Source organism: Desulfosalsimonas sp. (assembly GCF_055149105.1).
Genome location: NZ_JBSRLA010000022.1, coordinates 1 through 47,771, shown reverse-complemented (window position 1 = coordinate 47,771; position 47,771 = coordinate 1). Strand labels below are relative to the sequence as shown.

The 47,771-nt window shown below is 50.1% G+C and carries 42 protein-coding genes and 1 tRNA gene; 36 read left to right on the top strand and 7 right to left on the bottom strand.

Annotated elements, in window-relative coordinates:
- The first annotated feature begins 424 nt into the window (after nt 1-424).
- From ACTCIA_RS07390 to ACTCIA_RS07380, 3 genes are all read left to right on the top strand, one after another.
- Nucleotides 425-1,990, top strand: coding sequence for an HAL/PAL/TAL family ammonia-lyase (locus ACTCIA_RS07390; protein ID WP_463001165.1), 1,566 nt, complete (start codon nt 425-427; stop codon nt 1,988-1,990).
- Between the two features lie 285 nt (nt 1,991-2,275).
- On the top strand, nt 2,276-2,839 hold the full coding sequence (locus tag ACTCIA_RS07385) for a hypothetical protein (RefSeq protein ID WP_463001164.1): 564 nt from the start codon (nt 2,276-2,278) through the stop codon (nt 2,837-2,839).
- Nucleotides 2,840-2,871: 32 nt separating this feature from the next.
- Entirely contained in the window at nt 2,872-3,282 is a 411-nt protein-coding gene (locus ACTCIA_RS07380; RefSeq protein ID WP_463001163.1) for a PGPGW domain-containing protein, read from the top strand.
- Here ACTCIA_RS07380 and thiM read toward each other — a convergent pair.
- A complete protein-coding gene (thiM, locus tag ACTCIA_RS07375; protein WP_463001162.1) occupies nt 3,236-4,072 on the bottom strand; it encodes a hydroxyethylthiazole kinase in 837 nt (278 codons plus the stop codon). The genes ACTCIA_RS07380 and thiM overlap by 47 nt on opposite strands.
- 667 nt (nt 4,073-4,739) lie before the next feature.
- Here thiM and ACTCIA_RS07370 point away from each other — a divergent pair.
- From ACTCIA_RS07370 to ACTCIA_RS07275, 20 genes are all read left to right on the top strand, one after another.
- A complete protein-coding gene (locus ACTCIA_RS07370) occupies nt 4,740-6,293 on the top strand; it encodes a class I adenylate-forming enzyme family protein (RefSeq protein WP_463001161.1) in 1,554 nt (517 codons plus the stop codon).
- Nucleotides 6,294-6,295: 2 nt separating this feature from the next.
- Nucleotides 6,296-7,339: a type III PLP-dependent enzyme domain-containing protein gene (locus ACTCIA_RS07365; RefSeq protein WP_463001160.1), complete on the top strand. Its 1,044-nt coding sequence runs from the start codon at nt 6,296-6,298 to the stop codon at nt 7,337-7,339.
- 173 nt (nt 7,340-7,512) lie between these two features.
- A complete protein-coding gene (locus ACTCIA_RS07360) occupies nt 7,513-8,547 on the top strand; it encodes a hypothetical protein (protein WP_463001159.1) in 1,035 nt (344 codons plus the stop codon).
- Nucleotides 8,544-9,449 carry a hypothetical protein gene (locus ACTCIA_RS07355; protein WP_463001158.1) on the top strand — a complete coding sequence of 302 codons (906 nt, stop codon included), beginning with the start codon at nt 8,544-8,546 and terminating at the stop codon, nt 9,447-9,449. Before ACTCIA_RS07360 ends, ACTCIA_RS07355 begins: the two co-directional genes overlap by 4 nt.
- 198 nt (nt 9,450-9,647) lie before the next feature.
- A complete protein-coding gene (locus tag ACTCIA_RS07350) occupies nt 9,648-9,998 on the top strand; it encodes a hypothetical protein (protein ID WP_463001157.1) in 351 nt (116 codons plus the stop codon).
- Nucleotides 9,995-11,425: a hypothetical protein gene (locus ACTCIA_RS07345; protein ID WP_463001156.1), complete on the top strand. Its 1,431-nt coding sequence runs from the start codon at nt 9,995-9,997 to the stop codon at nt 11,423-11,425. Before ACTCIA_RS07350 ends, ACTCIA_RS07345 begins: the two co-directional genes overlap by 4 nt.
- A 4-nt stretch (nt 11,426-11,429) precedes the next feature.
- Nucleotides 11,430-12,122, top strand: coding sequence for a hypothetical protein (locus ACTCIA_RS07340; protein WP_463001155.1), 693 nt, complete (start codon nt 11,430-11,432; stop codon nt 12,120-12,122).
- A gap of 4 nt (nt 12,123-12,126) precedes the next feature.
- Nucleotides 12,127-13,179, top strand: coding sequence for a hypothetical protein (locus ACTCIA_RS07335; protein WP_463001154.1), 1,053 nt, complete (start codon nt 12,127-12,129; stop codon nt 13,177-13,179).
- Entirely contained in the window at nt 13,176-14,594 is a 1,419-nt protein-coding gene (locus ACTCIA_RS07330) for an amidase (protein ID WP_463001153.1), read from the top strand. The genes ACTCIA_RS07335 and ACTCIA_RS07330 overlap by 4 nt, the downstream gene beginning before the upstream one ends.
- Before the next feature lie 2 nt (nt 14,595-14,596).
- Nucleotides 14,597-16,447, top strand: coding sequence for an acyl-CoA dehydrogenase (locus ACTCIA_RS07325; protein ID WP_463001152.1), 1,851 nt, complete (start codon nt 14,597-14,599; stop codon nt 16,445-16,447).
- A 51-nt stretch (nt 16,448-16,498) separates the two neighbouring features.
- Nucleotides 16,499-16,762: an acyl carrier protein gene (locus ACTCIA_RS07320; RefSeq protein WP_463001151.1), complete on the top strand. Its 264-nt coding sequence runs from the start codon at nt 16,499-16,501 to the stop codon at nt 16,760-16,762.
- Between the two features lie 46 nt (nt 16,763-16,808).
- A complete protein-coding gene (locus ACTCIA_RS07315; protein ID WP_463001150.1) occupies nt 16,809-17,690 on the top strand; it encodes an alpha/beta fold hydrolase in 882 nt (293 codons plus the stop codon).
- 30 nt (nt 17,691-17,720) lie between these two features.
- Nucleotides 17,721-18,395: a tetratricopeptide repeat protein gene (locus ACTCIA_RS07310; protein ID WP_463001149.1), complete on the top strand. Its 675-nt coding sequence runs from the start codon at nt 17,721-17,723 to the stop codon at nt 18,393-18,395.
- Between the two features lie 69 nt (nt 18,396-18,464).
- Nucleotides 18,465-19,148 carry an ABC transporter ATP-binding protein gene (locus ACTCIA_RS07305; protein ID WP_463001148.1) on the top strand — a complete coding sequence of 228 codons (684 nt, stop codon included), beginning with the start codon at nt 18,465-18,467 and terminating at the stop codon, nt 19,146-19,148.
- A gap of 59 nt (nt 19,149-19,207) precedes the next feature.
- Complete coding sequence (locus ACTCIA_RS07300; protein ID WP_463001147.1) at nt 19,208-20,386, top strand: ABC transporter permease; 1,179 nt, start codon at nt 19,208-19,210, stop codon at nt 20,384-20,386.
- Nucleotides 20,387-20,438: 52 nt separating this feature from the next.
- Nucleotides 20,439-21,203: an outer membrane lipoprotein-sorting protein gene (locus ACTCIA_RS07295; RefSeq protein ID WP_463001146.1), complete on the top strand. Its 765-nt coding sequence runs from the start codon at nt 20,439-20,441 to the stop codon at nt 21,201-21,203.
- A 4-nt stretch (nt 21,204-21,207) separates the two neighbouring features.
- Nucleotides 21,208-22,575 carry a hypothetical protein gene (locus ACTCIA_RS07290; RefSeq protein ID WP_463001145.1) on the top strand — a complete coding sequence of 456 codons (1,368 nt, stop codon included), beginning with the start codon at nt 21,208-21,210 and terminating at the stop codon, nt 22,573-22,575.
- A gap of 49 nt (nt 22,576-22,624) precedes the next feature.
- Nucleotides 22,625-23,371 carry an electron transfer flavoprotein subunit beta/FixA family protein gene (locus ACTCIA_RS07285; protein ID WP_463001144.1) on the top strand — a complete coding sequence of 249 codons (747 nt, stop codon included), beginning with the start codon at nt 22,625-22,627 and terminating at the stop codon, nt 23,369-23,371.
- A gap of 64 nt (nt 23,372-23,435) precedes the next feature.
- Nucleotides 23,436-24,395, top strand: a complete 960-nt coding sequence (locus ACTCIA_RS07280; RefSeq protein ID WP_463001143.1) for an electron transfer flavoprotein subunit alpha/FixB family protein — start codon at nt 23,436-23,438, stop codon at nt 24,393-24,395.
- Between the two features lie 426 nt (nt 24,396-24,821).
- Entirely contained in the window at nt 24,822-25,001 is a 180-nt protein-coding gene (locus tag ACTCIA_RS07275) for a molecular chaperone TorD family protein (protein ID WP_463001142.1), read from the top strand.
- Nucleotides 25,002-25,157: 156 nt separating this feature from the next.
- Here the strand turns inward: ACTCIA_RS07275 and ACTCIA_RS07270 are convergent, their stop codons facing one another.
- Together ACTCIA_RS07270 and ACTCIA_RS07265 are read right to left on the bottom strand one after the other, a co-directional pair.
- Entirely contained in the window at nt 25,158-26,534 is a 1,377-nt protein-coding gene (locus ACTCIA_RS07270) for a sigma-54-dependent transcriptional regulator (protein WP_463001141.1), read from the bottom strand.
- Complete coding sequence (locus ACTCIA_RS07265) at nt 26,527-28,032, bottom strand: ATP-binding protein (RefSeq protein ID WP_463001140.1); 1,506 nt, start codon at nt 28,030-28,032, stop codon at nt 26,527-26,529. The genes ACTCIA_RS07270 and ACTCIA_RS07265 overlap by 8 nt, the downstream gene beginning before the upstream one ends.
- 378 nt (nt 28,033-28,410) lie before the next feature.
- On the opposite strand from ACTCIA_RS07265, the gene ACTCIA_RS07260 reads away from it, so the two are divergent.
- From ACTCIA_RS07260 to ACTCIA_RS07245, 4 genes are all read left to right on the top strand, one after another.
- Nucleotides 28,411-28,815 (top strand): DUF4168 domain-containing protein, encoded by a 405-nt coding sequence (locus tag ACTCIA_RS07260; protein WP_463001139.1) that lies wholly within the window; start codon nt 28,411-28,413, stop codon nt 28,813-28,815.
- Nucleotides 28,816-28,984: 169 nt separating this feature from the next.
- A complete protein-coding gene (locus tag ACTCIA_RS07255) occupies nt 28,985-29,752 on the top strand; it encodes an enoyl-CoA hydratase/isomerase family protein (protein WP_463001138.1) in 768 nt (255 codons plus the stop codon).
- A gap of 12 nt (nt 29,753-29,764) precedes the next feature.
- Nucleotides 29,765-30,067: a hypothetical protein gene (locus ACTCIA_RS07250; RefSeq protein WP_463001137.1), complete on the top strand. Its 303-nt coding sequence runs from the start codon at nt 29,765-29,767 to the stop codon at nt 30,065-30,067.
- 96 nt (nt 30,068-30,163) lie between these two features.
- Complete coding sequence (locus tag ACTCIA_RS07245) at nt 30,164-31,912, top strand: long-chain-fatty-acid--CoA ligase (RefSeq protein ID WP_463001136.1); 1,749 nt, start codon at nt 30,164-30,166, stop codon at nt 31,910-31,912.
- Between the two features lie 30 nt (nt 31,913-31,942).
- Here the strand turns inward: ACTCIA_RS07245 and ACTCIA_RS07240 are convergent, their stop codons facing one another.
- Together ACTCIA_RS07240 and hemL are read right to left on the bottom strand one after the other, a co-directional pair.
- Complete coding sequence (locus tag ACTCIA_RS07240; protein ID WP_463001135.1) at nt 31,943-33,385, bottom strand: UDP-N-acetylmuramate--L-alanine ligase; 1,443 nt, start codon at nt 33,383-33,385, stop codon at nt 31,943-31,945.
- A 14-nt stretch (nt 33,386-33,399) separates the two neighbouring features.
- Nucleotides 33,400-34,686: a glutamate-1-semialdehyde 2,1-aminomutase gene (gene hemL / locus ACTCIA_RS07235; RefSeq protein ID WP_463001134.1), complete on the bottom strand. Its 1,287-nt coding sequence runs from the start codon at nt 34,684-34,686 to the stop codon at nt 33,400-33,402.
- A gap of 168 nt (nt 34,687-34,854) precedes the next feature.
- Here hemL and ACTCIA_RS07230 point away from each other — a divergent pair, with 168 nt between their 5' ends.
- The 4 genes from ACTCIA_RS07230 (at nt 34,855) to ACTCIA_RS07215 (ending at nt 38,272) form a co-directional block, all read left to right on the top strand.
- Entirely contained in the window at nt 34,855-35,598 is a 744-nt protein-coding gene (locus ACTCIA_RS07230) for an RNA 2'-phosphotransferase (RefSeq protein WP_463001133.1), read from the top strand.
- Between the two features lie 77 nt (nt 35,599-35,675).
- Nucleotides 35,676-35,752: transfer RNA gene (locus ACTCIA_RS07225), tRNA-Lys, on the top strand.
- A 406-nt stretch (nt 35,753-36,158) separates the two neighbouring features.
- Nucleotides 36,159-36,578 (top strand): helix-turn-helix domain-containing protein, encoded by a 420-nt coding sequence (locus ACTCIA_RS07220; RefSeq protein WP_463001132.1) that lies wholly within the window; start codon nt 36,159-36,161, stop codon nt 36,576-36,578.
- Between the two features lie 32 nt (nt 36,579-36,610).
- The gene (locus tag ACTCIA_RS07215; protein ID WP_463001131.1) at nt 36,611-38,272 is read left to right on the top strand and encodes a hypothetical protein; all 1,662 of its coding nucleotides are present in this window, start codon (nt 36,611-36,613) and stop codon (nt 38,270-38,272) included.
- Nucleotides 38,273-38,941: 669 nt separating this feature from the next.
- Here ACTCIA_RS07215 and ACTCIA_RS07210 read toward each other — a convergent pair.
- Nucleotides 38,942-39,250 carry a hypothetical protein gene (locus ACTCIA_RS07210; RefSeq protein ID WP_463001130.1) on the bottom strand — a complete coding sequence of 103 codons (309 nt, stop codon included), beginning with the start codon at nt 39,248-39,250 and terminating at the stop codon, nt 38,942-38,944.
- 220 nt (nt 39,251-39,470) lie between these two features.
- On the opposite strand from ACTCIA_RS07210, the gene ACTCIA_RS07205 reads away from it, so the two are divergent.
- The 3 genes from ACTCIA_RS07205 (at nt 39,471) to mcrC (ending at nt 43,629) form a co-directional block, all read left to right on the top strand.
- On the top strand, nt 39,471-40,163 hold the full coding sequence (locus ACTCIA_RS07205) for an SOS response-associated peptidase (RefSeq protein WP_463001129.1): 693 nt from the start codon (nt 39,471-39,473) through the stop codon (nt 40,161-40,163).
- A 184-nt stretch (nt 40,164-40,347) separates the two neighbouring features.
- On the top strand, nt 40,348-42,528 hold the full coding sequence (locus ACTCIA_RS07200) for an AAA family ATPase (RefSeq protein ID WP_463001128.1): 2,181 nt from the start codon (nt 40,348-40,350) through the stop codon (nt 42,526-42,528).
- The gene (mcrC, locus tag ACTCIA_RS07195; RefSeq protein ID WP_463001127.1) at nt 42,529-43,629 is read left to right on the top strand and encodes a 5-methylcytosine-specific restriction endonuclease system specificity protein McrC; all 1,101 of its coding nucleotides are present in this window, start codon (nt 42,529-42,531) and stop codon (nt 43,627-43,629) included.
- Between the two features lie 65 nt (nt 43,630-43,694).
- Here mcrC and ACTCIA_RS07190 read toward each other — a convergent pair whose 3' ends face one another.
- Complete coding sequence (locus ACTCIA_RS07190; protein ID WP_463001126.1) at nt 43,695-43,952, bottom strand: hypothetical protein; 258 nt, start codon at nt 43,950-43,952, stop codon at nt 43,695-43,697.
- A gap of 184 nt (nt 43,953-44,136) precedes the next feature.
- Here ACTCIA_RS07190 and ACTCIA_RS07185 point away from each other — a divergent pair, with 184 nt between their 5' ends.
- Nucleotides 44,137-46,584: a type I restriction-modification system subunit M gene (locus tag ACTCIA_RS07185; protein WP_463001125.1), complete on the top strand. Its 2,448-nt coding sequence runs from the start codon at nt 44,137-44,139 to the stop codon at nt 46,582-46,584.
- Nucleotides 46,560-47,771, top strand: a 1,212-nt coding sequence (locus ACTCIA_RS07180) for a restriction endonuclease subunit S (RefSeq protein ID WP_463001124.1), incomplete at its 3' end; no start/stop codon positions are given. The genes ACTCIA_RS07185 and ACTCIA_RS07180, both read left to right, overlap by 25 nt.

Genomic DNA, 47,771 nt, shown 5'->3' with positions numbered 1-47,771 from the left:
CCGCTTGCGCGCTCAATGCGACTCGCAAACCACCCCCGGGCCGGCATCATGGCCGACTGTGTGCAAAGTTTTACACCAAGGGAGTCGGAAGGAACACATTCAAGTCTTAAAAGAGTCGTTTTCATGCCCGGTCCCGTGGGCTGGCCCGGCAACAAACCTACCAAGGAAGTCCGGGGGCGGGGTCTGCTTTTGAAGCGACATTGAGCGTTTTTGCGTAAAAATTTCAAACTGTTTGAGCAAGACAGGGCGAATTTGTAAATTTTAAGCAAAGGCATTTGATGAATCCGCAAAAACGATCAGGAGCGAAAAAGCTGACGCCGACCGCAGGACTTTCTTCCTTACAAACAGCGGACGCGGTAAAAAGCTTTTTACGGTGCCATCAACAATGCCAATGCCACACGCAGACAAGGATGTCATTCTGAACATGGAAAACACACCAAACAATGAGAACCACAAGCTTGTCATCAACGGCTCGCAGATTTCTGTGCAGCAAATTGTTGCCGCTGCCCGGGGACAGGTGCAAATCGAAATTGACAAAAGCCGGCAGTTTGCCGATCACATCAATGCCTCGCGCAACGTCCTGATCCGGGCCCTGGAGCAGAACCGGCCCGTCTACGGGGTGACTACGGGATTTGGGAAATGCTGCGGCAAAAGAATGATATCCGAGGTGGCGGAAAAAAACGGCTTGAACCTGATCCGTTTTCACGGGTGCGGCACTGGCAAGCCCTTTGGCGAGGCCGAGACACGGGCCGCCATGATATGCCGGCTGATCTGCTTTTCCCGGGGTTACTCCGGGGTTTCTCTTGATTTGATGGAAAAAATCGCCGAACTGTTAAACGCGCGCATCACACCTGTGGTTCCCTCTGAAGGCTCAGTGGGCGCATCCGGGGATCTGACGCCCATGTCTTATGTGGCGGCCGCACTTGCGGGAATGCGGCAGGTCTTTTACCAGGGCCGGCAAATGCCCGCAGCAGAGGCCCTGGACCACGCCGGCATCACGCCTCACCGGTTTTTGCCCAAAGAACCCCTTGCGATCATGAACGGCACGGCCATGATGACGGCAATTGCGGCCATGGCCGTGGACCGGGCCAAAAAACTGGCTGATGCCGCCGCCTGTGCCACAGCCCTGTGCATCCACGCCATTGCCGGAAACATCCATCACTATGATCCGGTCATATCCAGGGCCAAGCCGCACCCGGGCCAGGGGGCGGCAGCAGACCGGATCGCCGGACTGCTGGCCTCAGAGGCCCCGCCGGAAACCTTTTCCGCATCCGGGCCCGAAACCCTGCAGGATCCCTATTCGGTGCGCTGTGCCCCCCAGGTGATCGGCGTTCTCACAGACGCCCTTAGATGGGTGGAAGACTGGATACACACGGAAGCCAACAGCGCAAACGACAATCCCTTGTTTGATCCTGAATCCGGAAACGTGCTCTTGGGCGGCAACTTTTACGGCGGACACGTGGCCTTTGCCATGGACGGACTCAAAAGCGCCCTGGCATCGGTGGCTGACATGGCCGACCGGCAGGTGGCCCTTATGGTGGATGCCAATGTCAACCGGGGCCTGCCCGCTGACCTGGTTGAAGTGGAGGAATCCGAGCAGCCCTTTCACCACGGATTCAAGGCCATGTCCATCACTGCCTCGGCCCTTGCCGCAGAGGCGTTAAAAGAGACCATGCCTGCGGCCGCGTTTTCCCGCTCAACTGAATCCCACAACCAGGACAAGGTGAGCATGGGCACCATTGCCGCCAGAGACGCCTGCCGCGTTTGCCTTCTGGCGGAAAAAACCCTTGCCGTATGCCTGCTTGCCGGAGTGCAGGCCTGTGAAATCCGCGGCCGCATGGATCAGCGGCCGCATCTTTCCCGGGTTGCGGCCGAAATCCGCAAAGTCGCCGAACCCACCACCGCCGACCGGCCCATGGATTCCGATATCACCAATCTTGCATCAAAAATGGCAGATTCGGAGATGTTTTCATTCAGCATGATGGATTAAGTCAATTGCCTAAAGCTACCGGATCTTCTTGACACTCGAGGTTCCCGCTTGTAAACATACGGCCTGTCAGGTTGGCTGCCTGAAAAACAGTAACCCCAGGATTGCTGCCAACAACAATGGTTTTGGCTTTGACCCTCCGGGCCCTAACGGATCAAGGCTATTTAAATGGGAATTAAAAGCACCAGGCAACATTTTTTCCGGACTGCCCGACCGTTTCTGGCTCTGCTGCTGACAGCAGCCAGCGTATGCCTCTTTGCGCAGACCGGTACGACAGAAATAAACAATATGGACAAACCATGGAGTGTAGGCACATACCACGGCGTGTTCACGCCCAGAAATTTCGGGGAAAGCCTCTGGCGAATGCCGGGCGATACGGAAAGCAACCGATTTCAGGCGCTCACTGTTTCCAGAAAGTTTGCGCACTGGCCGGACAAGCACCTGAGCGCCGAGTGGGAAGGAATTGCCGCATATCATTGGGGCAAGCATGAAAAAGGGCGGCAGACTTACCCGGAGTTTGTGGCCTCGGTAAATCTGCGGTATCATCATTTCCCATGGGACCGATATCTCAACACATCCGTGGCCGTGGGCGAAGGGATTTCATATGCCGGCAAACCTCCTGTAAGGGAAAAACAAAAAGACGGCGAAACCCGGAGATTGCTCAATTACCTGATGGTGGAACTTTCATTTGAAACGCCTTTTGATAGAAACCGGGAGATCTTCTACCGGATCCATCACCGGTCCGGAGTTTTCAAGCTTTTTAGCAAAGGCGGATCCAATTTTTACTGCATAGGGCTGCGGTATCATTTTACCGCTACCGGCCGGAATTCTGCAAAACACCAGGGGCAATAGCTTCCGCCCGAAAACGCTGTTGCGGTGATTTCATGCTTGAGTGGATTCAGACTTATGATACGGTTTTTTACTGGATAGGGGGACTTTCACTGGCCGCCTTTGCAGCCACCCTGGCCGTGATTCCGTGGCTGGTGCTCCGGATTCCGGCGGATTACTTCACTGCTGAAAAACGGCAGGTGATATGCCAGGACTGCCATCGTTCAGTCGGCGTGTGGCTCCTGCTCCGGATCATGAAAAATGCAGCCGGCATTGTTTTTGTCACAGCCGGCATCATCATGCTCTTTACCCCGGGCCAGGGCCTGCTGACCATCATCATCGGCCTCGGGCTGATGAATTTTCCCGGCAAGTTCAGGTTTGAAAGGTGGCTGATCTCCCGGGGACCGACACTGAAAATCATCAACCGCTACCGCCGGCGCCGGGGCAAACCCCCGCTGCTTCTGTAATTTTCAGCCCCCTGGTGATTTCAGCCTCCCCGGCGGAATAAAGACAGTCCAGAAACGCCGTATAAAAGCTGCCGGGCCTGTCAAAAGCCGTCGCAGCCAGTTCCCCGCACCGCCCGTAAAAAGCAAACGCCGCCACTGCCGCCTCAAGGAGCCGGTCCGGTGCAACCGCGCAAAAAGCCGCTGTAACCGCGGACAAACCGCAGCCCGTGCCCGTGACCCGTGTCATGAGCCCATGGCCGTTTGCCACCCGGAAAACCCGGTCACCATCGGTGATGCAGTCCTCTTTGCCTGAGACGGCCATAATGCAGTTTTTTGAATAAGCCAGGGCCTTTAAATCCGCTGCAACCGCATCTGAAAGGCCGAGAGAGGATTCCACCCCCCGGGTTTGCACCTCTGCGGCCCCAAGGGAAAGCACCTCTGAGACATTTCCCCGCACCACAGAAACCCGGCAGGCAGACATGATTTTTTCCACGGCATGGGTGCGGAATTGCGTGGCACCCGCCCCAACCGGGTCGAGCACAACCGGGATGCCTTTTTCATTTGCCGCCAGACCGGCGCAAATCATTGCCTCCAGCCAGGATTGATCCAGGGTGCCGATATTTAACACCAGAGCCCCGGCCATGGCCGCCATTTCCCCGACCTCATCTGCGCTATGGGCCATGACCGGAGATGCGCCAACAGCCAGCAAGATATTGGCCGAGGTATTCATGGCCACGAAATTGGTGATATTGTGCACCAGGGGCGCATCTTTGCGGACCTTACCAAGGATTTCAATGGTTGCGTTTTCCATGTTCCTGATTGACCTTATATGTACGTTATTGGGGTCAAATCTTTATTTTGACAAATCCAACTACAGGGTCACAAATACGAATTCTGTGGAATATATCCGGCAATCTCAATTTTCTGAGGAACCAAATTGTCATTAACACACTGAAATTAAATTTAATTTATCACTTGGCGCCTTTGAAAATGAAATTATATTAATCCATATTGCAAGTCACGTCAACAGCATCCAGCCCCCTGTCATTAAAGCAAAATCTTTTCGGATGAGGATTAGCCGAACCCGACGTTACAGAGCTGCACTGGCGAAACAGCATTTTATGCTACACTGCTCGATGGCCCGGGGCCGGCAAAGCACTGGACTTTGAGCACCCCGTCTCTGGCGTTTTCGCCTGTGACTTTAAGAGATGTGTGTGTACAGGGGGTCAAGCCTTTATGTTTAACAAATAGGGAAAAACTGTTCATACAGCCTCGCCCGAACGCGTTACGCCTCAGAACAGAATCAACTGCCGCTTTAAAGCATCAGCTTGAGGATATGATCAACAAAACTCTCAGGATTAAAAATTCACCTCTTATTTCGTTCTATTTTTCATAAAATTCCACCTTGACATTATAGAAAAAAGACTATATATAGATCGCAAAATTTGGTTTTAGTTCTACAATCAATGTCATTATTTATGGTTGAGTTTTTGGTCATGTATTTATCCACTCTTGCCCAGATTGGTTACACTATTAAGAATGGTGCATGGCAGGGTACGCTCATTGAGCTAAAGAGCAGGAACGAATTTTCATGTTCGGATCTTGGGGCGAAAATCACCGAATTTGAAAATCTTTTTTCTTTGTTAAGTCATGGAGACAAAGTCATTATTAAAATGGCCAATACTGTGAACGCTGTTTGTGCCATGCTTTTTGTGTGGGGGCGAGGCGGGGTTGTCGTCCCTGTAAAAAATACTTTAAAGCCAGCGAGCATCTTAAATATTGCCGCTGACAGCAATGCAAAATATCTCTTGGATCCGGATATAAAAACGCTTTCGCCTTTTCGGAGTTATAAAAAGGAGAATTTTCCTCTCGACTTAAAAAACAACCCTGTAGTCAGCGGAGCTGATCTCGCCTTGATTGTTTATACCTCCGGAAGTACGGGCAAACCAAAGGGTATAATGCTAAGTCACAGTAATATTGTCTTCTCAATGTACTCGATCATTTCTTATCTCGGTCTTCAAAAGGAAGATGTCATTTTTAATATTCTCCCGTTATCATTCGATTATGGCTTATATCAAGTTTTGTTTTCCTTCGCTATTAACCTACAAACTGTGCTATACGAAGCGCCTTTCCAGCCCTATCAAGTAATTAACTTATTAAATGAATATAAAATTTCAGTACTTCCGGTTGTACCTTCACTGGCATCGATGTTTGAAAAAATATTGAAGTACCGGAAAAACGATATTCCCGAACTTCGGAAACTGACCAATACGGGAGGACACCTCAGCACCAAAACGATCAAGGGATTAAAAAGACTCCTGCCGAAATTGGAGATTTACCCGATGTACGGTCTTACCGAATGCAAACGTGCCCTTTATCTTCCACCAGCGGATCTCTACAGAAAAATGGGGTCGGTCGGAATAGCAATCCCCGGACTGGATGCGCGCGTTCTCGTGAAGAATGGACCGGCAGACTTGGACGAAGAAACAAATGACATGGGCATCTATCAGGAAGCTCCACCAAATGAGATCGGTGAACTTTTCGTTCGGGGGCCTTCTGTTATGCAGGGTTATTGCCATGAAGACGAATCAAGCGTCTGTCGGCTTTACCCGGGCAGATATCGGGATGAAAAATGGCTGAAGACCGGAGACCTGTTTGTTCGAGACGAGGATGGATATTTCTATTTCAAGGGAAGAGCAAAAGAATTGATCAAGCAAGGGGGATATTGTCTTTATCCGGCAGAAATAGAAGAAGTCATAAACCAGCATGATAATGCACGCATGGTAAGCGTAGTCGGTGAAACCAGGAGGGATGGGCTTGAATACGCATGTGCTTTCGTAGAATTATCCGAAGACAATCCGGCTGAAAGAGATAGATTATTATTCTGGCTCAAAGAAGCGCTCGAATCGGATTACAGCCCCCGAGAAATATTTTTCATTAATGAATTTCCTTATGGAAGTACTGGTAAAGTCGATAAAAAGTGCTTGCTTGAGGAATACAAGAGCAATCCATACACAATCCCTGGAAGGTAGAAATGCGAGGCTTTGAACTGATAATCCAAAACATCATTGAAAATCCCAGGATATTCGAAACCCCCTGCTATGTATACATAGTAGAAGAAGTTATCAACAATTACACAGACCTGAAAGAGTACCTGGGCACGGATTTAATCGGGTCTTTTAAAGCCAATTCCTGCGTCGAGTTATTGACCCGCTGCAATCATGTCATGGGCAATGGGATTGAAGTCGCATCTCTCAAGGAATTAAATGATGTCATCGGGACAAGCGGAGAGATCTTTCTAAACAACCCTTCCTGCGGTCAAAGAGAAATAAGGGCGGCATTGGCCTCCAAAGCGACGATAGTAGCGGATAACCTGCAACAGATAGAAAAACTATCAAAATTCATGTCAAAAACAGAGATAAAGCCGATAATTCTTCGTCTAAACAATTCGCTGCTTAATCAATTCAGTTCACGGGATGTCGCTTTTCGTCCGGATCATTTCGGAATGGACTGGGAGACGGTTTGCAAGGCCATCCGGATGATTCGTGAGTTGGGCCTCGTCTTGAGGGGGCTGCATATCTTCAACGGCTCCTACAGCTTCAGGGAAAAGGCGGAATTGTCCTTGCTTCCAATCGGAAAAATCATTTCCGAAGTTGAGACCCAATACGGCGACGCCATATCGTTTGTTAACCTTGGCGGTGGATTCAGTGAAAAATGGCGCGATGAAGGTATTGACTTTACTACCTACAGAGAACATCTTTCCCGACTGCCTTCACATATTGATTTCGTCCATGAAGCCGGAAGGGGAGTGTTCGGCAGTGCAGGATACTATTTGACCCGTATGCTTAACGATAAAGAAATCGACGGCAAGGCATTTGGAATATGTGACGGAGGCATAACTCACAATTTTCTGCTGGCGAAAACGGAAAATGTTTTCAGGAGGTATAAAAAACCCCGGGTTCATTCAGCCGTTCCCGAAACGGAATCGCTATCCGGCGGGATGCTGTTAGTAGGTCCATCCTGCTCGAAAGATGATATTTTCGGACTTATCCCGGCAGGAAATCCTAAGCCGGGATAAGGCGATTATTTCATTTTCGATTATTGCGGCGCCTACAATTACAGCTATTCGGTTTCCAGGTTTTTATCGCTTCCGGATGCGAAGCAGTACATTATTTAAACCGTTAAAAATCCGGTACGATCCAATGGGGCATTCCGGAACAGCAAATTTTCAAAACACGGATAGAGCGCTTTATGCTGATCAGATCAAGTAATGCAATTCTTAATCTTCTCGATGAAATCGGTTTGGTGGAAGATCCATTGCGCCGGATCATCCAGAAGGGATGTGTACGTATTCTGGACGCCAGAATGATTATAGAGGATAGCTTTAATTTGCCGGCCGAACAGAAAAAACCCGACCGCATGACAAGACAGAAGCATTTTGATTTTGTTCAGCTCCAGGCGATTGAGCAATTATTGGAGCGAATTCGAAAACATGGAATTGGTCCGTATCTCCAGGAATTGACTGGTCTGTTCGGCTCTATCATGCTGAGCCTTTCGGGAAATGAAGATCAACAAAAAAAGATGGAAAAATGGGTCGCCAGCGATTTAACCGGATGTTTCCTCATGACCGATACAGGTGGTCCGAACTTATTGAACTGGAATTCCGAACTGATTGTGGAGGAGAAAAATCCCAGACTGATTATCGATAAAATTCATGCGATTTCGGCAAACAAAATGGGATTTGCAATAATTGTGGTTCGCAGGGGAACATCCTTCATACCACTGACTTTCCTTATAGGTCCGGATGAATGCAACAAACTGGACAAGCAACCGGTCGGAGAGCGCTGGTTTGACGGCAGCATCCTCCTCGGCAATGTCAAAGGCGAAATTCACGCCAGAAAAGAAAATCAACTAACCAGAGGCGGACTTACAGGTGTAAATACGTTTTTGACCCTTTGCCGCCCGAGACTTGTCCGGGCAATTATCGGACATGTATTCTGGCTTCTTGATGAAAAGCGGATAACGCTTCTCAACCATCAAAGAGATGCACTGGAAAACCTTCTTTGCATATCCACTTCTTTATCCCGGAATAGCCATAATACAAAAAGTTCGGTTGACCAGGTTCTGGCGCTTAAATTCGCCTGCAACGAAAGCTTAATCCATATTGTCGCAAATGCAGGTGTCCGGGACTGGCACGATCAAAGAGATCTGATGGGGCTTAGTAAAATGGAAGGAAGTTCTTACCGATGTTACTTTGAAATACACAGCAAAAGAGGGAAAAATTGAACTCTTTCCTTATAAAGGGATTGTTTTATCAGAAACTGAACAGCCCTTTGCTATCTTCAAACAGCAGCATATCCGATACGATGGCGCATTTCTCGGGAAAAGTCGGAGGGCAGGCCCGTCAATTGCTGGACCTGGTGCCTGATGTCTCACCAGAGTCGATTTCCGGCCACTACTTATGTTCAACCATTGTCAACACATGTTTCACAGTTGGAGATATCAAGGTTTCGAACTTTAACAATTCTGTAGCGGAAATTATTTCCCATCCCATACCAGTTGCATTCATAAATGCCTACGAATGTGCTTCCTGGGGATATGCGATCCGGTATCACCTGCAAAAGCATCCTGATACCCGCTTTGTCCTGATCAGTGTTATTGACGCCAATGTCTATAATTTTGAATTCTGGATCTATAATGAAAACTGGGAACATTCCGGGTTTGGCATAACCACCCTGCTGATCGAAAAAGTTTCGGAGAACAAGGATGGATTGATCACCGGTTTTGCCTCCGGACACAACACAATGATGGCATTTGCCATTGCTATACGGAAAGCGGCGGTCAATTACCCCGGCAACACAATTACACTGCCATTGTTTCCCCAACGCATTCGCCAAATGCTGGAGTCGGTTCTGAACAAATATAATGTTCTGCCAAACGATCACAAGCAATGGGGCCATTGCTTTGGCAGTGACCCATGGCTTTCGATTCTAAACAATACTCCGCTGGATTCTTCGGGCAAACCGCTGGAAAGCTCCTATCTCGCGTGTTCTTTGGCATTGAACGGGTATTATTCGATGCTCGAGGCAGCGGTCAATCCCGATACAATTCTTATGCTGGACAGGAATTTATCCAATCAGGTCCGATTTGGCTCTGGTTATGCAAATAATCCAAATGCTAACAAATAGAAAAATATGACTCATCTCCACATGTCCTTTACCGGCCGTTTGACTGGGAGGCCCTATGGGGGAAAGGCCACGCTTGCAAGCCTTCGCGGATTCCCCCTCAGCTCCGAAAGTGATTATCGGAATGCGTCCGGCTTCCGAGGAATCCGTGGAATACCAGTATATCTAAATTTCTTCGAGCACTTCGATTTGATGAGTCACATGGTCAAGCTTGTCTTGAAAGAAATGGAGGAGCTTGACTTTATTCTTGTTGAAATTGCCATGCCGAGCGGCGCCCGTCTTACTCCGACCTTGCTTCACGAGAAAGTTTTTTTGTGCCTCGATGTGAATTCCGAATTCGAAAAGCTACGGGATCGTTCGTTTTCTGTTCTTGCCATAAGGGACAGTTTCATCCGACATCCCCAGGAAATGGGAGATAACAGTATCAATGTGGACTGTTTTGCGAAATCATCCACATTACACGTCTTTCATCAATTCATTCAGATGCTTTCACAATGGCGCATCGAAATCCTGCAAACAAATTTCGATCCTACCGGAGACGTTTCCAATTGAGTACAGGCAAGGATGAAATTAAAGAGGGTTGGGGCCCGAGCGAATACAGCCCTGCAGAGAAACGTCAGAAGCGGGTGGTTCTTCTCATGGTCGGCAATCTTGCCATAGGGCTGATTTCCTTTTTCAACGTGTATTTTACTCCGCTTAAAACTTTTTGGCTGGTCAATCTTTTCCTATATCTGTTCATTTATCGGAAATACAGGCGTATCGGTATCAGGCCCAATATCATGGTCGGTACCATAATCCTTTATTTAATTATAGGCTCCATAACCCTGGCCGGGATCCCCGTTACCTGGATTGCTTTCATTGCTCCTTGCATTTACAGTTCCTTCGCCGTACTGGCCATAGTTTCGATTGCGAACAGGCGTCCGTTTACACTTGCCTATACTCTTGGGGAGGAAGATACGCTTTCTCTACACTGGACGACCTCATTTCTGTGGACTGTTCTATACATAACCGCAGCTATCTCGAGTTTCATATTCATACCGCATCTTTCCTTCATCCTGGTTCCCTTCGGGTTAATGGTGATTGGAATATTTTCGACCCTATTTTTCCACTTCCACAGTTTATGGCCGATCAGCAGGCTACCGGAGACTTTTGAATACAAGGGGTATACATTTTTCCGGATCTCCCCAGATGATAAAAAGAAAGTGGAAGATTTTTATGAACTGCTCATTCAGCAGTACCTGAATGAACACAGGCGGCATTCAAAATCCGATCAGTCATTGAGTCTTGAGGAGATCAAAAAGAAATACAGAAAAGGAGATGAGAAACGCATCCCTTATATACACCGATTTATCGCCTATGACCGGGATGTACCGATCGGCACTGTGTGTGTATACATAGATCATCCGGTTTGGGGGCTGCAAAGTGAAGAAAAATCCGGAATTTCATGCGATTCGATTAAACAGTGCGGCCGGATGGGAGAAATCGGAAAATTCTCCGTCGCCAGGAATTATCGATACAACCAGGCACTGATCAAGGGCTTGTTCAAATGTGCACTCGATTATCTACTTTCACAGGGCGTGGTCATCGTAGCCAGTTATTCCTTCAACTATACTACCGCGATGTGGCGAAGGTTCGGTTTCATGCCCCTTTTGGAAACTGCGATTCCTCATCCGGAGAATAATATGCACATAGAGGGATCCCAAATGATGCCAATGATAATGAATTTGTCCCGCATGATATTTTATTCCGGCTCTGACGCCGACGGTGCTAAGGACAGGCATCTGCTGAACAGTTACTATGCCTCGAGGACATTTAAACGGTTGGTGATGAAAGATTTTTTCTTAAGAAGCCGATCGGGTGTTCAGGATATTAATGAAACAAGGCTTGTAGAAATTTTCAGAAAGGACCTGCAGAATACCGAAACCGGCTTGGATGGCAGCCAGTCTCCCTGCTGCGCCACAGTTTCCCGGATTTCGTGACTCTATGGAAGCAATGAAAACTTATTCGAACAAGAATAGATGTTTTATCGGTGCCCTTGTTTCGCTTATGGTCTTTGCCTTTTTATCACCGGCACTCGGAGCGGAATGCTCCATTCCCCCGTACAGCACGATGGAGAGGCAAACGCTTCAGGAAGTCGTAAAATGTTGCGAAAGGGAAATCCGCAATAATGTACCTGAATTTGGAAAACTGAAGGCGCTTGGCGTGGCGTGGCACAACCTGGCAGTATGCGGAGTCGAAGGGGCGCCCAACAATGCAGTGGATGTACTGGAGACCGCACGCAAGGAAAACAGTGAAGACATGATTGTACTATCCTATCTGGGAAGTTCTTACACCATGAAAGGGCGGGATTCTCTATGCGCCTTCAACATGGTCCGTTATGTAAACAAGGGGCTCGAATATCTGGATCGTGCCGTTGAAAAGGACAGGAATAACTTTATCCTGCATCTTATACGGGGGCTGAATAATTTTGATTTACCCATTATGTACAAGAGGCGGGATGATGCATACGAAGACTTTCTGATCCTGTCCGAAATGTACAAGAAAAATCCAAACCCGAACTTTACCCGGATTATGGGAGACGTGTACAGAAAATTATCGACCATACTAAAGGAAAAAGGTGAATTCAAAAAAGCCTGCCACTTCGCGAAACTGGCAGATCAAAGCAAGCAGGAATAACCGCGTGATTGAAGAAATCCCCATAATTCGTGATTACCGGTACCGCCTGAGCGACGACCTTCTCGGAAATGACGGATCATTGATAGCCTTTCTCGACTCATTTGTGCGGGATCAGCATGGCTGTTCAACCCTGCAGCCCGAGTCAATCATCCTGAGCAGTTCTTCCGAGCTGTTTATCTTCACTGCTCCAGAGGCGAAATCGTTCATTCATGCTGTTTGCAGGATTTTCCCGAAGGCGTCTGTTCGGTTTTCCTCTCTTGCCTGCCTGGGATTTTATGCAGCAGTACTGGATTTTCTACAATCAGGCGACAGGAATTCATTGGTACTTCTACTGGAGACCCCCAGGTTTCTTCAGCAATATTGCCTGAATGCCATTAACGCAGAGCGGAAAGACAATAGCTTGAACGCACAGGAAGGTTTTGCAGTTGCCTACCTGGAAAAAATTCCCCGTGACCGGCTGAAAGCCGGCATGATGATCGTAAATGACTGTCAAATATTCGGCCAGCCGGAAAAAATCAATGGAATTCTTGAGTGTATACAAAAAGGCGCTGATTGCATCATGCGTTTTCAATCCGAATTACATTCCAAAATTGTCAGCTTTGAATTGCCCGTGCAATGGTCGGATCAAATGCTCAAAGGCTTTCGCCAGACACTGCCAGATCCTTACAAACCGAAGAATTGGTTGAAAGGATGCGAAACAAAATCAAAGCATTATATGACACTGAAGCCACTTCTGGAACTATCCCTGTATAAGGACGAATTAAAAGAAACAGGGCTTATATCCCTCACGCTAGGCGCCGGTGGAAGACTCGGATTGCTTCAGGTTTCGAACCATAACGATGCGAATCCATCCATATCGTGCTGGCCGCAAAAAGGCATCAAACCCCGGACCTGCAATTTTGACTCTGATCTGGAAAAATGCAGGAAAGTAGCCGATTGCTTTTCCAGCCCCGGTAACTGGCCACGAATATATGAACAGATCAGACAGAACCTGTATTACTTTAAGACTCCTGCTGAACGAAGGGATAACCTGTTTTATAAATGGATACTCAAATGAAGCGGAATGATTTAATCGACCAGGACACTTTTTCCTTATCCCGGCTTATCCTGGAAAAAAAGATCTCTCCTGTTGAATTAGTGAAAGCGCAACTAATCGGAATAGAAAAAGAAAATCCGGATATTAATGCAATCGTTACCCTGTCTGCCGAAAGCGCACTTCAATCCGCCCGCAAGGCGGAGAAGCAATTGATGAAGCAACAAATTGCAGGGCCTTTACATGGCATCCCTTTTCTCGTCAAGGACCTTTTCGATACAGCAGACATCCGTACTACTTACGGCTCCATCTATTTTAAGGATCATGTTCCAGTCAGGGATGCTTTTATTGTGAAGAAACTGAAATCCGCCGGCGGCATTCTCCTCGGAAAAACGAACACCTCAGAATTCGGATTCAGTCATCTTTCCAGCAACAAACTTTATGGCAGTACAAAAAATCCCTGGAACACTGCATGCACCCCAGGTGGATCATCCGGTGGAAACGGAGCCGCTTTGGCCGCCCGGATGTCTACGCTATCCATCGGAAGTGATTTGGGAGGCTCTGTCCGTGTTCCAGCGCATTGTTGCGGAATATGCGGCTTTCGCCCGTCTCTGGGCAGAGTATCTACCAAAGGCCATAGCCGGGCTGGCACTCCGGTAAACGGCGCCTTGCTGGCACCCGGCATAATGACCCGCACTGTAAGGGATATTTCACTAACTTTGCCGATCATCGAAGGCTTCAATTACAGGGATCCCTTTATGATAGGATTTACGCCCCTGAAGGCCCAAATAGATAATGCGCCTTCCAAAGGGTATAAATGTGCATTGATCGACTTTTGGAGCGAGATCGAACTGGACGAAGAAATCGATGAAATGGCCCGGTCCGTTGCATCCTTGTTATCGAAGAATGACGGGACCTGGGAGCGTAAGCGGATGCCCATGAGCAAGGAACTGTCGCCTACGTTGAGAACCCTTGTAGGGACCGACCTGAAATACAGCGTAAACCGGTATCTGGCCGATCACAGGGTCGCTAATCCGGATTTGAGTTTTATTCAGCATATTCCGGATGACTTCGCGACCCGGGACTATATGCAGGCTTATGAAAAAATGCTGGGAATCCGCGTCATGATCAACTTTTTCTTTCAAAAATTCGATTTGTTGATACTGCCGGCCCTCCCGACGACCGCTCCTCCTGTACGAAGCCCTGATGGGAGAGGTTTATCAGCCGACAAACTCTTCAAGCTTGCTGTTCCCAATTTCCTGGCGGTATTGGCAGGATCTCCTTGCCTGGCGCTGCCGGTCGGCATTCATTCCAATGGCATGCCGATCGGTTTGCAAATCGTTGGAGCATATGGAAAGGATGCAGTTGTACTACAGGCCGGAGAAATGATCGAGAACGAGATGAAGTTTTTTGACTCAACCCGGACAAAATCGGAGTAAGAATGGCCAGTCAAAATGTTTACAAGGTCGATTTGCGAGAGATCAATTTTCTCCTGTGGGAGTACCTGGACATCGAAAAAACTATACTTTCCGATGTTGCAGACACGGATTTCAACCGGCCTCTCGTAGAGGACATACTAAACGCTGCCCGTGATTTTGCGTATACGAATCTTGGCCCTGCGTACCAGGAGAGTGACAGGGAAGGCTGTGGAATTGAAGATGATGGAAAAATCCGTCTTCCAGGTTCGTTCCCTCCACTGTGGAAAGAATTCTGCCGTGCCCAGTGGGGCCGACTTGCTGTCCCTCAAGCCTACGGTGGTATGGGTGCGCCATACCTGATCTCTCAAGCCGTCAACGAGATGTTCCTGGGGTCAAACCCCTCATTCATGACTTATTCCGGGTTCTGTGTCCCTGCTCTTTACCTTATAGAACTGTTCGGGGACGAAAGACTCAAAAGCATCTTCTGTGAGAAGCTTGCCGAAAACCGATGGAGTGCATGCTTTTGCATGACAGAACCGGATGCCGGTACTGATGTGGGCAACATTCGGACCAAAGCCATCCCAAAAGAGGATAACACCTACGAAATCGAAGGTAGCAAGATTTTCATTTCAGCCGGAATGCATGACTTGACGGAAAATATTGTATACATAGTGGTCGCCCGTTTAGCCGGCGCTATAGAAGGAACGATGGGGCTATCCTGTTTCATTGTTCCGCGATTTCGGGCCGGATGCGAGTCATCAGGCAATGAGGATAACCACGTTCGCTGCGTCGGTCTCGAGGACAAGATGGGATTGCATGGCTGCGTTACAGCCCAGCTGACATTCGGCGAAGACGGACCCTGCAAAGGATATCTTCTCGGCGAGAAAGAAAATATAGGACTTCGGCAACTGCTATATCTGATGAACGAGGCTCGCATCACCACAGGCATTTATGCGCTGGGAATGGCATCGAGCGCCTACCTAAATGCCGCGGATTACGCCCGGAACCGAATTCAGGGGACCGATTTCAGGCAGTCTTTCAATCCCAGGGCTGCGAAAGTTCCTATCATCAAACATCTGGATGTCCGCCGCATGCTGCTGGAAATGAAAAGCAAGGTCGAGGGGTGCCGGGCGCTTATTTACAAGCTTGCCTACCACTACAGCATGAATCAATTTCTGCGCGCAAGAACGGATGATGTCGACAAACAGGAAATTGCCATCCATGAAGGGATTGTCAATCTTTTAACCCCGATTGCCAAAGCCTACATCTCAGACCAGGCATGGCGGATTGCCGAGCTGTCGATACAGGTTTACGGCGGATATGGTTATACAAAGGACTACCCTGTAGAACAATACGCCCGCGATATCAAAATATTGTCCATATGGGAAGGTACGAATTTTATCCAATCCGCCGATCTGATCCGTGAAAAGATTGGTATGGGCCGGAGTTCAAGACTTTTCGATATCTTTGTAAAAGAAATCAGAGGATTTTTAGATCAAGAAAAGAAGTGTCCATTTCCGTCCGAATTAAAGGTATTGGCCAGAAGCCTGGAGGTTCTGGTGCAAACCCATGCCTTAATGGGAAGATGGGTGAAAGAAAAGAAGATAGAGCTCATATTCGCAGTTTCCACCCGCTTTCTGGAAATGATGGCCGAGGTTTGCATAGGCTGGCTGCTGCTGGAAAGCGCTGCAGTTGCATCCCGGGCGATCGGTAAAATTGATGAGGGTGATCCAGATTACTCCTTCTACAAGGGGAAAATCATTTCCACTCGTTTCTTTATCAATAATATTTTACCCGATGTTTTCAGCAAGGCGGAAATACTCGAATCTGAAGATATGTCAATCATGGAATCAGACCAGAGCATATTTAATTGACTCTATAACGAAAGATTATTCACCACATTTGTCCGGAAGGAGCTGCGAGCAATGACCGAGTGTGTTTACGAGAATATCGATGAAATGCTGGAACAATTGATAAGCGAAACAAAGGAAATACTGAACAAAGAAGATATCTTTCCCGACTCCACGCTAACCGAAATCGGAATCGATTCCTTGAATGTTATCGAATTGATTGTTGCCTGCGAACAGATTTATACAAAGGTCACCAGGCCCGAAGAACTGCAATTTGACGAATTTACAACCATTCAGGATCTGCACTCACAACTCATCGAGCTATCAAGCGATTGGTAATTGTACGAATCTTGCCCGCCACACTTTACAGGCGAGGAATGCCTTTATGACTTTTTCCCTGAACGAACTCATTTCCGCAGGTAATGAGGGCATAACTTCTCCGGAATACATTTATGCCACCGATGGTGTGGCGCTTGCAGCCCGACCCTATGTCCCGGAAGATCCGGCTGCCGTGCTGATTTTCTACCACGGAGGCGGAGCGCATGGCGGTGCCGGCTATCACCATTTGGGAACGGGACTGCGCGACGGTTATCAAATCGCGGTCTATACCCTTGACATCCGCGGCCATGGAATGTCCGGGGGCAGGCGGGGCGATAGCCCGAGTACCAAACAGGTCTGGAAAGATGTATCCACAGCCATTGAATTTGCACGGAGCAGATATCCATCTCTTCCGGTTTTTCTCGGAGGGCATTCCTCGGGAGCCGGGCTTGTTCTCAATTACCTCAGCATGGAGTCTGATAACGAGGTGTCGGCCTATGTATTTGTAAGCCCCAATTTCGGATTCAGGTCCGAAAATTCCAAGTCCAGAGGCAGCAAGGGATTTTCAAGCGTCAACCTCCGTTACTTCATACTGCATGCGTTAAGCAAAGGATTATTATACGGACATCGCCGTGCCGTCCATTTTAACTATCCCCGGGAGGTCCTGGAAAATGATCCCAGAATGGTTGATTGTTATACCGTAAACATGGCCAAGGCGGTTACGCCTTTTTCACCCCACGAACAATTCAACTGTATTGATCGCCCGGTCGGCCTGTGGATCGGAAGTGAAGACGAACTTATAGACCCGGAAAAAGTCATCGCTTTTGCTTCGCCAGGGGAGTCACTCTCTCCCCTCTCGCAAATCGTTATGATCAAAGATGTCAACCATGCCTCGATTCTGCTTTGTGTACACGAAAAGATCGGGTCGTGGATCGAATACTGTTTGTAAATACTGCAAAAATTCACAAGGAGAAATGAAATGAAAAGCGCAAAAACAATTGGTCTGCGGGTATTCATTGTCCTGGCTCTTGGAATTTTTATGTTTGCCGGCATTTCCACAGCCGCGGAGTGGCAGGGGCTTCACGACCTTGACGAAAAGGAGTTAAACAAAAAAATCGAAGAATTTAAAAAAGGATTGGATGAAACTCAGGACAACTATGCTCTGCTCAAAGCAATCGGTATAGCATACCACATCAAGGCAACGGAGGATGCGGACACTTTTGCGCCCAAAGCTCTGCAATGGCTGAAAAAAGCGCATGAACGAAACCCGGAGGATACTGTAACTCTCTGCTATCTCGGGGGAGCAACAACATTAATGGCAAATACGACCTGGAATCCCATAAAGAAAAGTTCCTACGCAAATAATGGCATTGCAATGATGGACAAAGCGGCCCGCAAAGACCCGGACAATGTTTCCATACGATTGACAAGGGCTTTCAACTCAAAAGGAATGCCGGATTTTCTGGACAGAAAAAACATTGCCATAGAGGATTTTGAATACATCGCAGCAAAGCTTCAAAATAATTCAATTTCACTGGCCCCTTGCCTGAAGAAGGATATCTACTCGAGTCTTTCAGAACTTTACAAGGAAAAGGGCAATGATGTGAAAGCAAAAAAATACGCCGCATCAGCCGGTAAGCTGGATAATCCCTGATATCGGATGAGCCCGCAATACAACAAAGACAGAAGTGTTTGGATTCAGAATCGTGCAGGAGTATGAACCATGGCGCTGGTAAAAACAATTGGAATCCGGAAGGATTATCGTCTTGGGAAGGCTATCGTTCATGCCTTAAGGGGGGTAAACATGCAAATCGATCCAGGAGAATTTGTAGCCGTATGGGGGCCCTCAGGTTCCGGGAAAACGACGTTGCTCAACCTGATCGGGGCGATCGATGAGCCGACTGAAGGAGAGGTTTTTCTCAACGGCAGAAAGCTCAATGCTCTTTCGGATAACGAGCGCACCGAAGTTCGCAACCGGTCCATAGGATTCATCTTTCAGAATTTCAACCTGATTCCGGTTCTCTCCGCACTGGAAAATGTTATGGTCCCCTTGCAAATCTCAGGTGAATCGTATTCCCGGGCAAAGAAAACGGCCGGATCCCGCCTTGAGGAAGTCGGACTTTCCAGATTTATCCATCACCGCCCGGACAAGCTCTCCGGAGGGCAGTCCCAGCGCGTGGCGATTGCCCGGGCATTGATAGGCACTCCCCTGTTGGTTATAGCCGATGAGCCTACGGCCAACCTGGATTCAGAAACCTCTGAGAAAATCATCACTCTTATGCGTGAAATCAATCAGAAGGGGAAAACCACTTTCATATTTTCCACGCATGACAGGCGTCTTCTTAAACACTGTAACCGCTTGATCGAGATCAGTGACGGAAGGATATCGGAAAAGGGACAATCATAATGCTCAAATGGGTCAAAGTGGCATATCGAAATATTCTGAGGAACAAGCGACGGTCCCTGATGACGATCCTGGCAATTTCCATTGGGTTTGCCGCGATCAGCCTGTTCCGTGGCTATATGGATTATACGTACTGGGGCCTCAGGCAATCGGCCATTCGCGGGGAAGGACTGGCTCACCTGACCATTTTCAAAAAAGGGTGGAGGGAGAAAGGCAACATCAATCCGGACAAGTATATGTTTTCAGAGGAAGAAATCCGAATATGCATGGAGGTGCTCAATTCGAACAGACATGTACTCCTCTCGACTCCACAGCTCGATATATCCGGCATCGTCACAAATGGCCGGATATCGACCATATTCATTGCCCAGGGGGTTATCCCGGAGGATGTAAAAGTGATAGAGGGTTCATGGCGCGCTTTCCGGCCCATAAAAGGAAACCGGCTGGACAAAAAGAGACTTTCCGGCGTGGAAATGGCAAAAGGCCTCGCCAAAATTCTTGATATGGAACCCGGGGACTATTCAGTGATCATGTCCCCAACTCTTCAGGGGCATATGAATGCACTCGATATCGAAGTGGCCGGGCTTTACGATACAGGAACAGAAGCCACGAATGACAAGTACATGCGAATACCCCTGACCATTGCGCGTTCTCTCTACGATACCGGAAAAGCGGATCGGATAGTTGTGCTGCTCGACGATTGCGAAAAAACGGATACGCTGAAGAAGATAATTCAAAAAAAGCTGTATGAAGCCGGACTGGCAACTGAAATCAGATCCTGGGATGAACTTTCCAATTTCTATTCGGAAGTAAAGGAGTTGTTCGACCTTATCTTCCTGTTCCTGTTTATCATCGTACTGACAATTGTAATTATGAGCGTCGTTAACACCATGGGCATGGCGGTTATTGAAAGAACCAGAGAAATCGGAACCCTGCGGGCCCTGGGAATGAAAAGAAAAGCTGTAGGCAACCTTTTTGCTATAGAAGGCGGACTGATCGGACTATTCGGCTGCGTTTTCGGCATTGCTTTAAATTTATTGGTCTGGATTGTCATAAGGTACATCCAACCCACTTACGTTCCCCCGGGCAACTCATCCCCGGTTCCCCTGATGGTAAACCTGGTTCCGCAAGCCATGGGGATTTACGCTTTTGTCCTGATTATGCTTTCACTTTTTGCAGCCGTCTTCCCAGCCAGGCGCGCCGCTGGGCAGAATGTGGTCAATGCCCTGGGACATGTTTAACAAAACAATCTTGATGGCACCGTAAAAAGTCTGATTTCAGATGGTGCCGTAAATGGACAAACTGGAGTCAAAAATGGGAAGAATTTTGTTTGTTTTGCTTTCAATTTTCATGATCAGTACCCCGTTTCCGTGTCTGTCTGACGAAATGCCCCCGAAAGTGATCCTTGCTCACGCAGACCGGTCCAGAGGCAATATTGGCGGCATTGAATGGATAATTGACCTGGAATCGCGTGAAGGAAATGAACTGCATAAAAGAAAAATCCTTGTAAAGGCGCGTGAAAATAACAGCCTGGCGGAATTTATTGCCCCCCCTAAAGTAAAGGGACAAAAAATATTAATGCTGGACCGAAATATGTGGTTCATAAAACCGGGACTCAGAAAACCGGTGCCCATTTCGCCAAGACAGAAACTGATGGGCGGGGCTTCCAACGGTGACATCGCCTCAACAGATTATGCAGGCGATTATAAAACGGAATTGGTTACCGAAGAAGTGTTCCGGGGCGAACCTTGTCATGTCCTCGGTTTAAATGCTGCCAGCAAAAATACCACCTACAGCCGAATCCGGTATTGGGTTTCCAAGAAGAGACTTGTGGGCGTCAAAGCGGATTTCCTCACGATCTCCGGGAAATTATTAAAATCCGCCGTTTTCGAGTATGATCATAGAATTCCGTTCGAAGACGCATCAATTCCTTTTATTTCCAGAATGATCATTACCGATGAAGTTGTAAAGAAGACGGTAACCACCCTGGTCTACACTCAGGTAAAGCTGAAAAATATCCCTGATGCAGCTTTCAACTTGAATTTGCTACGGAGATAAATAGATGCGAACTCTACGCATTTTTCTTGTCTACGCATTTTTTCTGGAGCTCGCATATGGGCTTGTTCTGTCGATTCCATGCGCTGCTTCCTCCGCTGATCATGTCTTCCGCGTGGGCCAAAACCAGGAGGACACCAGTTTCTGGACTCAGCTGTCGGACCAACTGGATTTCACTATGAGAACCTTAGTATACGGGACGTATCAGGATGTCGCGCGTACTACCCAGAATCCGGAGAACCGCTTTCTTCAGATTCCCCGTTACCTGGGCACTTTGGAATTGCGGCCCGATATCGCATTTTCCTTCAGGAGGTTGGATCTCAAGGCCAAGCCGAGGATGAAACTAAGATGGTTTGCCTGGGAAGAAGGCACCAGAGAAGGAGATGAAGACCGGGAGGATGATTGGTATGTTAATGAATGGTTGCTGAGGTTACGGATCGTTCGTTCCCTGTATGCATCCTATGGGAGGGAAAACCTGCAATGGGGGCCATCCTACCTATTTTCTCCATCCAACCCATTTTTCCAAAATAACGGTCGTTTGAATCCCATCATTGAAATTCCGGGCATGGATTTCGCCCGCCTGATCTGGATTCCCCGAATGGAATGGACGATTTCTCTGATTGCCAATACGGATGAAGGGCGGCAGGAATTCAATTCTCTACAATTTCAAAAAACTTATGCATTGAAATTGGATTACTCCGGCCATCAAGGCTCTGCCGGTTTGGTCCTTTCTCATGAAGAAGGGGGAGAGGACCGAATTGGCGCCTTCGGCGTCTGGACAGCCAGTGATACCCTCCTCCTGTATACGGATTTCAATTTTTCTCGCGGCAGCCATTCCCTCTATCCCGTCCCGGATGAAACCTCACCATTCAATGCATCCATGCAATCCAGAAACATAAACAGCTCCTCATGGAAAAGCACCGCTGTTGTTGGCGCCTCCCATACCCTGCTCTCCGGGCCAACCCTAGCCCTGGAATATTTATACAATGAAGCCGGTTATTCTGATGAACAGGCTGAGCTTTATTATCAGTTGAGAAAAGATGCAAATGAGGCCTATACAGATATTGAAACCCCTGAAAGCCTTGTCCTGATGACACTCGGCCATACTGCTGATCCTGGCATCAGATTTTTCAGGAAAAACTACGGGGTCCTCCGGGTCAACCAAAATAATATCCAAAATGTTCTGAATCTCTCCTTTTCCTATATCTACAACATAGATGACAATTCGGGACTATTACATTCTGAGATGGAGTTTTTCGTGGGCAACCATGCTCGATGTTTTGCTATCGGATGCCTGTATACCGGAAAAGATGAGGAGGAGTTCGGCGACCTGCTCCACTCATTTCTGATTCTGGGAGTGGAATATACTTTTTGAAACCATTTCCGCACAAATGAATGTTCCGGTCAACGGTAAGGAGGATACAGTGAAAATTCTTGTAACTGTCAAACGTGTAACCGACGCGGATTCTATAATTGAGATAAAACCGGACGGATCAGGAATAGACTTATCGGGCATACAGTTCACAATTAATCCTTTCGATGAAATTGCAGTTGAAGAAGGAGTGCGAATCAGGGAAGCTCACGGCGGGACATTGACGGTTGTCAGTATCGGCTCCGAGAATTGCCAAAATGAGATCCGAAGGGCTTTGGCCATGGGCGCGGACAGGGGTATTTTGATCACGGCACCCGGGGAGCTGGACTCTGATACAGCTGCCCGGATACTGGTAAAGGTAGTGGAAAAAGAACAGCCGGATATCATTCTTATGGGCAAACAGGCAATCGATCTTGATGATAATCAGGTGGCTCAACTGCTGGCTGAATATTTAAGATGGGGACAAGCCTGTTTCGCAACCCGGATCGAACTCACCGGGAATAAAGTCGTGGTAGATCGTGAGGTGGATGGTGGAATCGAAGTCGTCGAGGTTATACTTCCCTGCGTTATAAGTGCCGAACTGCGGCTCAATAAACCGCGTCATATCCCGTTGCCAGCCATTTTCAAAGCAAATAAAAAACAAATAGATATGTTCAGCGTATCAGAACTTGACATCGATACTGCACCCAAAGTAATTGTTCAAAACCTGGAAGTCCCGGCAAAACCCAAATTATGTTACATCCTCGAAACTGTTTCCGATCTGTTGGAAGTCCTGAAAAAGAATGGAATAACCACATAAGCTTCAATGGTTTTGTTACCCGGCACAAGGCGTTTTCAAATTGAGCTTTAAAGGAGAAACCAAAGTGTCAGCAGTACTGATAGTAGCAGAGCACAAGGAGGGAATGCCCAGTAAAAGGACCCTTAGGACAATTACATTCGGTCGTGATGCAAGCGAAATGCTAAAGTATAAGCTGAATTTACTGATAATCGGACATAAAGTTGAGGAAGTTGCAGAACAGCTGATAATTTACGGAGCGAATCGTATTTACCTCGTGAACGACCCTGCTCTTGAAAAATATAAAGCTGAAACCTGGGCATACGTAACTTCAAAAGTGGCCGAACATTGCAATGCTGCTATAATATGCACGGATGCCGGGACTACAGGACGAGATTTCATGCCCCGCGTATCAGCACGTATTGGAGCCGGAATGGCATCGGGAGTTATCGGTTTTGACGGTGAATGCTTTAAGCGGGAAATGTGGGCGGGAAGCGTTGTGGCCCGAATCAGGCTGCATACAGAAATCCAGGTCGCGACTGTCCGGTCGACTCTGTTCGAGCCTGCCACTCCAGCAGGAAACAGCAGCGAAATCGAACCCCTGCATCTTGACATCCCGCCTGCCAGAACCCGCTTTATCGAATTCAGAAAAACAGAAAGTAAACGACCAGATCTGCCAGAAGCAAACGTGGTGATTTCCGGCGGCCGCGGGCTGGGGAACGCGGAAAATTTCAGGATGCTGGAAAGGCTTGCTGATTTGTTCAAGGGCGCTGTCGGTGCAACACGTGCAGCAGTAGATGCCCAATGGGTCCCCAATGATTTGCAAGTGGGGCAAACCGGGAAGTTTGTAGCCCCTGAGTTTTACATGGCATGCGGGATCTCCGGTGCAATGCAGCATGTGGCCGGCATTAAAAACAGCAAGATAATCGTGGCGATTAACAAAGATGAAAATGCACCAATTTTCAGGGCTGCAGATTTTGGAATGGTCGCGGATCTCTTTGAAGTCGTTCCAGCCCTTATCGCGGCCATAGAAAACACAATTGAGTAGAGAATGCCTCTGATATGATATGACTTAATTTAATTAAAACAGACACCGTGATAAAAGCAAAAGAGGACCTGCAGCCCCCCATCCTGCATAATATCATACCAACCTGTTCTGATTTTCATTTACAAAATTTCACATATGCATAGTTGCTTCCGTTTTGCTGAAAACGCCGGCATCTCTGCCCTTCCTGTCATCAGAAAAAGGTTGCGGTATGCTGGGGACTGCCCATGGCAGGATACCAGTTTTTGGCCCGACCGCTGCGGGATTGACCCTGCTTTCCTGGCTGCCCACGGTATTCGGGGCCAAACATTTTTATCCAGTGACAAAAAGGGCCGGGCTGATGTGCAAGAGCCTGGACCTGGGGCCCATCGGCACCCTGACCAATCTGATCTGGATTGCTTTATCCCCGAACCCGGCATCTCCGCTCCAGTGGTATTATACCGCCGGACCAGCCTGGACATGGCCGAAGATTTCAGCAATCCCCCGGACCACCTGATTGCAGAGTTCCGATTTCTGGCCTATCTTCATTCCGCCCGTCGGGCCGCAGATGACGATACCCACACCAGCAGCGGGATCTGCTGCCCCATCAATTTGTCCGGCAGCACATAAGCGCCTGGATAGAGCCTTTTACCGGAAAGATGGAACAAGGCGCTGAAACCGGTTTTTATAAACTGCTGGCGGCTGTCACCCGCAGCCTTGTGCTGGACGAGGCCCGGGCCGCCGAAGAACAAAACCGGCCCAGTGTTTACAAAAATAAATCAGTGCTCACCCAAGCCTGCGGTACAGGGTTCTTCTGGCAACACCCAAAATATCGGCCGCCCGTTTTTTATTGCCGCCGACTTTTTCCAGCACATGGGCGATATACTGCTTTTCCACCTCGGCAAGTGTGGGAAGCCTGTTGTCCGGACCCCGGGCCGGTATGGGAAAATCCGCCATGGCATCCGGGGATTTGGCGTTGTCCCGGATCCTTGCCGGCAGGTCCTCGGGCTTGATTTGGCTGTTGGTACAGAATGTAACCGCCCTTTCCAGGGCGTTTTGAAATTCCCGGACGTTTCCGGGAAACGGGTATTGCTGCAAAAGGGCCAGGGCTTCGTCGGAAAACCCGTGAACCTGTTTTCCCATCTGAGTGGCAAACCGGGTCAGCATACGGCCGGCCAGCAGCTCGATATCTTCGGCCCGGTCCCGCAGAGGCGGTACATTGAGGGTAAAGGTTTCCAGGCGGTAGAACAAATCCTGCCGGAACAGGCCATTGTTCACCTCCTGTTCCAGATCCTGGTGGGTGGCGGCCAGAATCCGCACATCCACCTGCTTTTCGCGGTTTGCCCCGATTGGCCGGATGCTGCCGTCCTGGAGAATTCGCAAAAGCTTGGCCTGCAGGCCCATGGGCATTTCCGCGATTTCATCAAGCAGAAGGGTGCCGCCGTTTGCTTCCTCGAAAAGGCCCTGCCTGGATTTGCCGGCCCCTGTGAAAGCGCCCGGGGTATGGCCGAAAAATTCACTTTCCATGAGATTTTCCGGAATTCCGGCACAGTTGACGGCAATAAAAGGACCGTCCCTGCGGTCGCTTTCCGCATGCACGGCCCGGGCCACCAGTTCCTTGCCCGTGCCGCTTTCACCCACGATGAGCACCGGCCCGCTGGCCGGGGCCATCTGTAGAATCTGATCAAAAAGAATCCGCATGGACCGGCTCTGGCCGTACATTCCATGAAAATTGTCAAATTCAAAAATCTGCCGGAACCGGTCAACTTCCTGGCGCAGCCGGCGGGTTTCCAGGATGCGGACGAGCCGATGCATAAAATGCTCCAGATCCAGCGGCTTGGTGAGAAAATCGTCCGCCCCGGCTTTTAAGGCCTCCACGGCCTGGGAAATGGTGCCGAATGCGGTGATGACAAGAAATGCAGGCGGCGCATGCAGGCCTGCAGCTTTTTTGAGCAAATCCAGACCGCTGGCGCCGGGCAGGCGAAGATCGCTGACCACCAGGTCCGGCTCCCAATCCACCAGCCGGACTTCGGCATCCTCTGCACTGGCAACCGAGACGGCTTCAAAACCCGCATCCGTGATTTCATCGGCCAGCAGATCAGCCAGCCCTTCATCGTCTTCCACGATCAGAATTTTCTGGCCTTCAGTCCGGGAATCATTCATCTTTTGTCTCTCCAGGGGCGGCAACGGACAAGGCGGCCGGCAGCAGGAGGGTAAAACAGGCACCGCCCATGGAACTGCTCCCCACCTGAATCTCCCCGCCATGGGCCTCGACAATGCCGTGAACCACGGCAAGGCCAAGGCCTGTTCCCGCGCCCACCGCCTTGGTGGTGAAAAAAGGTTCAAACAACTTTTTCCGTGTGGTTTCATCAATGCCGGATCCGCTGTCTTCCACGCAGAACACGGCCTGGTCTTTCCGCCGCTCCCAGCTGACCCGAACCTGACCGTCCGGCGCGGCCTGGGCGGCATTTTTCATGAGATTGGCCAGGACCTGCTCCATTTGAACCGAATCGGCCTCCATCTCATGTGTGTCCGCCCCCTCCAGAACAATGCCCGCATTCAGCCGGCGGCATTCGTGCTCTAGTGCTGCGGCTGCAGACCTTACCAGCCGGGACATTTTCACCCGCCTGGGCCGCAGCTCACTTCGCCGGCTGAAATCCAGCAACTGGCGGATGATCTGCTCCATGCGCCGGGCCTGGGAGCGGATGGCCTGGATATTGTCTGCAGCCGGAGCCGGCATGTCCGGGCTGCGCAAAGCCCGCTGAGCTTTTCCCTCGATGACGCTTAAGGGCGTGCCCAGCTCATGGGCCACGCCGGCTGACAACTGGCCGATGGCCGCCAGTTTTTCAGCCTGGCGGAGTCTTTTTTCCAATTCCTCCTTTTCTGCCCGCCTTCGCTGGATCTCCTGCTCCGCCCGGTCGATATTGTCCATCATCTCATTGAAATGCACGCCCAGAGCAAGAATTTCTCTGGGTCCGCCAGGCGAAAACCGCTGCTTGCGCTCTCCCTTTGAAATCAGGGTCATGGTTTTTGACAACCGATTCAAATGTTTCCCCAAAGCCCGGTGGTGGCCGTAGAAAACCACGCCGGTCAGCCCGGTAAAGGCCAGGATAAAGATAAACACCGCCTTGTAGCGGATATCCCGGATCTGTTCCTGAAAATCGCTTCGGCGGCGGGTGAGTTGAAGCAGGCCTGTAATCCTGCCCCCGGAATCGGTTAGGGGCACAAAATAGGAATACACATCCCTGCCGGCCACCTCGCCATATTCCCCGTGCTGCTCGCCGTCTTTTACAAGACGGCTGACCTCATCGGACCGGGATTCGGGCTCGCGTCTGCCCGTGGTTGAAATTTTATTTCCCTCGGCATCATAGACATAGGCCCCGTAAACCCGGCCAATGGAAAAAGCCGATTCCAGGGCCTGGGAAATACTGCCTTCCCGCTCCCGCTGGATGGCATGGCCAAGGGGCTGTTTGATGGCCCTGGCCACGAGTTCCAGATCCTTTTGCATCCGTTTTTCCACCTGACGCTCAAAGGCATGCAGACTCCAGAGCCCCACGAATGCGGCGGCCACCGCCATGGGTACCAGAACATAGATCACCAGCGCCCCGCGCAGGCTCAGGTTGCGGACGACCCGGCCCAACCCGGAAACAATTTTTTTCATTGGCTCCATTGGATACATATGACACATGTGTCATATGTATACATGACATTTTGGCATGTCAACACAATTTCCGGATTTCGAAAAACCTCTGACTTATTAACAAACACCTGTAATCTTGACAAATCAATGAATACATAGGGACGTTTTCCCAAAATGGCACATATTGTGCTCCTTTCTATTCAAAATCAGAACCAAGATTGAGAAAACCGTAAAAAATCTAATTATAGATGGCGCAGTAAAAATTCAAGATCAAGGCTTGCGCAATTTCGAAGAATGCAGCGTACTTGGCCGTACGTGAAATTCTGAGAAATTGCGCGTAACGCAGAGATTGGACTTTTACAGTGCCATCAAAATTAATGACAACAAGGAGGATTTTTCATGCGGAACACCATTTCCAAAAATCATGTCATCATTGCCTGCGCACTGGCGCTGGTGTTTTTCCTTTGCGCCCCGGCCGCAGCCCAGAGCCAGGACACCGGCCAGCAGCAACAGCAGATGCAGCAAAAAGAAACCCCGGATTTCTCCGATGCCCGGATCGAAAAAACCGCCGAGGCCTACACTGAAATCACCAAAATCCGGGAACAATATCAGGATGAATTCTCCCAGGCAGAAGACTCTGAACAGGCCCAGGAACTCCAGACCCGAATCAACAAAAAAATCACCGATGCCATTGAACAAACCGATATGAGCGTCGAGGATTACAACGAGGTCATCACAGCAGCCCAGACCGATGAAGACCTGCGCGCCGAACTGCTCGACCGGATCCGGGAAATGCGGAAATAGTCCATAAAACCTTACTTCTGCGTACCGCAACAAAAAAGGCCCGGCTGGATCCCGTGATCCAGCCGGGCCTTTTTGTGCCTGCCGCCGACTTGACACCACAACAGATTCATGCAATGGATAAATCACTTACAGTGACACCCGCCCTTTGATCAAGCAACGGAGAAACGCAATGCCATACAATTACCTTATAAAGGACGTGGCCGGAAAGGTTGCCACTGTCACTCTCAACCGCCCGGACAAGGGAAACAGCCTGTCGCCTGACGTGCTTGAAGAAATCCGGGAGATTTTTACACAACTCGGCACTGATCCGGACATCAACGTGATCGTTTTTACCGGCGGGGAGCGCTACTTTTCGGCAGGCTTTGATTTAGACGAAATCCGCCAACTTGAAAAAGTTTCCAATGAAGCCTATATCCGCCTTTTCCACCAGGCCTACCGCGCCATTTTGTTCTGCCCGCAACCGGTGATCTGCGCGGTGGGCGGCCCGGCCATTGCCGGGGGCTTTGATCTGACCATGATGTGTGATATCCGCTATGCCTCCACGCGGGCCAAATTCGGCCAGAGGGAAATCGCCCTTTCACTTACGCCCATCATGGATCCGCTGTGGCGGATCATCGGCATGGGCCGGGCCAGGGAAGTGGCGTTGACCGGCCGCATCTATGACGCGGATGAAGCCGAAAAAATGGGATACGTGAGCCGGGTGTTTGCCGAAGGCGAGCTTTTGGCCCCGGTTGCCGAAATCGCCCAAAACATGGCCGGATACGACCGGCAGTGCCTCCGGGAAACCAAGCAGCTCAGCCATATGGTTGCAGACCAGAATCTGGACGGAGCCATGCAAATCCAGGAATGGCTTTTCCGCTCCTATATCGGCTCCGAAGACAATCACCGCCGCATCGATGATTTGCAGGCACAGCTGGCCGCCAGGCGCAAAAAATAGCATCCCTGAAAAATGACCAAACCGCTGATCTTCCCCTTAAAAATCGGGCTCAAGTACTGTGGTGGCTGCCAGCCCGATTATGACAGAGTGGCCATGGTTGCCCGGATACAAAAAGAACTGGACGGTTTGGCCGAATTTCTGCCCGCGGATCACCCGGATGTTGCCATGGTTTTGGCCGTGGAAGGCTGCCAGAGCGCCTGTGCTGACCTGGACCCGTTTGCCCGCCTGCCTGTCTGGATTATTACCGATGAAAGCCAGGCCGGTGATTTTATCCGCCGCATCAAAACATACGATTCCCAAGCGGGTTTTCTTTGACAAAACGGAAATTTGTATGGTAGTTTGATCGTTGTTTACTTGCCTGAAAAGTCTTCTTTGCCAACCCACAACCCATTATCACAAGAAGGAGTTGCCATGGTTGCCACATCCTGGCCCACTGATCGCTGGCCCGAAGGCGTCGCCGCAGACGTCGATACCGCAGAGTACGAAAAACCGCTTTTCAACGTAATCGACGAAGCAGCAAGGGATTACCCCAACCAGGTCTACACGATCTTCAACGACGGGACCCGCACCTATGCCCAGGTCAGGGACACCGCAGACCGGATCGCCAATTTCCTCTCATCCGCAGGCATCCGGAAAGGAGACCGGGTGGCGATCTTTCTGCCCAATATCCCCCAATACCCGGCCATCTTCCACGGCATCCTGAAGGCCGGCGGTGTTTGCGTGACCTGCAACCCCCTGTACACGGCATCCGAGCTCAACTACCAGTTAAATGACTCCGGGGCGAGGATGGTTTTTTGCATGGATCATCCGCAATTTTATCCCACGGCCGTGGAAGCAGTAAAAAACACCAGCGTGGAAAACGTTGTCTACTGCAATATCAAGTCGTATCTGCCCAAGGTAAAGGCCATTCTGGGCTCTTTGCTCAAAAAGATTCCCCAGGCCGAAAGCCATGATCCCTCCCATCACAGTTTTGATGACATCGTGGCCGCGGCCAGGCCCGAACCGCCGAAGGTCAGCATCGACCCGGCCGAGGACCTGGCCCTGATCATCTACACCGGCGGGACCACGGGCAAACCCAAGGGCGCGGCTCTCACCCACGTCAATTTCTACTATGACCTCAAGGCCCTGGAGGAATGGGGGCGGCTGGTGCACGAAAAGGGCGGCAAGCCTGAAAGACTGCGCAAAGGCGGATTTCACACCTATCTCGGGGTCCTTCCCTGGTATCACAGCTTCGGGCTGACCGTGTGCATGCTTTCAGCAGCCGGATCCGGCAGCAAAATGATCTGCGTGCCTGATCCCCGGGCCGGCAACCCGCCTTTTTCCGAAGTATTAAAAGCCGTCCAGAAATACAAGGCCACCATTATGCCCGCAGTGCCCACCATTTTTGTGGCCTTTACCAATCATCCGGATATTGACAAATACGATCTCACATCCCTGATGGGATGCTTTTCCGGCGGCGCCCCCCTGCCCCCGGAAGTCTGCAAGCAGTTTGAGGCCAAAACCGGCGCCGTTATTTTTGAAGGTTATGGACTCAGCGAGACCGCACCCGTGGTCTCCTCCAACCCCACGGACCGGGATGCCCGAAAAATCGGCACCATCGGCTTGCCCCTGCCCGGCACCGACATTAAAATCGTGGACCTGGAAACCGGCCAAAGCGAACTGCCCCAGGGAGAAGACGGCGAACTGGCCGTGTCCGGCCCCCAGGTCATGCAGGGCTACTGGAACCGGCCCGAGGAAAACCAGGCTGTTTTCCGGCAGCTAAACGGCCGGCGCTACTTTCTCACCGGTGATATCGCCCATATTGATGAAAACGGGTTTATCGTGATCACGGACCGCAAAAAGGACATGATTCTGGTGGGCGGATTCAACGTGTATCCCAGGGACATCGAAGACATCCTTTACCAGCATCCCAAGGTGCAGCTGGTGGCTGTGGTGGGCGTACCTGACGACAAAAGCGGCGAGGCGGTCAAGGCGTTTATCCAGGTCAAGCCCGGAGAGCAGGTAACCGAGCAGGAAATCCGGGAGTTCTGCAAGCAGAACATGGCCGGCTACAAACGCCCAAAATTCATTGATTTCAGAGACGACATTCCGGTATCTCCGGTTGGCAAGGTCCTCCGCCGGGTCCTGCGCGACGAGGAAATGGACCAGAAATCCGAATAACCCCCCTGCATCCGCCGCTGCCGGGCGCTTTTAAGGGCCCGGTTCCGGCGGATGCTTCAAGGCCTCCAGCAAGCTTTCATGGATGTTGTCAAACCCGCCGGTTGACATCACCAGCACCACGTCTCCGGCTGCAGCCGCTTCTGCCACAAAATCCACGATCTTTCCGGTATCATCAAAACAATGGGCGTCTTTGCCTTTTTTCCGCAGGTCGGCTGCCAGCTGCAAAGATGAAAACCGCTGACCCTCGGGCACCTTGTGGAGAAGGGATGCCTTGCGGATGCAGATCAAATCCGCGTTGTCAAAACAATCCGGATAGACCTGCTGAAACACGTTTCGCATGCTCGTGTTGGTCCGGGGCTCAAACACGGCAATCAGACGGCTTTGCGGATATGCCGAACGGATTGCGGCAATGGTTTCACGCACGGCAGTGGGATGATGGGCAAAATCGTCAATCACGGTAACCCCGCCGGCCACCCCCCGAATCTCCTGGCGGCGCCGGACTCCGGCAAAGGTTTTCAACCCCTCGGCTATCTGCCCGGCCGACAGGCCCAAATTTGCTGCGGCAGCCGCGGCAGCGCCGGCATTTAAGCGGTTGTGAGCCCCGGCCGGGACCATTTCAAAGCCGCCGAATGGCTTTTCCCGGCAAAAAAGGGAAAAAGCGTTTTTTCCCGGCGCTGTGTTTTCCGCTGCAATGCGCCAGTGGTCTTCTTCCCGGGTGCCGTAGGTCTGCACCCGGCAATCCAGGCCGGCCAAAAGCGGGCCTGCTGCGGCATCAGCGCCGTAGGCCACCAGGGTCTGGTCCGGCCCCATTTGTAAAAAATAGGTGCGAAACACCGAGCGGATCTGTTCGATGTCATCAAAAATATCCGCGTGATCAAATTCCGCGCCGGTCCAGATCACAACATCCGGCCGGTAGTGCAAAAGCTTGGCCCCTTTGTCAAAAAAAGCCGTGTCATACTCATCGCCTTCAATAACCATGTAAGGCCCGTTTCCCACCTTGTAATTGGAGAAAAAATTGCTGACAATGCCGCCGATCATAAAGGAAGGATCGCACCCGGCAGCAGCCAGCAGCCACGCGGCCATGGAGGCGGTGGTGGTTTTGCCGTGGGTGCCGCAGACCACCAGGGTCTTCCGGTCGCCTGCAAGAAAATGATTGACCGCCTGGGGCATGGAGCAATAAGGCAACCCGGCTTCAAGGGCGTATACGGCTTCCGGATTGTCCTTTTTCACCGCATTGCCCACAATGACCAGATCCGGGCCATAGGCCAGGTGCGATGCGCAAAACCCCTGGTTGACCACAATGCCCCGCTCGGCCAGAAAGGTGCTCATGGGCGGATACACGTTGGCATCCGAGCCGGTGACCCCATAGCCCATTTCCTTTAACGCCGCAGCCAGCGCGCCCATGCCGGTGCCGCACACGGCAATCAAATGCACTGTGGCCACCTTCGGGGGTATACCGGGCGGATTTTTCAAGAGGCCATCTCTTTCTAGAGCCCGGCCATGACGGCTTCTGCGGCCGCCAGGGTGGCGTCGATATCTGCGGTTTCGTGGGCGGCGGACACAAACACCGCCTCGAACTGGGAAGGCGCCAGGTAAATGCCCTTTTCCAGCATGGCCCGGTAATAGGCGGCAAAGCGCTCTGTGTCCGAGGTTTTGGCTTCCTCGAAATTGCGAACCGGCCCGGGGGTGAAAAACATGCCCATCATGGAGCCCACCCGGTTTAAGGTCACTTCCACGCCCAGCCGCTGGGCAATGCGGCCCAGGCCTTCTGCCAGCCGGGCGGAATTTTCCTCCAGGGCCTGGTAAAACCCGGGTTTTTGCAGCTGCTTTAAGGTGGCAATGCCTGCGGCCATGGCCAGGGGATTGCCCGACAGAGTGCCTGCCTGATAGACCGGCCCCTGGGGGGCGATCTGCTCCATGATCTCTTTTTTACCGCCATATGCGCCCACGGGCATGCCGCCGCCCACGATCTTGCCAAAACAACTCAGGTCGGCATTGACCCCGTAAAGCCGCTGGGCCCCGCCCCAGGCCACCCGAAATCCGCACATGACCTCATCAAAGATCAAAACAGCGCCGCATTTCTCCGTTTCCCTGCGCAGGGCTTCCAGAAATCCCGGCTCCGGGGCGACCATGCCCATGTTGCCGGCCACGGGTTCGACAATCACAGCAGCGATTTGATCGCCCTTTTCCTTCATCAGGGATTCAAACGCGCCAATGTCATTGTAGGGCAGAGACAGGGTGTGAGCCACAACCGCATCCGGCACCCCGGGGCTGCCCGGGATATTCAAGGTGGCCACGCCCGAGCCCGCAGCCACCAGCAGATGATCGGCATGGCCGTGGTAGCAGCCGTCGAATTTTACGATCAAATCCCGGCCGGTATAGGCCCGGGAAGCGCGCACCGCGCTCATGGTGGCCTCTGTGCCGGAATTGACCATGCGCACCATTTCCACGGAATCCACGGCTTCCACGATCATTTCCGCCAGTTCCACCTCCAGATCCACGGGCGCGCCAAAGCTCACCCCGCGGGCCAGCACGTCCTGGACCGCCTTGATCACCTCCGGGTGCCGGTGGCCGAGAATCAGCGGCCCCCAGGAGCAGACATAATCGATATATTCGCTGCCCTCCACGTCATAAATCCGGCAGCCGTCGCCTTTTTCGATAAACAGCGGGTCCTGGGCCACGGCCTTGCCGGCGCGCACCGGACTGTTGACCCCGCCGGGAATCACTTCCCGGGCCCGCTGGAACAACCGATAGGATCTTGGATCTGATTTCATTTATCCCCCTTTTGCATAGCCGGCAGCCGCTTAAATCCGGTTGACACGGCTGCATTTTTAAAGGTACAAACAATAACAAAGACCGGCATACCGGTCAAGCACCGCAGCAAAAGAACCAGGAGCCAATTTGCGCACTTTTGCCAAAAACAATCTTTCCCTTATAAAGCCATGACTCCCAAACAGCAGCTGCAGCCCTTTTCCCGAATCCTGGCCTACATCCTGGAGCGCCGGCCCGACGAATTCGGCCTCATCCCGGACAAGGACGGCTTTGTCACCATCAAGGAACTGCTCAAAGCCCTTTCGGAAACCGACAAATGGCGGCATATCCGCCGCAGCCATTTCAATGAGCTCCTGCTCGTGGACCCGGATCCGCCCGTGGAAATCGCAGACAACCGCATCCGGGCCAAAAACCGGGATCAACTCCCGGCCGTCCGGCCCTGCAAGGATTTGCCCAGGCTGCTGTATACCGCCATACGCAAAAAGGCCTATCCTGCGGTCAAAGAAAAGGGACTGCGCGCGACAAAAGAAAGCCCGGTGGAGTGCACAGCAGATCACCAAAGCGCAGAACAACTGGGCCGTCGAAAAGACAACCAGCCGGTGGTGCTCACCATCCACACCACCAAAACCGCAGCCCGGGAAATTGAATTCACCCGGTTTGGCGAGCACCTCTATCTGGCCGAAGCCCTCCCCCCTGAAACCTTTACAGGCCCGGCCATGCCCAAAATACCCGAAGCCGCAAACCAGGAAAAAACCAAAGACAGTGCCGAGCAATACCGGCAAAAGGCCCGGGCCGGAACCTACACGGTTGACCCCAGAGACATCCCGGCCCCGCCGGAGCCCAAAAAGCCCGGCAAGGCAAAGAAAAAGCAGATTTCCTGGAAACAGGAGCGCAGGGAAAAACGCCGCAGATAAGGACCCCGGCCAGAAGCCCGTAAAAAATCCATTGACAACTTCCGGCAACACGGCTATAGAGTTGTTTTTAATTTCCCGGGCCGTTAGCTCAACTAGGCAGAGCAACTGACTCTTAATCAGTAGGTTGAAGGTTCGATTCCTTCACGGCCCACCAGTAAAATCAAGGGCTTACGGTTTTTCCGTAAGCCCTTTTTTTGTTTTTTTTAAATTTGTATGAGCGATGTATGAATTTTGTACAACTTATTAAATATATTGATAATATTAACAATATATTTGAGTGACAAACAAAACAATCAAACATAACTTTTTAATTTTATAAGGACAAACTATCTCCTACATTCTCGCTTATCCCTTATCTATATAAAGCCTTATCAGAAACGCTTAAGCTAACCATCCCTAAAAACCCCACTTGCAATTTCGCACAAAAAAATGCTCGATTCTTCAAAAAATTTTTAAAATACGTATTGACATTTGCACATACGTTCGTATATTTATTTGCACATAACAACAGGTGCGAAAAATCCTGCCCGGGTACCTGGTAAATGGAAAGGAATGGCAAAATGACACAGGACCAAAAAGAACACATTGGCAAGAAACTCAAGGCACTCAGACAGGAGTTCGGTCTCAGTCAAAATGACTGGGCAAGGCTACTCCAGGTTTCACAAAACACCGTTGCCCGATGGGAACGTGGAGAGTTGGAACCCAAGGGCGCTCACCGAAAAAAAGCTGAGCAGATGCTTACCATCGGCAAAGATGCCAAGGCAGTAAACACCATCAAGTCAACTTTGAACTCCGAAGGTGGGCTCCCTGCTGTGGCAGCTTTTGTTGGAATGCTTTTTGGGGCCATGGGTGTTCTGGGGGCAAGCCTTAGCTTATTGTCCCCTCTTCTAAAATCCAAGTCCAGCCTGCTTGACGGGATTAAGCAGTACACTGAGGACAAGGAACAAAATGAAGAGAAAGGTCCTGGGCATCAAGTGTAATCATGAACCCGGACGGATAAGGAGCACAAACGATGAAAAACCAAGAACATGACAAAATCAAAAAGATAGACGACTTAATCGGACAACTGCCTCAAAATTTCCCAGAAGCTGCAGAGGTCATTAAAAATGATATCATTCAGCTACTGGTTGACTGTGATAAGGGGATTATAGACCATTACTGCACCCTTATAAAAAAACGCACAAACGCCGCTTCAAAAAAAGCGATAACCAAATTGATTGACGAAGCCATACTGAAAATTCAATCCGCTGAAACCCCCTTTACTTACGATGATGGGTGCCAAATCCCGACTTCAGAAACTTTGACCCCGGACCCGGAAATTGTAAAAGCTGCAGTGCACATGTCACAGGACCCGCAGCTTTTCAGAAAAAAGATCGATCTCGTAAACAAGCTCGGTGTCGCAGGGGAGAGAAAAAACATCGCCCTTACCTTGATCACAATTGACAGTCGATTGTTAACCTTTGAAAATGGCAAACCTGAAAATCTGGGACTGAAAAACTCAGGGCATCAAGGTAGCGGAAAGTCCAATACAATGATGAAATCCCTGAAAATATACCCGGAAACAGCATACCACACATTCAGCAACGTATCGCCAAAGGGCCTGCTTATGATGGCGGACGAGTTGAAACACAAGGCCGTTATTTTCAGCGAAGGAAAAGCATTCGAGGCACGCGGGAAAAATGATCCTGACCAGGCCTATGTGGTTCGCAGTCTTTTGTCCGAGGGATCCTATGAATACCAACGACAGGTCAAAACATCAGAGGGGTGGGCTACGGAATACCTCAAACTTGAAGGCCCCATTTCCCTATTGACGACAACCATCAAGGAAGGCCTTGAACAGCAGCTCGATGATCGCATCCTTACAATATATACGGACACCTCGACGCTGCAGACAAGCAGAGTGCTCAAGCAACTCGCAGCCAATGCGGCCGGTGTTGGAAACGATATTGATGGCAAGATCATAGAAACCTGGCAGTATTTTCACGATTTACTTGATCCGATGCAGGTAGTTATTCCGTTCTCCATGGATCTGCTCTATAAGTTGCCTGATAATCCTCCTGTAGCTGCAAGGCGGTCTTTTGGCAGGGTTATTACGACAATAAAGGCTATGGCTGTTCTTCACCAGGCCCAACGCAAAACAAACGAGACTGACCAACTGATCGCTGAATATGCCGACTATGCAATGGCCTACCAGTTGATAGAAACATCGTTTGCCGAAAGCTTGAAGGACGAATCTGAAACCACGGAAAGCCGGGTCGAGATAATCAAAACCGCAAAAAGGATAACTCCCGGAGCTTTAGCAAAAAAAGCCGGAGTTTCGAGCCCTGCCATTTCACATTGGATAGAATCGACTATCAAAAAAGGCTTGGTGACATGGTGCGATGAAAACGGGAAGGCGTTTGATGATATAAGCGCCTTGAAAACAGCTAAACATAGCGGGATAGCTTATATCCGCATCGTTACCGGAAAAAGCCTGCCAACGCCTTACGAGCTTACTGGTGATCCCAGGTGGGATAAGGACGGGGATCTTTACGCTCTGTACGACCTGCACCTGGAAACAGAAGGCCCTGTTGATGAAGGCTGGGTAAACTGGGAACTTCGGTTGATAGCCAATGATAATCAGGCAGAGGATGAAGTCGCTGATGAGATTCCAGATAAAGCCATGATACATTAGATGGGCGACAAAACCAGAAAAATACCAGGCAAAGACAGGAAAATCCTGTCACCGCCTGGTTTTTTGTTTTTTTTCTGAGAAAATCCAACCCGGAAACGTTATGCTTTTTAAAACCCGTGGGGTTTTAACCTGGCAACCATTGCTTTTTAGCTCCGAGAATCAGTATTCGCGGGGGTGTTAAGGTTTTAACCTGGAAATCGCATTTTTTCGATCAAAAAATTATTTTTCCATATGTTTTTATTTAAACGGTCTGTCATTGGCCTTTCCTGTTGAAACCATGTCTGCAATATTTTTCATCCCCATTGGCTTTCGCAGCTTTTTCCTGATATACACACGATCAGCTGCAAGCTGTCATTCCGAACCATTCATCTGTTTCTGCCTCATACCGGAGAATAAATTCCTCACCATCCGCCCTGACCTTGAAATAATCAACTGTCGGCCTACCTGGCTCAATACCGCCCTCATACCATCGGTCCAGTATTTCTGAGATTGCCCATCGTCTATCCTGATAAATGAATGCTACCGGCCGCTCATTGGTGCATATCCGCTGTAACATTCCACCGTGACCGGTTTGAACACGTCTTTTTCCATTGTGATAAGCCACCTGGTCAATTTTCGGTTGTCATAAGCCGGGATCTTTCCGCACCCTAATCGTCATCAAGATGGGAATCATCCATGATTTTGACATGTTATCCGCATCGCTGCGTTTGCCGTATCCGCTGTTGAGTCCCGCTCCCGGACAGCGTGAATGTCCGCTCCATCAAGTGCCATTAACTCCCAGTCAAAATTTTCATTTTCGCATTGGATGACCAATCCCAGCGGCATTTTGGCCAATGTCACGCTGTCCCATCGGATAAGAACCAATCCGCCATCAAATATTTCTTCGACACGGCCCTGCCATCCACTGATATCAAAATCAAAATCCGGATCAATGACCCCTGAGTTGACTTTAACAGAATTTCCGACTGATAATTTCATGTCACATCCTTTATATTGGCAAACGTCTTTATGGCAGTTAAAAGGATGAATCGTAACAAAAACACCTCCCCTTGCAAGAAAAAATATTCCGGGATGGAGGTCTTTATTGAACTTTTCTTCTGTCGGATTTGTGCAGGCAACAAAAATGTTTTTTTGGAAAGAACGTTGAAGATTATGGAAAACTCAAGCATAATCATCCGTTAAGAACACTGGAGGCACCATGTGCGGCAGATACGCCCTATACAGCAACATTGAGCAAATCAAATCCCATTTCCCCATCGACCACGTAGCATGTGAATCCGAGCCCAATTACAACGTAGCGCCGACTCAGGAGGTGCTCGCTGTAATCCACCAAGAAGGGCTCCACATCCTGGACAAGCTGCACTGGGGCCTGGTGCCGTTTTGGGCAAAAGACACCAAGATGGGCAGCAAGATGATCAACGCCCGCCAGGAAACCATTGCCACCAAGCCGGCCTTCCGGGAAGCCTTCAAAAAACGACGATGTCTGATCCCGGCAGACGGCTTTTATGAGTGGTACGGGGCAAAGGGTCAAAAGCAGCCGGTGTTTATTACATTACCTGATAAAAAACCATTCGCCTTTGCCGGGCTATGGGAGACCTGGCAGGACAAGGCCGAGCCCGGCAATGTATATCGCTCGTGCACGATTATTACCCGGGAGGCTGCTGGGGATTTACGGAAAATACATGATAGGATGCCGGTGGTTTTGGCACCAGAGGCGTATGAGGCATGGATGGAGCCTGGCAAGGATAGGGTTGAGCCTCTGCTGGATATTTTGTCTTCTGGGGCGGTTACTGATTTTACTTTTTATCCGGTATCCAAGCAGGTCAATGCGGTGCGGAATAATGAGGCGGGGAATATTGAGCCGGTTGGTGTGGAGGTGGGGATTTTATAAATAGTGCCTGATCAACAAGTGGTGCACCCCTCCCTTCCTGCTCATGGACCACCGGCCTATTATCTGATATATTCGATTTAAAAATAGGATGCTTGCTTACGGTGTTTTTGACTTTGCAGGGGACTTTTTTTATCACCACCCGAAATGCAGCATTATGCAAAAAGATATTATAAAGGAGTTTTTAATGAGCAATGAGTCGGAACCGACCTACTGGTTTGTTGGGGCTGCCATTGGAGCAACTGAAGACAAGACAGACGAAATGGTAACAGGTGGCTTCTGGCAATACTGGCCTGGAGGCGAAAAGCCGAATAAATATAAGGACCATATTTTATCGATGCAACCGGGCGATAAAATTGCTATCAAGGCGGCCTATGTAAGAAAAAACAATCTGCCTTTTGATAACCGGGGGCGGCCCGTATCTGTAATGGCGATCAAGGCTGTAGGCGAAATCACTGAGAACCCCAGAGACGGAGAAACAGTCAAGGTTGATTGGCAGGAGCGGTATGACCCGCCAAGGGAGTGGTATTTCTACACAGGCCGAACCTCTGTTTGGAAGCTTAATTTAAATCGATGGTATTCCAAGGCATTGGTAGCATTTGCATTTAAAGAAGAGGATCAGGACATTGACCTTTTTCGCAATGAGCCCTATTGGAAGGACCGATTTGGCGATGGACCAACGCCCGACTCCCGTTTTGCCTGGACCGGGTTCTATGAAGCCTTTGCATCTCGACTTATGGATTTCGAAAACCGCCGAAGTGGATTATTGGACGGTCTTCGTGAACTTTCGGAATCAAGACAAGTTCCAAATCTCGGATATTTATATGAAAAAGGCCCAGACGATTCAAGATTTATCATCGATGATATTTGTCCATTCACCTTCATAGGTGCTTTCAATCGCGGCGGTACTGTGGATAATCGCCGCAGCATAGCTGCTGCGCTGGCAAAACTGATTGGGCTCGACCTTCCGGTTCCCGAAGGGTTCGCCGGCGTGCCTGTTCTGAACAGCCAGAAATCATGGTTTTTCGCTGACAAAGAAAACCGCGATCCAAATGACATTGATCGGCTTTGGGCGATATTTCATGCAGCTCTGTCTTATGCCGACGGTGAAGAAGACCAGGGATCGCGAGGAATGCTTGCCAATCTTTATGACCAGACAGTACAGCAAAGAGGAGTAGGCTGGAATCTAAGTATCGGACTCTATTGGATTCGACCATGGGATTTTTTGCCGCTGGATAAAAATACCCGGGCATACATAGAAAAAAAACTTGGCGTTGACGTTCATCTTGGGCATCAATACGACAAACTGAGCGGCGCTCAATATCTCGATTTGGTGGAGGATCTGAAGGGTCGTTTCGAGGATGATGCGTTTTCTGTTCGAAGCTTTCCAGAACTTTCATTTCAAGCAGTACAAATTCCCATTACCCCAGAAAACGGACCTGAGCATGACCCCTCGGATACGACATCAGATCCTCCGAAATCATATGCGATAGATAATATTGTGGAAGAAGGTTGTTTTTTCCCAAGGCACGATCTTGAGCGCATGCTCAAGCGTTTGGTCCAGAAAAAAAACATAATCCTACAGGGTTCGCCTGGTACTGGTAAAACTTGGCTATCCAAACGGCTTGCATACTCATTAATTGGTACCCGGGCCCCTGCCCAGGTGGTCCCACTCCAATTTCATCCGACTCTATCCTATGAGGATTTTGTCCGCGGTTGGCGCCCCTCGGCAACTGGTACGCTTGATCTTGTCGATGGGCCACTTATGCAAACCATATCCAAAGCGCGGGAGAATCAAGATTCCCGCTTTGTAATAGTGATTGAAGAAATCAATCGTGGCAGCCCAGCTCAAATATTTGGGGAAATGCTAACACTTCTAGAAGCTGCTAAACGTGCACCAGACCAAGCAATGCGACTCAGCCACATGCATGAAAACGAAGATTATGTTTACGTGCCCACGAATCTTTATGTCATCGGGACCATGAACATCGCCGACCGCTCTCTGGCGCTCGTGGATCTGGCGTTGCGCCGACGGTTTGCATTTTTTGAACTGGAGCCCCAGTTCAATGATACCTGGGCAAATTGGGCAATGCTACATGGCGGCTTCGAAATTGAAGATATTAAGGATATTCGAGCGCGAATGTTGCGTTTGAATGATACCATCGCGAACGATGACGCTCTCGGGCCACAATTTCGGGTTGGGCACAGCTATGTTACGCCTCGGGCCGGCGGAGAAATCGGTACAGACGCAAGGCAGTGGTTCAGAGACGTCGTTCAGACTGAGATAGGGCCTCTCTTGGAAGAATACTGGTTTGATCGGACGGAAGAAGCGATGAAGCAGGTTGATAAACTCCTGGAGGGTTGGTAAATGCAACCCGCTTTAACTACTGTTACGCCCTGGCAAAGTAGCAGTGGAATCCCCATCCGGAACATCTGGCTTCTCATGTTCTATGCATCGGAACTTTTTCGTTACACAGGGGAATATAAAGTTGGTACGGAAAAGCAGCCAGATGAGTTGCCGGACCTTGTTGCCGAGGTTTTATGCCATGCCGTTGATCGCCGACTATTGCAGAACCTGAACCAAGGCTATGTCAGCGAGGAATCAATCCGTAGTCGAGTTCGCGGGCAAGTGGACATGCTTCGCACTGAACGGCTTGGCTTATTTCAACGTGGCAAGGTGGCATGCCGTTACCAGGATCTCACGATGAATACGCCCCGTAATAGGTATGTGCGAGGGGCATTGTTTCATTTGGCTGGCCTTGCTGGTACAAAGGACTTACGCCGGCGATGCCGGATGTTTGCTTCCCGGCTCCAGCAGTGTGGTGTCACAGGGTCGGTTCCAACCCGAAGCATGGTTTGCAATGAACGATTTGGCCGGCACGATCTCCAGGATCGACCTATGGTTGCTGCTGCAAAGCTCGCGTTCGACCTGAGAATCCCGACAGAACAAGGAAAAAACGAAACCTTATTGAGCCCTTCCCGCGAAGAGACTTGGCTACGGCATCTATTTGAGAAAGCTGTAGCGGGGTTTTACGAAGTTACGCTGGGGCCGAAGAGTTGGCGTGTCAAACCTGGGGGTATTCAACGCTGGCCTGTATCGGAGGCTTCGCCAGGCGCCGAACAAATCCTTCCGGGGATGGTGACCGATATCGTCCTTGAGGATAAAAATACATCAAGACGTATCATAATCGACACGAAGTTCGCCCGCATCCTGACGCTCAATGCTTACCAGCAAAAAAAGGTTGATTCCAAGTACCTCTACCAGATGTACGCTTATTTGCGCACCCAGGAAGACGCGATTGATCCCGCTTCCCTCAATGCTGAAGGGTTATTGTTGCATCCAGCTGTCGGTTCCATGATTGACGAGGAAGTGGTTATTCAGGGGCACCGCATTCGCTTTGCCACCGTTGATTTGGCTGCGGATACATCCGAGATACGAAAGCAGCTTTTTGAGGTTGTGCTGAGTTAGCTGGCTGGAAATATTCTTATCAAATCTTATACTTGCCGCTTGATCTTTCAGCAACATCAGAAAGGCTATGTGTCAGAACTGATCGGAATCAGTACAGACCATGTGTCTGTTTCTGACTCATAGCGGAGAATAAAAACATCCCCATCCGCCTTAACCTTGAAATAATCAACAATCGGTCTGTCGTGTTCAATACCGCCCTCATACCACCGATCCGGGATCTCTGATATTTCCAACCGCTCCCCATGGAAGATGAAGGCCACTGGCCGCTCATTGGCCTTGTATCCACTATAACATTCCACCTGGACCGTTTCATTGTTTTCCATGCAACCATACCCTGCTATTAAAAATCGGTATCAACGAAATAGGCTTGTATAAAATCCTTTATTTCTGGTAACATATTTTTTTTCCACGGTTCCATTTAATAACAATTCCGATATGATCCATTTGCCCGTAACAAACTCGGGCTTCGACCAGAATCATCCCGTATTACAACAGGAAAACTTATCCATGGCACTGAAAAAATCCCAACTCTACAGTTCCTTGTGGCAATCATGCGACGAACTGCGCGGCGGCATGGACGCATCCCAGTACAAGGACTATGTACTGACGCTGCTGTTCATGAAATATGTCTCAGATAAACAGGAAACGCTTATTGAAGTTCCCGAGGGCGGCAGCTTCGCCGACATGGTAGCGCTCAAGGGCGACAAGGAGATCGGCGACAAAATAAACAAGATCATCGGCCGTCTTGCCGAGGCCAACGATCTCAAAGGCGTTATTGACCAGGCGGACTTCAACGATGAAACCAAGCTCGGTTCCGGCAAGGACATGCAGGACCGGCTATCAAAACTCGTCTCTATATTTGACAAGCTGGAGCTGGGGGCCAACCGGGCTGACGGGGACGACCTGCTGGGTGACGCCTACGAATACCTGATGCGGCACTTCGCCACAGAATCTGGCAAGAGTAAGGGGCAATTCTATACCCCTGCCGAAGTGTCCCGTGTCATCGCACAGGTGATCGGCATCGGCCCGGATACACGCCAAGACCAAACCGTATATGATCCCACCTGCGGCTCGGGCTCCTTGCTGCTGCGAGCGGCCTACGAAGCCCCTCAAGGCATGAGCATTTTTGGCCAGGAAAACGACAACGCTACATGGGCCTTGGCAAAAATGAACATGATCCTCCACGAATACGCCACTGCCGAGTTGTGGCGGGGCAACACCTTGTCAGCCCCTTATTTCAAGAACCCGGGCGGTGGGCTCAAGACTTTTGACTTTGCCGTTGCCAATCCGCCTTTTTCTGCAAAGTCCTGGACCAACGGACTGGACCCGGCTAACGACGAATTCGGCCGCTTTGATTATGGTATTCCGCCCGCAAAAAACGGCGACTATGCCTTCTTGCTGCATCTTATCAAATCACTGAAGAGCACCGGCAAGGGGGGCATCATTTTGCCCCACGGGGTATTGTTCCGGGGGCACAAGGAATCCGATATCCGTCGGAATCTGATTCAGCGCGGACTTATAAAGGGCGTCATAGGGCTGCCGGCTAACCTGTTTTACGGTACAGGCATCCCTGCCTGTATACTGGTCATCGACAAGGAGCATGCCAATGCCCGAACCGGTATTTTCATGATTGATGCCAGCAAGAGCTTTATAAAGGACGGCAACAAGAACCGCCTGCGCTCACAAGATATCCATAAAATTGTGGACACATTCAATCGGCAGCTTGAATTGCCACGCTACTCCCGTATGGTGCCAACGGCTGAGATTGCCAGCCCTGCCAATGACTTCAACCTCAATATCCCGCGCTATATTGATTCCAACGAACCTGAAGATGTCCATGATATAGCCGCCCATTTAAACGGCGGCATTCCCAATTCTGATATCGATGCACTGAACGAGTACTGGGACGTGTTTCCAGCGCTGCGAGAGGCACTGTTCAGGGACAACGGCCGGGCCGGTTACAGCGAGGCCCGGATTGAAACCCGACAGGTTAAGGCCACCATTTTGGCGCATGCCGATTTCAAGGCCTACGCGGAAAGCGTCAACAAAATTTACAGCGCCTGGAGGGAAGCCCACGAGGCCCGCCTGAGAGACCTCAAGTTGGGCGATGCCCCCAAGACTGTCATCTACGACCTGTCAAAAGACCTGCTCACACGCTTTGCTGACCTGCCGCTATTAAGCCCCTATGATGTTTACCAGCGGCTGATGGACTATTGGGCCGAGGTGATGCAAGATGATGTCTATTTGATCGCCGGAGAAGGATGGGCCGAGGCTGCCAAACCACGTGGTATCATCGAAGACAAGGAAAGAAAGATAAAGGAAAGCCCGGACCTTACCATCGGCCGCAAGAAATACAAAATGGATCTGATACCGCCTGATCTGATTGTGGTGCGCTATTTCAAAGACGAGCAGGCCGCCATCGAGAACTTACAGGCCCGGCAAGAAACTGCTGCCAGAGAGCTTGAGGAGTTTATTGAAGAGCACACGGCTGAAGAGGGCCTTTTGGCCGATGCCACCAATGATAAGGGAAAGATTACTAAGACTGGTGTAAAGGAGCGCCTGAAACAGCTGAAAGGAGAACCAGAAAGTGACGAGGAACGAGATGCCCTAACTCGCTGCATGGAACTTATTGAAGCTGAATCCGAGGCAGCAAAGGCTTTAAAAGATGCCCGGGCCGCGCTGGACAAGAAGGTATTGGCACATTACGGTGAACTCACCGACACTGATATCAAGACGCTGGTGGTTGACGACAAGTGGTTTTCAAGCATCCAGGCCGCCATTGAAAGCGAGGTGGAGCGGCTGACCCAGCAGCTCGCCGGACGGGTAAAGGAGCTGGAAGAACGCTACGCCCGGCCTCTGCCTGAGCTGGAGCAAGAGGTTGAGGCATTGGCTTCGAAAGTTGAGGGGCACCTGAAGCAGATGGGGTTGGAATGGTTACGAGCAAAGAACCCGTGAAAGTCAATGGTGCGAATTCTGATTCTTCAGATACAGCTGAAAGGCAGGATGTGCCGCCAGGGTATAAGCGGACTGAGGTGGGGGTGATTCCGGAGGACTGGGATGTTGTGTCGCTTGGTGAACTTGGCGCATTCATGAAGGGGAAAGGCATCAAGCGTGATGATGTGTCCCACGAAGGGGTCCCCTGTATCCGTTACGGTGAACTCTACACTTGCTATGACAACTACGTCTGCTCGCCTGAATCACATATCCCCAAATCCTTCGCAGCCACTTCCCTACCGCTAAAGACCGGCGATTTGCTTTTCGCAGGGTCAGGCGAGACTGTTGAAGAGATTGGTAAGTGTGTCGCATACCTTGGTAAGGAAGAAGCCTATGCAGGCGGCGATATTGTCGTTCTACGCCCCTTGAAACAGAACTCTCTTTTCCTTGGACACCTGCTCAATCACGCGATTGTTGCACAACAGAAAGCCCGCTACGGTCAAGGCGATGCGGTCGTCCATATCAGTGCCCGAAATCTGGCGATGATCAAACTCCCGTTGCCTTCGCAAATCAATGAACAGGATGTCATCGCCCAGGCCTTGTCTGATGTGGATGGATTGCTTGGAGCATTGGATGCCCTGATCGCCAAGAAGCGAGCCATCAAGCAGGCCGCCATGCAGCAACTCCTTACCGGTAAGACCCGTTTGCCGGGGTTTAACGAGGAGTGGGAGACGAAAAGGTTGGCGGATTACATGCGGTTTCTTAAAACTGGATCGAACTCTCGTTCTGAACTTAACACTGATGGACCTGTTGCCTATCTTCATTATGGTGATATTCACATGAATGACGCAGTGCGATTAAATTCAAATAATACTCCAGTGCCCCGCATAGCGAGTGAAAGAGTACGACTTCTGGATCGGCTCCAGGTTGGTGATTTGGTTTTCGTTGATGCATCCGAGGATCTCAGTGGAGTGGGGAAATCTGTAGAAATAGAATCCATTCCCGAGGGTGGTATGGTCGCTGGCCTCCATACGATTGGAGCAAGGTTTGACAAAACCATTCTCGCTGACGGATTTAAGGCATATCTCCAATTCTGCCCGGAAGTTTTGAATACTCTAAAGCGCCTCGCTGCGGGGACAAAGGTCCTCGCAACCAATCGCCAACATATCGCAAACATTGAGATGGCGCTTCCATGTGTCAAAGAACAA

Bases quoted from the DNA above. Each gene is read 5' to 3' on its own strand.
- ACTCIA_RS07305 (WP_463001148.1), top strand. From the start codon at position 18,465: ATGGCGCTGGTAAAAACAATTGGAATCCGGAAGGATTATCGTCTTGGG.
- ACTCIA_RS07370 (WP_463001161.1), top strand. From the start codon at position 4,740: ATGGTTGAGTTTTTGGTCATGTATTTATCCACTCTTGCCCAGATTGGT.
- ACTCIA_RS07265 (WP_463001140.1), bottom strand. From the start codon at position 28,032: ATGAAAAAAATTGTTTCCGGGTTGGGCCGGGTCGTCCGCAACCTGAGC.
- ACTCIA_RS07365 (WP_463001160.1), top strand. From the start codon at position 6,296: ATGCGAGGCTTTGAACTGATAATCCAAAACATCATTGAAAATCCCAGG.
- ACTCIA_RS07215 (WP_463001131.1), top strand. From the start codon at position 36,611: ATGAAAAACCAAGAACATGACAAAATCAAAAAGATAGACGACTTAATC.
- ACTCIA_RS07260 (WP_463001139.1), top strand. From the start codon at position 28,411: ATGCGGAACACCATTTCCAAAAATCATGTCATCATTGCCTGCGCACTG.
- ACTCIA_RS07310 (WP_463001149.1), top strand. From the start codon at position 17,721: ATGAAAAGCGCAAAAACAATTGGTCTGCGGGTATTCATTGTCCTGGCT.
- hemL (WP_463001134.1), bottom strand. From the start codon at position 34,686: ATGAAATCAGATCCAAGATCCTATCGGTTGTTCCAGCGGGCCCGGGAA.
- ACTCIA_RS07245 (WP_463001136.1), top strand. From the start codon at position 30,164: ATGGTTGCCACATCCTGGCCCACTGATCGCTGGCCCGAAGGCGTCGCC.
- ACTCIA_RS07270 (WP_463001141.1), bottom strand. From the start codon at position 26,534: ATGAATGATTCCCGGACTGAAGGCCAGAAAATTCTGATCGTGGAAGAC.
- ACTCIA_RS07315 (WP_463001150.1), top strand. From the start codon at position 16,809: ATGACTTTTTCCCTGAACGAACTCATTTCCGCAGGTAATGAGGGCATA.
- ACTCIA_RS07330 (WP_463001153.1), top strand. From the start codon at position 13,176: ATGAAGCGGAATGATTTAATCGACCAGGACACTTTTTCCTTATCCCGG.
- ACTCIA_RS07250 (WP_463001137.1), top strand. From the start codon at position 29,765: ATGACCAAACCGCTGATCTTCCCCTTAAAAATCGGGCTCAAGTACTGT.
- ACTCIA_RS07185 (WP_463001125.1), top strand. From the start codon at position 44,137: ATGGCACTGAAAAAATCCCAACTCTACAGTTCCTTGTGGCAATCATGC.
- ACTCIA_RS07380 (WP_463001163.1), top strand. From the start codon at position 2,872: ATGCTTGAGTGGATTCAGACTTATGATACGGTTTTTTACTGGATAGGG.
- ACTCIA_RS07190 (WP_463001126.1), bottom strand. From the start codon at position 43,952: ATGGAAAACAATGAAACGGTCCAGGTGGAATGTTATAGTGGATACAAG.
- ACTCIA_RS07325 (WP_463001152.1), top strand. From the start codon at position 14,597: ATGGCCAGTCAAAATGTTTACAAGGTCGATTTGCGAGAGATCAATTTT.
- ACTCIA_RS07360 (WP_463001159.1), top strand. From the start codon at position 7,513: ATGCTGATCAGATCAAGTAATGCAATTCTTAATCTTCTCGATGAAATC.
- ACTCIA_RS07255 (WP_463001138.1), top strand. From the start codon at position 28,985: ATGCCATACAATTACCTTATAAAGGACGTGGCCGGAAAGGTTGCCACT.
- thiM (WP_463001162.1), bottom strand. From the start codon at position 4,072: ATGGAAAACGCAACCATTGAAATCCTTGGTAAGGTCCGCAAAGATGCG.
- ACTCIA_RS07205 (WP_463001129.1), top strand. From the start codon at position 39,471: ATGTGCGGCAGATACGCCCTATACAGCAACATTGAGCAAATCAAATCC.
- ACTCIA_RS07385 (WP_463001164.1), top strand. From the start codon at position 2,276: ATGGACAAACCATGGAGTGTAGGCACATACCACGGCGTGTTCACGCCC.
- ACTCIA_RS07300 (WP_463001147.1), top strand. From the start codon at position 19,208: ATGACGATCCTGGCAATTTCCATTGGGTTTGCCGCGATCAGCCTGTTC.
- ACTCIA_RS07220 (WP_463001132.1), top strand. From the start codon at position 36,159: ATGACACAGGACCAAAAAGAACACATTGGCAAGAAACTCAAGGCACTC.
- ACTCIA_RS07290 (WP_463001145.1), top strand. From the start codon at position 21,208: ATGCGAACTCTACGCATTTTTCTTGTCTACGCATTTTTTCTGGAGCTC.
- ACTCIA_RS07230 (WP_463001133.1), top strand. From the start codon at position 34,855: ATGACTCCCAAACAGCAGCTGCAGCCCTTTTCCCGAATCCTGGCCTAC.
- ACTCIA_RS07295 (WP_463001146.1), top strand. From the start codon at position 20,439: ATGGACAAACTGGAGTCAAAAATGGGAAGAATTTTGTTTGTTTTGCTT.
- ACTCIA_RS07350 (WP_463001157.1), top strand. From the start codon at position 9,648: ATGGTCAAGCTTGTCTTGAAAGAAATGGAGGAGCTTGACTTTATTCTT.
- ACTCIA_RS07390 (WP_463001165.1), top strand. From the start codon at position 425: ATGGAAAACACACCAAACAATGAGAACCACAAGCTTGTCATCAACGGC.
- mcrC (WP_463001127.1), top strand. From the start codon at position 42,529: ATGCAACCCGCTTTAACTACTGTTACGCCCTGGCAAAGTAGCAGTGGA.
- ACTCIA_RS07340 (WP_463001155.1), top strand. From the start codon at position 11,430: ATGGAAGCAATGAAAACTTATTCGAACAAGAATAGATGTTTTATCGGT.
- ACTCIA_RS07210 (WP_463001130.1), bottom strand. From the start codon at position 39,250: ATGAAATTATCAGTCGGAAATTCTGTTAAAGTCAACTCAGGGGTCATT.
- ACTCIA_RS07320 (WP_463001151.1), top strand. From the start codon at position 16,499: ATGACCGAGTGTGTTTACGAGAATATCGATGAAATGCTGGAACAATTG.
- ACTCIA_RS07200 (WP_463001128.1), top strand. From the start codon at position 40,348: ATGAGCAATGAGTCGGAACCGACCTACTGGTTTGTTGGGGCTGCCATT.